The sequence below is a fragment of the Tenacibaculum adriaticum genome, from assembly GCF_008124875.1.
Lineage (GTDB): Bacteria > Bacteroidota > Bacteroidia > Flavobacteriales > Flavobacteriaceae > Polaribacter > Polaribacter adriaticus.
In genome coordinates, this window is sequence record NZ_VNIA01000001.1 from 570,392 (window position 1) to 628,062 (window position 57,671).

A 57,671-nucleotide genomic window follows, 5' to 3' on the forward strand; every position below is an offset into this window, starting at 1 on the left:
TCAAAAAATATATAACTACTACCATTCCAAACAATAATGAATAAGAAACTATTATTTGCTTTGATTTTCCCTTTAGTATTATTTGCGCAAAATCAGCCTAAAGTTGGCTTGGTTTTAAGTGGAGGAGGTGCAAAAGGGTTTGCTCATATAGGTGTATTACGTGAATTAGAAAAAGCGGGTGTTCAGGTTGACTATATTGGAGGAACTAGTATGGGGGCAATTATTGGAGGATTGTATGCGGTTGGATATAATTCTTATCAAATTGAAGAAATTATTAAGGATACTGATTTTATGTCTTTGCTACAAGATAAAGTGCCCCGAAGAGAAAAAACATATTTTGAAAAAGCATTTGTAGAAAAACATGCTATTTCTTTACCCTTTAATAAAGGAACAATAGGGTTACCATTAGGGTTGTCAAAAGGACAAAATGCACTTAATTTATTAACAGAGTTACTTTCTTCAGTAGATGATGTGAATGACTTTACTAAACTTCCAATTCCTTTTTATTGTATTGGAACAGATATAGAAACAGGCGGTGAGGTATTATTAGAAAAAGGATCTTTACCTTTAGCGATTAGAGCGAGTTCTTCATTTCCCACATTGTTAAACCCTGTTGAGATTGATAATCGTTTACTGGTTGATGGAGGTGTTGTAAATAATTTCCCTGTAGATATAATGAAAAAGAAAGGGGTAGATATTATTATTGGTGTTAATGTTCAAGGACAACTATCAAATAGAAATAAGCTATCATCAGTAACAACAATTTTAGGGCAAATTATTAATTTTCAAATGTATCGTAAATCTGACGAGCAAATTAAATTAGTAAATATTTATATGCGTCCTAAAGTACTGGAATATACAGTTACTTCATTTGAAGATTGTGAGGCAATTATAGCTGAAGGAATAAAAGAAGCAAAGCCTCACAAATCTACTTTTGAAAACATTGCGAAGCAACAAATAATTAAAAGAGAATTACCAAAAATTAGTCAGAAGGTTAACGAATTTTTGGTAGATAGAATTATTATTAACGGAAATAAAAATTATACTAGAAATTATATACTTGGTAAACTTCAATTAAAGGAAGGAGATTATGCTTCTTATAAAGATATTTCTAGAAAAATAAATACGTTAACTGCTACCAATAATTTTGAACGAATAGACTATCATTTTGAAAAATCTTTTAAAGGAAAAAAACTCACGCTGACAATTAAAGAAGATAAAGTAAAAACGTATTTGAGATTAGGGTTACATTACGATTTATTATATGAATCAGGGATCTTGTTAAATTATAATCATAAAAAAGTGCTTTTTCAAAATGATGAACTTTCAGCAGATATTGTTATAGGAGATAATATTAGATATGATTTGCAATATTTTGTAGATAATGGTTTTTTAACTAGTTATGGGTTCTCGTCAAGGTACAATGGTTTTTCTTCTAACATTTTATTTAATAATAACAACGTTGATAGGCTTAATATTGAGTATAAAGATTTTACAAATAGGTTGTTTATGCAAACAACTATTGATAAAAAATTCGGCTTTGGCTTTGGTCTTGAGTCAAAAGCCATTAAAGCTAAAACTGAAACCATATTAACTAATGAAGGGAAAGAGACTTACTTAGAAAAAAGTCATTATTTAAACTCATTTGTGTTTTTACGATTAGACACCTTTAACAAAACAATGTTTCCTACTAAAGGGTTTTATGCAGATGTTGGTTTTAAATGGTATATGTTGTCTGATAGAAATGATAAATTATCTCAATTTTTGGAAGGAAGTAATGAGCCATTTAATCAATTTTCACAAATAGGAGGGAAAATTAGTGCAGCTTTTACGTTAAAAGATAAACTTACTTTTCAATACATTTCAGAAGCAGGTTATACTCTTGGAGAAGAAAAGTCTCAAGTATTTGATTATCGTTTAGGAAGTTATAATAAAAACTTTATAAATAACTTCATATCATTATATGGTTATGAAATAGCCTCTTTAAGTGATCAATCATTTTTAAAATCAGAATTTGATATTCGCTATAAGGTTTTAGACAAACACTATGCAACATTTACTGTTAATTTTGGTCGTGTTGCAGAAAATGTTTTTGAAAAAGGAAGTCTTTTTAAAGATACAAAAACAGGGTGTGCTTTAGGTTATGGCGTAGAAACTCTTTTAGGACCCATAGAGTTAAAATACAGTTGGTCTCCAGATCACAGTCAAAAATATTGGTTGTTTAATTTAGGGTTTTGGTTTTAAATTAATAGTATAAAACAAAAAAATCCCACTCTATTGAGTGGGATTTTTTTTGATAATAAGATATGCCTTACTTACTAAAGATCCTTCTTTTTAAAGAAGAATTTATATTCTAAGTATTGGTAAGCATCTCTAGGTAAAATTTTAATCCACTTTTTGTGTTTTACAAACCATTTAAAACGAATAGAGTTGATTCCTTTAGTTAAATAGGCAGCTATAAAAGGATGAGCATTTAATGTTATATCTTTATAATCATTTTTATTACTCAAAATTCTTTCAATTTCTGCCTCTATTTTATCTATTAAAACAATAGGAGCTTCAACTTCACCATTTTTATTTGGGTTTGCTTCACGTGTTTTTATTTCTAATTCAGGTCGCACACGTTGACGTGTTATTTGCACTAATCCAAACTTACTTGGAGGTAAAATTTTATGTTTTGTACGGTCTAACGCCATAGCATCTTTTAGATGTTGATATAATTTTTGTCTGTTTTCAACAGTTTTCATATCAATAAAGTCCACTACAATAATTCCTCCCATATCGCGTAATTGTAATTGTCTTGCAATCTCTGTTGCAGCAATCAAATTTACTTCTAACGCGGTTTCTTCTTGGTTTTTAGCTTTGTTTGAGCGGTTACCACTGTTTACATCAATTACGTGTAACGCTTCGGTGTGTTCTATAACTAAATAGGCACCTTTGCTCATAGAAACTGTTTTGCCAAACGATGTTTTTATTTGTCTTTCAATCCCGTATTTTTCGAAAATCGGAGTTGGAGAATTGTGTAGTTTTACAATGCTTTCCTTTTCAGGATATATTTCTTGTAAATACTCTTTAATTTCAACGTTTAAGACTTCATCATTGGTAACTATACTTGTAAAAGAATCGTTCATCACATCTCTTAAAATAGAAGATGCTCTGTTTAATTCACTCAAAATTTTAGTTGGAGTATTTGTGTTTGCAATACGTTTGCAAGTTGTTTTCCAACGTTCGAGAGAGTTTTGTAAATCTTTGTCTAGTTCTGCTACTTTTTTTCCTTCAGCAACAGTACGTAAAATAAGCCCAAACCCTTTTGGGCGGATACTTTTTGCTAATCTTTTTAAACGTTCCTTTTCTTTGTTATCTTCTATTTTTTGAGATACAGATATTCTATTAGAAAAAGGAACTAATACTAAATATCTACCAGCAATCGAAAGCTCTGAACTAATTCGAGGTCCTTTGGTAGATATAGGTTCTTTTACGATTTGTACTAATAAATTTTGACCTGATTTTAGTACATCATTAATACTTCCATCTTTATTGATGTCGTTTTCAAAACGGAAGTTTTTTAAAGTGAATTCTTTAAATTTACCTGTGCTTACTTTCTTGATGAAATTATTTAAAGATTGTACTTGTGGTCCTAAATCGTGATAGTGTAAAAAACCATCTTTAGGATATCCAACATTTACAAAAGCGGCATTTAAACCAGTCATTACTTTTCCGATTTTAGCAAGAAAAATATCTCCGACCGAGAATTTATTGTCGTTTGTTTCTTTATTTAATTCAACAAGTCTACCATCACGTAGTAAGGCAAAATCAATATCAGAAGAATTTGAACGTATTATTAATTCGGTTTTCATCTGAATAAAGTTTTGTGCCAGCGCAATATGATTGTATTGCGTTAACGGATTAAAATTTGTAAACAGGTATAATTTTTATACCGGCTGAGATTTTTAAAAACCTCAATGTCAATGAACTTTTGCGTTTTTTAGCAAACGGAAAAAGTAAGCGAATGCTTACTTTTTCTTATGACGGTTTGCTCTTGCTCTTTTCTTTCTTTTGTGTGTAGAGATCTTAGCTCTCTTTCTTTTTTTACCACTTGGCATAATAAATCGTTTTTAGAAACTCTTTCGAGTTTAGTTAATACTGTCTGATATTTTTTACTTTACAGAAACCTTTGTCTTTACTCCATCAGTAAAGGTTTTAGCAGGCTTAAATGCAGGTATGTTGTGTGCTGGAATTTTAATAGTAGTATTTTTAGAAATATTTCTACCAGTTTTCTCAGCTCTAGTTTTGATGATAAAACTACCAAAACCTCTTAAATATACGTTATCTCCACTTTCTAATGAATCTTTTACTTCAGACATAAATGCCTCAACAGCTGCTAATACATCAGCTTTCTCTATTCCTGTTTTGTCTGAAATATTCGATACGATATCTGCTTTTGTCATTATAAATATATTTTTGTTTATTTTTTAAAAATTTCAAGGGTGCAAATATATGATAATTAATCTATTCCGAAAATATTTGTTCTTAAAAATATCTGAATAAAATACATTAATTTCGCATTGCAAATTTTGATAAATGCATTTTCATAACACTTTAATTTACTGGTATTTACAAAATCAACGTGAATTGCCTTGGAGAAAAACACAAAACCCTTATTATGTTTGGTTAAGTGAAATTATGTTGCAACAAACAAGAGTAGCTCAAGGATTACCTTATTTTTTGAAGTTTAAAGAAGCCTTTCCAACAGTTTTCGATTTAGCAAATGCAGAAGAAAGTATGGTGTTAAAATTATGGCAAGGGCTTGGGTATTATTCGCGGGCAAGAAATCTTCACTTTACTGCTAAATATATTGCAAACGATTTAAATGGCGAATTTCCAAGTTCTTATAAAGAGTTACTGAAGTTAAAGGGAGTTGGAGATTACACTGCATCTGCCATTGCATCCATCTGTTTTAATGAACCTGCCGCAGTTGTAGATGGAAATGTTTATCGAGTGCTTTCTCGTTACTTCGGAATTAAAACTCCTATAAATTCATCCACAGGAATAAAGGAGTTTAAAATATTAGCGCAAACCTTAATTGATTTAACACAACCAGGAACATACAATCAGGCTATTATGGATTTCGGCGCACTACATTGCAAGCCTCAAAATCCATTATGTAACAAATGTCCTTTTTCTAGTAGTTGTGTGGCTTTTGAAAAAGGGTTGGTTAACGATTTACCTATTAAGGAGATGAAGCTAAAAGTAAAAAAGAGATTTTTTAATTATTTAGTTATAAATACTTGGGATGAAAAAACAGTTTTATCGCAAAGAACAGGAAAAGGGATATGGCAAGGATTGTATCAATTTCCATTAATAGAAACGGATAAAGCGATTAACGAACAAAAATTAATCGCATCAGAGAAATTTCAAAGCTTATTTCTAAAGGAAGCAACAATTTCATTATTTAATCAAGTAGATGTAGTGCACAAACTTTCACATCAACATTTATATACAAAATTCTGGATTGTAAAAACTCCCGAGGTTGAAATAAAAACAATTCCATGGAACGAAGTTGATAAACATCCAGTACCTGTATTAATTGATAAGTTTTTAGATGCATTTCTGAACAAGAAAAAGTAATTTTGTATCTTTGATTGTACACAAACTTTTATGCTATGGCAGGAACAATTAATAAAGTGATTTTAATAGGGCATTTAGGAGATGAAGTTAAAATGCATTATTTCGATGGAGGAAATTCTATCGGTCGTTTTCCTTTAGCAACTAATGAAACCTATACAAATCGTCAAACTGGAGAAAAAGTTACAAATACCGATTGGCATAATATTGTGGTTCGCAATAAATTAGCTGAAATTTGTGAAAAGTATTTAACGAAAGGAGACAAGGTGTATGTTGAAGGACGTTTAAAAAACCGTCAATACGAAGTTGAGGGTCAAAAGCGTTATACAACAGAAATACATGTGCAAGAAATGACTTTTTTAACCACTAAAAAAGATCCTAACGCACCAACAACATCGGTAGGTCAATCACAAAGTAGTGCTGCTACAAGTTCGGTAGCATCTCAAGAGGAAGATGATTTACCATTTTAGTTTAATTAAATTTTAAAATTTGGATCCAGACCCCGAACTTTTATTAATTTCTAGTTTTAGTTTTTTAACCACGCTTAATTTTATTGTTTTGTTGGTTCTACTTATTTGTTCTGCCTTAATATCTGGAGCAGAAGTGGCTTTTTTTTCATTATCTCAAACAGAAATTGATGAGTTGTCAGAAAAAACTAAAGGAAAAAACGCTGTTGTACAGCTGCTAGAAGATCCTAAAAAACTACTGGGAACCGTTTTAATAACTAACAATTTTATTAATATTCTTATTGTATTGTTGTTTGCCATATTAGGCGAAGTGCTTTTTAGTTCTTTATCAGGAACGATTAAGTTTTTGGTAGAAGTCGTGCTGGTAACTTTTTTAATTTTATTATTTGGAGAGGTTCTTCCAAAAGTATATGCTACAAGAAAGTCAATGCAGTTTGCTAATTTTATGGCAAAGCCCATAAAAGTATTGAACATAATCTTAACGCCTTTAAGTTTGCCTCTTATTTCATTGACAAATTTAATAGAAAACAAACTAGGTAATAAAAACAATAATTTATCGGTAGAAAGATTATCACAAGCCTTAGAATTAACATCAGATAACGCTACGACTAAAGATGAACAGAAAATTTTAGAAGGGATTGTAACCTTTGGAAATACAGAAACGGTACAGATTATGAAGCCACGTACAGATGTTTGTGCTATTTCTAGTGCAGAACCTTACGAGCAAGTTTTAGAAACGATTTTAAAAAACGGATATTCTAGAAACCCTGTTTATGAAGAGAATATTGATAAAATTATAGGGGTTCTATATGCTAAAGATTTATTAGCACATCTCAATAAAAAGGAGTTTAATTGGCAAGAATTAATTAGAGAGCCATTTTTTGTGCCAGAAAATAAAAAATTAGATGATTTATTAAGTGAGTTTCAAGAGAAAAAAAATCATTTAGCGGTAGTTGTAGATGAATATGGCGGAACAAGTGGAATCGTGACCTTAGAAGACGTTATTGAAGAGATTGTAGGTGACATTAACGACGAGTTTGATGATGAAGATTTATCTTACTCTAAAATAGATGAGAACAATTATATTTTTGATGGAAAAATAACCATTAAAGATTTTTGTCGTGTGTTAGATGATGAAGATGAAGACAAGTTTGAAGAAGAGAAAGGGGAAAGTGAAACGTTAGCAGGTTTTATTCTTGAAGTTTCTGGTAAGTTTCCTAAGAAGGGAGATAAAATAAATTTTAAAAACTATATGTTTACTATTGAGTCTTTAGATAGAAGGCGTATAAAACAGGTTAAAGCCACACGAAATGCGTAATTTTTTTTACTTGTTAATAGTATTTATGACGTTGAGTTGTGGTAAAGAAACCATGCCTAAACCTAAAGGGTATTTAAGTTTAAATTATCCTAAAAAAGAATTCGCTAAATTAAATATTGAAAGACCTTACACTTTTGAGATTGCTAAAAATGCTAAAGTAATAAGCTTGCCTAAAAATTGGTTAAAAATTGATTACCCAGATTTAAAAGCAACGGTTGATATTACGTACAGACCCGTTCAGAATAATTTAAAAGAATTATTAATGGAGGCTGAAAAATTAGTATTTGAGCATACGGTTAAAGCAGATCAAATAGCGTCTAATAATTTTGAAAACAAAAAAAATAAAGTATTCGGGAGTATCTATGATATCACAGGGAATTCTGCATCTCAAGTGCAATTTCATGTTACCGATAGCACGAAACACTTTTTAAAGGGATCTTTATTTTTTCAAACAAGACCAAACTACGATAGTATTCTTCCTGCTGTAAACTACATTAAACAAGATATGATTCGGATGATGGAAACGTTAGAGTGGAAGGACTAATTAATAGCTATTTTTCTACTCTGTAACCATAAATAAAACTGTAAACCAAATAAAACAGCACCCGCTAATAAATGGGTTGCTTGTGTTCCTAAAGGAAATTCAGCATAATACATTAAAATTCCAGTAATCGTTTCTAAAAAGATTAAAAAGATAATCCAGTTTACAAGTTTGTAACCTAGACTTTTAATTTGGTTTAAATATAACATTCCAAAATTCACTAATACAATGGCAATAGTAAAAGAACGATGGAAGTAAAATTTAAAACTTGGATTTAGCAAACTATAATGTTTGTTTTCAAATCCGTAGAGCTTTACTTGTTCATCTATAAACTGACGAACTTGGGTTCCCATAGCTATTTGAATTAATGTAAAGACTACAGAAACAATCAGAAGTTTGTTGAACAAAGAATGGTATTTGTAAGTAGTTTTTTTCTCCGTAATTATATATAAAACCATCAATAATAAGGCTACAATTATCAATCCAATAACCATATGAATAGTGATTATTGTTGGTTTTAAGTTCGTGTCCACTACTGTTTTGCCTAGCCAAGCTTCAAAAAGCATTAAGAAAAAAGCGCAAAAAGCGAGCAGCGGGATTGTTTTATTTTCTCTCCAAAATTTAGCTGAAACAAATATTAGTAATAAAAAAGGAATTCCAGCTAAAGCTGAGGATAACCGATTTATATATTCTGTCCAAGTATGGTATTTGTTAAACTTTGCGTAATTGTGCTTGGTATATTTCTTCCAGTTGTTAGGTTTAAATTCTGATGAGGTTTTTAAATCGTTTTCGGCAACAAAAAGAGCTTCGTTTTTAACGATGATCATCCCTTTTTTAAACTCTTTGTTTGGTTGCCAAGTAATTTGTTCTTCGGAAGTTGGAGGAATGTAATATCCAAAACATTTTGGCCAATCAGGGCAACCCATTCCAGACCCTGTCATGCGAACTACAGCACCTGCTAAAAAGATTAGATAAACTGAAATTAACGTGATTTTGACAATAAGTGAGAATCGTTTTTTCATCCAAAGAAAATTTAAGCAAAGATAAAGTAAACGCATAAAAAAAGCTCCTGAATACAGGAGCCTTTTTTATATAATATGTTAGAATTATGCTTTTTTAGTAGTGCAACATTCTTTTTTGCAATCTGCAGTACAAGTCTTAGCTTCTTTTTTTGCACAACACTCTTTTTTACAGTCAGCAGAACAAGTTTTTGCTGTTGTTTTTTCAGTACACGTTTTGGTACATTCGGCAGGGTTACAATTTTTTTTAGTTGCTTCAATAGCTTTGTAAGTATCTCCTGTTCCGACACCTTCTACAAAAGCAATTAAGTTAGTTTTGTCAACTTTAGAAGCATCGTATTTAATTGTTGCAATACTGTCGTTAAAAACAACTTTAGCTTCTAAAACACCTTCTTTTTTTGCTAATTTAGATTCAATAGTTTTTGCGCAACCTATTTCGCAAGTCATTCCAGAAATGTTTAACGACAATTCTTTTGTGTTTTCAGCTAAAACTTCTTTAACCTCTGTTTTTGTTTCTGTTTTTTCTGCTTCTTTTTTACATCCAGTAAAAACAAAACCAGCAATCGCTAAAGCGAATAATATTTTTTGAATTTTCATTTTTTACAATAATTAATTTGTTGTGCAAATTTATAAAAAAAAGATATTAATCCACTTAAATAAGCGATTTTTGTCCATCAAACTAACTCATTATGAATAACCAACGACAAAAATGGATTTATTTAAGTGTACTCGCTCTAGTTTGGGGGAGTTCTTTTATTTTAATGAAAAAGGCGTTGGTAGGGTTAACGCCAATACAAGTTGGAGCACTTCGTATTTTAATTACTTCTGTTTTATTAGGGTTGATTGGTTTTAAAAGTTTAAAAAAAATAAAAAAACATCATTGGAAGTATGTTTTTGCTAGTGCTTTATTAGGAACTCTTTTTCCTTCATTTTTATTTGCTTTTGCAATTCAAGGGATAGATAGTTCAATAGCATCAATTTTAAATTCACTTACTCCCTTTAATACATTTCTTTTTGGGTCATTAGCTTTTGGTTTTGCTTTTAGAAAAAAACAATTTATAGGAATTTTAGTGGGTTTATTAGGGACTGTTATTTTAATTTTAAAAGGTGCAGATTTAAACCCAAACCAAAATTATTGGTATGCATTATTGCCTATTATTTCTTCTGTAGGATATGCTTTTAATGTAAATATTATTAAAAAGTATTTGCAAGACTTAGAGCCTTTAGCCATAACAACAGGAAACTTTGTTTTAATTTTTTTTCCAGCGTTAAGTGTTTTGGTTTATACCAGGTTTTTTAGTGAGTTTGAATTAACATCAGAAACAAAACCTGCCTTATTATATATTTCAATTCTAGCAATTTTTGGCACGGCCATAGCAAAGGTGATGTTTAATAAATTGATACATATTTCATCACCTGTATTTTCAAGTTCGGTAACCTATTTAATTCCAATAGTAGCTGTAGTTTGGGGTTTTTTTGATGGAGAGAAATTAAGTTTGATTCAGTTACTTGCAGGAGCAATTATATTATTAGGTGTATATTTAGTAAATAAAGCAAAATAAAAATTTAAGACGTCATTAAAATAACACTAAAAACACTTTTAAATGAATGGTTAACAAGCTTGTTTTTAATTATTTAATTTTATTGTAAATAGATTGTAATATAACAAAAAAGATGTATATTTGCACCCGCATTTTCTTTAAGAAAGTGTATAATTAATTAAGTATAAACGCAAAACAAATAGTATGTACGCAATCGTAGAGATAGCAGGGCAGCAGTTTAAAGTAGCAAAAGACCAAAAAGTTTACGTTCACCGTTTACAAGAGGCAGAAGGATCAAAAGTAACTTTTGATAAAGTAATGCTAATTGAAGATAAAGGAAATGTAACTATTGGCGCCCCAGCTATAGAAGGTGCAGGAGTAACTGCAAAAATTTTAGGTCACTTAAAAGGTGAAAAAGTAATCGTTTTCAAGAAGAAAAGAAGAAAAGGTTACAAAAAGAAAAACGGACATCGTCAATATTTAAGCGAAATTCAAATTGAAAGCATTGCTGCTTCAGGTGTAAAAGCATCTAAAAAAGCTGCTCCAAAGAAAGAAGCTAAAAAAGTAGAGGCTAAAAAGGCTGCTCCAAAAGCATCTGGAAAAGCAGATGATTTAAAGAAAATCGAAGGAATTGGTCCAAAAATTGCTGAAACTTTAGTTGCTGCAGGAGTTGCAACATATGCAGATTTAGCAAAAACAGCACCTGCTAAAATTTCTGAAATTATCGCTGGAGTACGTGGAAATCACGTAACAGATACTTGGCCAACTCAAGCAGGTTTAGCTGCAGATGGTAAGTGGGATGAATTAAAAGAATTACAAGATAGATTAGACGGAGGCGTTGAAAAATAAATCCGTAAAGTTTAACCTATAAAAACAATAAAAGATGGCTCATAAGAAAGGTGTCGGTAGTTCGAAGAACGGTCGTGAATCGGAATCGAAACGATTAGGAGTAAAGATTTTTGGTGGACAAGCTGCAATTGCAGGTAATATTATTGTTCGTCAAAGAGGAACAACTCACAACCCAGGTGAAAATGTTTACATGGGAAAAGATCATACTTTACATGCTAAAGTTGATGGTATTGTTGAGTTTAGAAAGAAAAGAGATAACAAATCATACGTTTCTATTACTCCTTTCGAGGCTTAGAAATAAACTGATATAGAATACAAAAGCTCAAACTTAACGTTTGAGCTTTTTTTGTAATTAGGGATTACAAAACTTTAAGGGGTGTAAAATTATTACACAATAAATTTAAATTAAATATATATTATATTCAAGAAAAAAATTGTTTTTTAATTAAAAATCAATATATGGCAGTTGTTTTTTTGTTTAATTATTATAGTTTTGGTTGTTTCTTTGCGTTCCATTCAATATAAAATTGATTCAGAAAAGCTTCCATAAAAAAATGTCTTTCTTCTGCTAATTTTTTACCAGATTCGGTGTTCATTTTATCCTTTAATAATAATAATTTTTCATAAAAATGATTGATAGTTGGTGCAGTTGATTTTTTATACTCATCTTTAGTCATATTTAAATTTGGTGGAATTTCAGGATTGTATAGCTCTCTGTTTTTAAATCCACCATAATTAAAACAACGAGCAATACCAATAGCTCCTATTGCGTCTAATCGATCAGCATCTTGAACAACATCTAGCTCTGGAGACGTAAATTGTTGTTCAAAGTTTCCGCCTTTAAAAGAGATGTTTTTAATAATGTTTTCTACATGAATTATAGTTGTCTCGTCTACTTGTTGATTTTTAAGAAATAGCCTTGCTTTTTTAGGCCCAATAGTTTCGTCTCCATTATAAAATTTACTATCAGCAATATCATGTAATAATGCACCCAGAGCTACAATAAAACCATCAACTTTTTCATCTTTGGCAATTAATAAAGAGTTTTTGTAAACGCGTTCTATATGAAAATAATCATGCCCTCCTTCGGCTCCTTTAAGGGTTTCTTTTACAAAATTGATGGTGTTTTGTATAATTTGTTCTGTATTCATTTTTCAAAAATAATGAATAAAAAACCCCACGTTAATTAACGTGGGGTTTTTGTCTAATATTTTTAGTTTTTATGCAGTAACTGAATTTTTAATAAGATTATTTACAACTAAATATTCAGCAATTTGAATAGTATTTGTAGCAGCACCTTTACGTAAGTTGTCAGAAACAATCCACATATTTAATGAGTTGGGTTGCGATAAATCTCTTCGAATTCTACCTACAAAAACATCATCTTTTCCTTCGGCAAAAAAAGGCATTGGATACACATTGTTTTCAATATCATCTTGAACGATAACACCATCGGTTTCCGTTAATATTTTGCGAATGTCTTGTATTTCAAAATGATTTTCAAATTCAATATTTACAGCTTCAGAATGACCACCAACAACGGGAATTCTTACAGATGTAGCTGTAATGCCTATACTAGGGTCGCTTAAAATTTTATGTGTTTCTCTAACCAATTTTAACTCCTCTTTTGTATAACCAGCCTCTTCAAAAACATCGCAATGTGGTAATGCGTTTTTGTGAATTTGATGCGGATAAGCAGCTTCTCCTTCAATTCCTTTAGATTCATTTTCTAACTGTTGAACTGCTTTTACACCTGTGCCTGTTATTGATTGGTAGGTAGAAATAACCAAACGTTTAATCTCGTATTTTTTATGTAATGGTGCCAAAGCCATTACCAATTGAATCGTAGAACAATTAGGATTGGCAATTATTTTATCATTTTCTGTTAACTCTGAAGCATTAATTTCTGGAACGATTAATTTTTTAGAAGGATCCATTCTCCATGCAGATGAATTATCAATCACTGTTGTGCCAACTTCAGCGAATTTAGGAGCCCATTCTAATGAGGTGTTTCCACCAGCAGAAAACAAAGCAACATCAGGCTGCATGGTAACAGCTTCTTTTAAACCAACAATGGTATAGTTTTGACCTTTAAATTCTATTTGTTTTCCTATAGAACGTTCTGATGCTACAGGAATTAATTCTGTTACCGGAAAATTTCTTTCTGCTAAAACTTGCAACATAACGTTTCCTACCATTCCTGTTGCACCTACTACTGCTACTCTCATTTTTATTTTTTTAAGATTAATTGCCAATAACCAACATCAACCCATTTGTTAAATTTATATCCTATTTCTTTAAAATGTGCCGCTTTTTTAAACCCAAATTTTTCATGTAGTTTAACACTTGCTTCATTAGGTAATGAAATTCCACCCATTAAAACATGCACATCTAATTCTTTTAGTTTACTTATTACCGCATCATATAACAACGAACCAATTCCTTTCGATGTTGTGTCTGGATTTAAATATACCATTAACTGAACACTTTTTTTATAACCACTTCTTGTTTTCCAAGCGCTTGCATTTGCAAAGCCAAGAATTTGGTTATTTACTTCGTAAACAAACCAAGGAAATTTTTTAGTTATATTTTTTATTTCATCTTTAAAATATTCTTCAGAGACTTCTTGTTCTTCAAGTGTTGCAACTGAAGTTCTTACATAATAATTGTAAATATTGGTAATTGTTGCAGCGTCTTGTAAAGTTACTTTTCGAATCATTTAATGAAAAAATAGTCTATGCAAATTTCAATAAAAAATAAATTCAAAAGATATTAAAACGTTAAAAAATCTCTTAATGTTATAAATTAAACATATTCTATTAAAAAACATGGTTTTTATTACTAAAACCTCAAAAATCAGTACATTTGCAGCATAAAAAATATTGTTTAACTTAAAAAAGTATAGCATGCAACTGTACAACAAGTTAAGCGCAGAAGAACGCGCTAAATTAATAGACGAAGCGGGAAAAGACCGTATTACCATTTCATTCTATCAATACCATAAGATAGAAAACCCACAATTATTTAGAGATAAATTGTTCCTTGAATGGGATCAATTAGAAGTTTTAGGAAGAACATATGTTTCCTATGAAGGAATTAATGCACAAATCTCTGTTCCTTCGGAAAATTTTTTATCCTTAAAAGAACAATTAGATAGTATTTCATTTTTAAACGGAATTAGACTTAATGTAGCTGTTGAACACGATAACAAGTCGTTTTTAAAATTAAAAGTTAAAGTCCGTAATAAAATCGTGGCAGATGGTTTAAATGATGAAACGTTTGATGTTACCAATAAAGGTGTGCATCTTAATGCGAAAGAGTTTAATGAAATGCTAGCAAATCCCAATACAGTTTGTGTGGATATGCGAAATCATTACGAAAGTGAAATTGGACATTTTGATGGCGCAATTACACCAGATGTTGATACTTTTAGAGATTCTTTAGATATTATTGAAGAAGATTTAAAAGACAATAAAGAAGATAAAAACTTGTTGATGTATTGTACTGGAGGAATCCGTTGTGAAAAAGCATCTGCATATTACAAACACAAAGGTTTTAAGAACGTTTTTCAGTTAGAGGGCGGAATTATTGAGTACACACGTCAAGTGAACGCAGAAGGTATCGAAAATAAGTTTTTAGGTAAGAATTTTGTGTTTGACCATCGTCGTGCGGAAAAAATTTCTGATGATGTAATTGCTAATTGTCATCAATGCGGTAAAAGTTGCGATTCTCATACTAATTGTGCTAATGAAGCATGTCATTTATTATTTATTCAATGTGATGAATGTGCAGAGCAAATGGAAAATACGTGTTCTGTAGAATGCCAAGAAATAATCCGTTTACCTTTTGAAAAACAAAAAGAATTACGAAAAGGGACACATGCCAGTAATAAAATCTTTAAAAAAGGTAGATCCGAAAAGCTTAAGTTTCAAAAAGGAAACACTTGTAGTTAATAAAATTTAAAGCTCTCCTTCGAGAGCTTTTTTTAATTTTACATTGTGCAATTACAACCACCATATAGAAAAATAATTCATGTAGATATGGATGCTTTTTATGCATCTGTAGAGCAATTAGATAATCCTGATTTAATGGGGAAACCTGTTGCTGTAGGCGGAAGTGAAATTAGAGGTGTAGTTTCCGCAGCAAGTTATGAAGCAAGAAAATTTGGAGTTAGATCTGCAATGAGTGGCGTATTAGCAAAAAAGAAATGTCCGCACTTAATATTTGTACCTCCTCGTTTTGATCGTTACAAAGAAATTTCAGCAAAAATTAGAAGTATTTTTTACGATTATACCGATTTGGTAGAGCCACTGTCTTTAGATGAAGCTTATTTAGATGTTACTGAAAATAAAAAAAGAAATCCATCGGCTAGTGTGATCGCACAAGAAATTAGAGAGCGAATTTGGAATGAGTTACAGTTACGAGCCTCCGCAGGAATATCAATTAATAAATTTATAGCGAAAGTAGCTTCTGATATTAATAAACCGAACGGACAAAAAACAATAAACCCAGAAGATGTAATGACATTTTTAGAGCAATTATCTGTAAATAAGTTTTATGGTGTAGGTAAGGTTACGGCTGCTAAAATGCATAATAACGGTATTTTTACAGGATTCGATTTAAAGAAAAAATCACTTGAGGAGTTAACCGCACTTTTCGGTAAATCAGGAAAGCATTATTACAATATTGTTCGTGGTATTCATAATAGTATTGTAAAGCCTGACAGAATTCGTAAATCGATAGCAGCAGAACGTACTTTTAATGAGAATTTATCTTCAGAAATATTTATGCTTGAACGTTTAGAGAAAATTGCTGATGAGCTTGAGCGAAGAATGATGAAATCTAAAACTAAAGGAAAAACAGTTACATTAAAGATTAAATATAGTGACTTTACTCAACAAACACGTAGTAAAACGGTAAATCATTTTATTGCAAAAAAAGATGATTTCATACCTGTTGTAAAAGAGTTGTTGTTTCAAGAAAAATTAAAAAACTCTGTGCGTTTATTGGGAATTTCTTTTAGTAATTTAGATTCAGAAAAAAAAGAACCAGTTTGGGTTCAGTTAGAGTTTAATTTTTAATATAAAGGAATTTGTAATGATACTTTTGTACCTGCTGAATTTCCTTTTTCATCTATTAAATCTTGATAGTTTAGCGAAAATTCCCCAGAAAAATCGTTACAAAAAGTTTTCATTCTTTCAATAGTTAAATCAATACCTATTGATTTCCTTTTTAACGATTTCCTTTTTTTAATATTTAAGGCAGCATCCCTACCAATACCATTGTCAGTAATACTTATTACAATTAGGTTTTTAGAAACTTTCTCCGCTTCTAAAATTATTTCTTTTTCCCCTTCTTTAGAAGAAAGACCATGCCAAATAGCATTTTCTAAAAAAGGTTGTAAAACCAACGGAGGTAATTTTATAGTGTCTGTATTTAAATATGGATGGATTCTTTCAATGTATTTTATTTCATTTGAAAAGCGAATATTTTCAATACTCATATATAAGTTCATCGTATTAAGTTCTTCTCTTAAACTAACTTCTTTTACTTTAGATACATCAAGTATGTTTCGGATAAGTTTAGAAAATTTATTTAAATAATAAACAGCATTTTTTTGTTCGTTGTTAATAATATATAGTTTAATAGAGTTTAAAGCATTAAAAATAAAATGAGGATTCATTTGAGTTTGTAATGCTTGTTGCTCTAACAATAATATTCTTTGGTCATTTTTTAATAAACGCTGTCTGTAAACAGAATACAAAGCAACACTTAACAAAGCAATTGAAACTAAGGTAATAATTAAGATATTTCTGTTTCTGGCTAACTGAAGAGTTTTAATTTTTGTAATATTTTCAAGATTGTTAATTTCGTTTATTTTTGATTGAAGATCATGTTTAGCAATTAAGTTGTTTACATAAACAATGTTTCTTTGTCCTAAGGTTTTTTTCTCTTCTTCAATCCCTTTTTTATAAAATATATAAGCTTTTTCGCTATTGTTGGTTTTTTCAAATAACTCAGCTAAACGAAAAGGAACCTCAATTTGAATATGTTTAACGTTGTATTTTTCTGAAATTTCAAGAGCTTCTATTAAATTATTTTTTGCATTTTCATAATCCTCAACTTTTAGTCTAGCCCAACCTAAGTTACTTAGTGTTTGCGAAACGTAATATTGATCATTTAAATTTACAGCGATAGGGTATATTTCTTCTATAATTTTTAGAGCTTGTTGATAATCCCCTTTTTTTATTAAGGTGCTACAAATACTATTCTTGCAAATTATTTCGCCAAGAGTTGAGTTTATTTCTTTGTTATACATCAAAGATTTATTGTAACTAGCTAAGGCTTCATCAAACAAATTTAAATGCTCTTGAGCATTTCCAATATTTTGAAAATTAATAGCTAAGCCTCTTTTGTTATTTAACTCTTCTTGAAATTCTAAAGATTTATTAAATTGTTGAAGAGCAAGATTGTATTGTCTTAAGGTGATGTATATGTTCCCAATACTATTTTCAGAAACACTTATACTTTTTTTATTCTCAAGAGTAGGATTTTTAATTCGTTTCGCAAGAGATAAAGCAGATTGATGATAATCTAGAGCGTTTCTTATATCATCTTGTCTTCGATAAATTACTCCAATTAAGTTTAAACATAAAATTTGAGGATCTATAAAGTTGTTTTCCTTACATATAGCTAGTGCTTTTTGATGGTATTTTAAAGCTGTTTTATAATCAGAATTGTTTCTATAGTGTTTTCCAAGGCTATTAAGTGCGTAAACTTCTCCTATTTTATAACCAACTGCATTACATTGTTCGTAAAAATCTTCTGCTTCTTTTAAAGAAAGCCCTTTTTTACTTAAATAAGAATCTAAGCTAAAATAATCTTTTGGTTTGTCTTTTAATATTTTAATTATAAAATCTGAGTCATTACTTTTATCTTTTTTTTGTAGAGTGATAAAAGAAAATAAAAAGACAAAAAGATAAAGAGGAAGATTAAAGGTCATTAGATTTTATCTAAAAATTCGGCTTTACGTTGTCTAGAGACTGGGATTTTATGATTGTTTTCAATTACTACATATCCATCCGTTTTATAAAACTCCTTAATTTTATCTAAATTGATAATAAATGAATTATGAATTCTAAAAAAATGATTTTTTGGGAGTAATTCGTTAACTTCTTTTAGTTTTTTAGTTAAAACAATTTTTTTATTTTCTGTAGTATGTATTGAGCTATAATTACCATCAGATTCAACAAAAAGAATTTCTGAAGGCTCTAAAAACAACAGTTTTCCATCTGTACTAATTATTATCTTTTTTTGATTGAATTTTTTATTAAAACTAAGAAGTATTTCTTCAAACTTTTCTTCAGTATCTACTTGAGTTGTTTGTTTGTTAAATTTTTTTATTTTCTTTAAACATTGCTCTAAATCATCTGAGTCTACAGGTTTTAAAAGATAATCTATAGCTTCTTTTTTTAAAGCTTCAATAGCATATTCGTTATATGCAGTTGTGATAACGATTGCAAAATCTTTTTTTGTGAGTTTTTCAATAAATTGAAAGCCATCCATTGTTGGCATTTCAATATCTAAAAACAAACAATCAATTTTTTTAGTTTCTAAAAAAGATAAGGCTTCTTCAGGTTTATTAAAGGTTTCTAAAATTTCTATATCGTCATTAAAGTTTGAAAGCTCCCAAGACAAGCTCTTAATCGCTTTTTCTTCATCGTCAACAATAACTGCTCTTAACATAAATGAGGGGATTTAACAATTTTTTTTGCAATTTATACAAAAAAATAAACCATTTATACATATTTGTTGTTTTTTTGAGATTTTTGATTAAAATTTTTAATCAAAGACGTCTTTTTTTGATGGAACTTAACAAAATTTAAAAACAGATTATATTTAACCAATTGTAAATTTATTCATTCCATTTATACAAAATAACAAGATCTTTTCTTCTTTATTTATTAAGTTTTATTTTTATATACGATATTGAAAGGGGTTTTACTAACGAAAAATTAAGTGGAATAATATTTTTTAAAAAGAAACTTGGTTTATACCGTTTTTTTTTATATGTTTACTATCTAGCTGTAAAAAGCTAGTTTAATCCCCAATAAAAATAAGGCATTCTAATATTAGAATGCCTTATTTTTATTTATTAGGAAAAGTAGCTTTTCTTTTTTCTAAAAAAGCAGTAGTTCCTTCCTTAAAATCTGCTGTACCAAAACAAGCTCCAAATTGTTCAATTTCTGTATTAAATCCGTTTACGCCATCCTTAAAGTTAGCGTTAACAGCATTAATGGCTTTGCTAATTGCAACAGAAGAATTTCTCATTATTTTGCCTGCTAACCTTTCAGCTAAAGGAAACAAATCTTCAGGCGTAACTACATAATTTACCAATCCATATTCTTTAGCTTCATCAGCAGAAATCATTCCTGCAGTCATAATTAACTCCATCGCTTTACCTTTTCCTATAAGTTGTGGTAAACGTTGCGTTCCTCCATAACCAGGTATAACACCTAAAGAAGTTTCTGGTAATCCCATTTTTGCATTATCAGACGCAATTCTAAAATGACAAGCCATAGCCAATTCTAAACCACCACCAAGAGCAAATCCATTAACCAAAGCAATAACAGGAGTCGATAAATTCTCCACGAAATCAAATAATATTTCTTGCCCTTTTGCGGCTAGCTTGCCTCCATCTTGTACCGAGAAATGTGCAAACTCAGAAATATCAGCACCAGCGACAAAAGCTTTTTCTCCACTTCCTGTAATTAGAATTACTTTTACAGACTTATCTTCATTTAAGTTTTTAAAAGCATGGTGTAATTCTTCTATAGTAGCTTTATTTAAAGCATTTAATTTTTTAGGCCTGTTAATAGTTATAGTTCCTAATCCGTTGTTATTATCAACTAAAATGTTTTCGAAATTCATGGTTTAAATTTTTGGTAAAATTATAGTAAAAACGGTACCAATACCTTCAGTTGAAGTAAAAGAAATAGTTCCGTTATAAGCTTCAATAATATTTTTAATCATCGGCAAACCAAGTCCCATTCCGCTTGATTTGGTTGTAAATTTTGGTTCAAAAATAAGTTCTTTATTCTTGTCAGAAATCCCTTTCCCGTTATCGGAAACAGTAATAACTACGTTATTTCCTTCTGAGGCAACTTTTACTTCTATTTTAGGATTCTTTTCATTAATTTTTATAGCTTGAATAGCATTTTTAACCAGATTTGTAATAACTCTAATAAGTTGTGTTTTATCTAAATTAGCATACAATTCTTTTTCTTGAGGATAATAATGAATGTAATCTTCATGGAAGATATCTAATGCATGTTTTACAACATCGACTACATCTAATTCTTCTTTTCTTTGAGATGGCATTTTAGCAAAGTCAGAAAAAGCAGAAGCGATTGAACTCATTACATCTATTTGTTGAATAAGAGTATCACTATATTCTGTCATTTTTTCTCTAACCTCAGGGTCTTTAGGATCAAATTTTCTGTGAAAACTTTGAACAGATAAACGCATAGGGGTTAAAGGATTCTTAATTTCATGTGCTACTTGTTTTGCCATTTCTCTCCAAGCTTGTTCACGTTCACTTTGTGCAAGTTTAACAGCACTATCTTCTAATTGGTCTATCATATTATTATAGGCATCAACCAACGAGTTAATTTCTGAACTGGCTGAATCTAACGTAATCTTTTCGTTCCGTTTGTTTAATCGAGTTTCTTTAATTTTTTCAGAAATAGTTTGAATTGAACGAGTAATGTAGCTCGATAAAAAGTATGCCAAAGCAATCGCTATTAAAAGCATTAATAAATACACTAATAAAAGGCGTAACATAAATTCACGTAACTCTGTTTTTTGTTCTTCATTATCTTGGGCAATACGTAGTTCTAAAATTCCAATTCGTTTAAAACGAGGGTCGTTAATATAGGTGTAAGAGGATTGGTATGTAATTCCCTTTTCGGTTCTACTTTTAAAAATTTTATGATTTGAATTATTTCCTAATTCATTAACCACTTCTTCAGATAAAGGAGTTTCATCTATTTTTTCAAAATCGAAAGGAATGGAAGATTTTAATAAATTTCCATTCATGTCGTACATTGAAATTGTTAGGTTATGGACAGTAGCTATATCATAAATTCGATCCTGAAAGATTTTAGATAAATTTTCTGTATTTACTAGGTAAGTTGTTTTTCGTTTTAATTCAATTTCAATATCATGTCTCGTAGAACTTTCTTTTCTTCCAAAACGTTGAATATTATAATCTTTTGTTTGCTCATCGTATTGGTAAATAGTTACGAGAGCAATTAAAACAGAAGCCAATAATACCAGAAGTATCATTGATAAAAAGATTCGAATTCGTAACGATATGTTATTTAGATTCATAAACTATTTAAGTTCTATTCTTTTATGTTAAGTTTATTTAATTATACATTAATTTTTTCTTCTTTAGTATGTAGTAAACGAGTTAGTTTAATAGATAAATCTAACAAAATAATTTTAGCATTTCCGTTTCTTTCAATATGATATTGTGCTTCACTTAGTTCTTTTTCAATAGTTAAAATATTACCGCTATGTATAAAAGGAGCAAATTTTTCTATTTGAAAATTAGAGATTTGTGTTTTTAAAAACACTAAATCTGGTGTTCCGTAATTTAACAATAGAGCTTGTCTAAAAAAACGTAAACAATATTGTAAAAATTGTTTTTGAGTTTCACGTCCAGACTTCGCTATTGCTTCACTCCAATTTATTAAATCTTGAATAACACTTGCGTTACCTTTCGCTTTAAAAGCACTACGAATCCAGGTAATAAACCATTCTTCAAAAACCAAATCATTAGAATCGTTGTGTAATAAATGAATCGCCTTGTTATAATTCCCTTCGGATTGGTGTGCTATTCGTATAGCTTCGTTTTCAGTAATATTTTGTTTGTTAATCAACGTTTGGACAATATCATTTTCGCTTATTGAAGGAAAATGTAATGCTTGACAACGAGATTTAATAGTATTTATAATTTGACCTTCTTCTTCGGTAATTAGTAAAAAAATAGTTTTACTAGGAGGCTCTTCAATTAATTTTAAAAGTTTATTTGCTGCAGAAGAATTCATCTTTTCTGCCATCCAAATAATCATAATTTTGAACCCTCCTTCGTACGATTTTAGCGTAAGTTTTTTTACAATATCTTCAGCTTCATCAACACCTATTTGACCTTGTTTATTTTCTACTCCAATATGCTGTAGCCAGTTAAATAAACTTCCATACGGGTTTTCAGCAATAAAACTCCTCCATTCTTCTAAAAACAAATTACTAACAGGATGTTTTTTTACATTGTCGTTTGTTGTTACAGGAAAAGCAAAATGGAGATCGGGATGCTGTAATTTATTACACTTTATGGTACAAGTTTCTTCATCATTTGATGTACTACATAATAAATATTGTGCATAAGCAATTGCCATAGGTAAAGTTCCGCTACCTTCCTTGCCTACAAAGAGTTGAGCATGTGGAATTCTGCCGTTTTCAGCAGACTGAGTCAGGTGCTTTTTAATATGTTTTTGACCTATAATTTCTTTGAATGTCATATCGCAAATATAATACTTCTAAAACGAGAAAGAAATCACTTCTTTAGAATGATTCTAATTTAGTATCTTTGCATTAAAATTAGTGTTCCCGCATTTGCGGGAATATCTTTATAAAGTAATTAATGAATACAATCGCATCGTTGCAAATTGGTGAAATGGGTGTAATTTTAGAAGAGAGTTTAGATAGAATTCCGTTAAAATTACTAGAAATGGGTTGTTTACCAGGAGCTGAAGTTAAGCTTTTACAAATAGCACCTTTTAATGACCCAATATATATTTGTGTAAACGGAAGTCATTTAGCTATTCGTAAAGAAACTGCTAGTCAAATTTTAATTTCTAAATTTTAATTGATGAGCAAAACACAAATTATTAATGTTGCTTTAATTGGAAATCCCAATACAGGAAAAACATCATTATTTAACCAACTTACAGGGTTGAATCAAAAAGTAGGTAATTATCCAGGTGTTACAGTAGATAAAAAACAAGGAAAATGTAAGCTGCCTAATAATCAAATTGCCCTTATTACAGATTTACCAGGTACGTATAGTATTAATCCTACATCTTTAGATGAAAGTATTGTTTTAAAAACGTTACTGAGTAATAATGAATTAGAGAAGCCAGATGTTATTGTTGTTGTTGCAGATGTAGAAAACTTAAAGCGAAATCTTTTACTTTTTACGCAAATTCAAGATTTAGAAATTCCCACCGTATTAGTTATTAATATGGCCGATCAAATGAGGCGAAAAGGAATTTCTATAGATATTCAGTTACTGCAAAAAGAGTTAGAGACCGATGTTGTTCTAATAAGTGCAAGAAATGCAGCTGAAATTAATAAGGTAAAGGAAGTAATTGCTAACAAAAATAAAATAGACAAACCGAAACCAGTTTGTAAAATAAACCATAAAATTGATGCAGAATACTTTGCTGAACTACAAAAAGTAACACCTAATTATTCATTGTATGAGTTATGGTTAATGGTAACTCAAAATAGTTTTCCTGAAAAGGTTACTGAAGTTGAAAAGCAAAAAATAAATGAGTTTAGGAGTGATATAAGTAAGGTAAAGAGGTATCAGCACAAAGAAACAATTTACCGTTACCAAGCTATTAATAGAATTCTAAAAGCAACTTATAAAGTAGATGCATCGAAAGCTACAGACTTAAGGAGTAGATTAGATAAAATTTTTACCCATAAAATCTTCGGATACGTTATTTTCTTTGGAATATTACTGTTGATTTTTCAATCCATTTTTGATTGGGCATCTGCTCCGATGGATTTTATAGATGAATTTTTTGCTAATTCAGCTGAATTTGTGAAGTCTCAACTTCCTACAGGAATGTTTACTGATTTATTAACCGATGGAATTATTCCAGGTATTGGAGGCGTGGTTATTTTTATTCCTCAGATTGCAATTCTCTTTTTCTTAATTGCTGTTTTAGAAGAAACAGGATATATGAGTAGAGTAGTTTTTTTAATGGATAAAATTATGCGTAAATTTGGGATGAGCGGGAAAAGTGTAATTCCTTTAATTTCGGGTACCGCTTGTGCAATTCCAGCAGTGATGTCAACCAGAACTATTACCAGTTGGAAAGAACGATTAATTACCATTTTAGTAACTCCTTTTACAACATGTTCTGCTCGATTACCTGTGTATGCAATTTTAATTGCCATTATTATTCCGAATAAAAAGCTCTTTGGTTTTTTAAGTTTACAAGGATTCACCTTACTTAGCTTATATGTTTTAGGATTTGCCGCAGCAATTATTTCAGCCTATATTTTGCATAGAACACTTAAAATAAAAAACACTTCGTTTTTTGTGGTTGAAATGCCTAATTATAAGTTACCATCACTTAAAAACGTGTTTTTTGATGTATTTGAAAAAACTAAAGCGTTTGTGCTTGGTGCAGGGAAAATCATTTTAGCAATATCAATCGTTCTGTGGTTTTTAGCTACACACGGGCCTTCATCATTTAAAGATGCTGAGAAAAGTGTAATAGAGAATGCGAATAACAGTCAATTATCAGAAGAAGCTCTACAGCAAAAAATAGCTTCTGCAAAACTTGAAAAATCGTATATAGGAATTGCTGGAAAAGCTATTGAGCCAGCAGTAAAACCTTTAGGTTATGATTGGAAAATTGGAATCGGATTAATTACCTCTTTTGCAGCACGTGAAGTTTTTGTTGGTACATTGGCTACTATTTACAGTATAGAAGGAGTGGAGGACGAAGCTACTATAAAAGAGCGAATGACTGCAGAAATAGATCCAAAAACGGGAGAAAAGCGTTTTAACTTTGCAACAGGAATGTCTTTGTTGGTGTTTTATGCATTTGCAATGCAATGTATGGCAACTTTAGCAATTGTAAAGCGTGAAACAAAAAGTTGGAAATGGCCACTAATTCAATTAGTAGGAATGGGCATTTTAGCGTATGTTTCTGCGTTAATTGTATATCAATTTTTAAAATAATGCAAGAGATCTTAACATATATAACAATAGCTTTAGCAGTTGCTTTTTTGGTGAGGAAATTCTTTTTCAAATCAAAGAAGAAAAAAAATTGTGATACAAATTGTGGTTGTGCCTAAGCATAACAAAGAATAAACTATTTTTGTTTATACTACGTTTGTAAAGTATGACCAAAAAACTAATTTGTATTCTCTCTTTTTTCTTCGCAATTACTGTTAGTGCGCAAAAAAAATCGAAAGATTTTCGGTCTAAAAAATATGTGGTTGTAAACGATACTATTAAAATAGATACGTTAAGCATCAATCCTCAAAAATTTAAGGTATTTACTTCGGATAAAAAACTTGTTAATCCACAAGAATATTCAATAGATTTTAGCAAAGCACAGCTTATTATCAACAAAAATAAATATACAGAAATTACCATCGAATATTATAGGTATCCTGATTTTGTTACCAAAATATATACTCCTTACGATAAAAAACTTATTGTTCCGAATACTTCGAATACAGGTAAATTATATAGTGCCACAACAAACAAGAAAGTTTCTAATATTAAGTTGTTTGATGATTTAAAAACACAAGGTTTTATTGCACGCGGAATTACGGTTGGGAATAATCAAAATGCAGTTACAAACTCGTCTTTAGACTTAAATATTGAAGGGAAGCTCTCAGAAAATGTTTTTATAAGAGCAAATATCTTTGATACTAATTTTCCGCTACAACAAAATGGATATTCTCAAAACATTACCGATTTCGATCGAATTTTTATTGAACTATTCAGTAAAAAATGGAAAGTTAAAGCAGGAGATCTTTCTTTAAATAATAACGATAGTTATTTTTTGAATTTCGACAAACAAGTTTCTGGGTTACAAGTGGAAGCTAATCTTAGTGAAAACACAAATGTTTCGGCTTCCGGAGCCGTAGTTAGAGGTCGATTTTCATCATTTGATTTTGTGGGTATTGAAGGAAATCAAGGACCGTATAAGATTTTTGGTCTCAATAACGAATCTGTATTAATTATAGTTTCTGGTAGTGATAAAGTTTTTGTAAACGGAATTCAACTACAACGTGGTGAAACTAAAGATTATGTGATTGATTATAATTTAGCAGAAATACGATTTAATACTACCTATCCTATTACTAATGATATGCGTATTCGAATTGAGTTTCAGTATTCAGACAGAAATTTCACTCGTTTTATTACGTACGAAAAAGCACAATATAAAGATGATGATTTTTCGATATCGGGATATTTTTATAACGAAAAAGATGCTAAAAATCAACCTGTACAACAAAGTTTAACTACAGAACAAAAACAAATTTTAGCCGACGCAGGGAATGATGTGTCTCAAATGGTGAGCCCAAGTGCTTTTTTAGATGAATATTCTCCAAATAGAATTCAGTATAGAAAAGTGTTAGTAAATGGGGTTGAAACTTTTGAATATTCAACCGATGAAAATGAAGAGTTGTATTCGGTTTCGTATACAAATGTTGGTGTAAACCAAGGAAGTTATGTAATTGATAGTACCATTGCTATTGGTACGATTTTTAGACATGTAGGTATCAATCAAGGAAATTATGAGCCTGTAGTTCGATTGGTTGCACCTTCAAGTTTGCAAGTTGTTGTGGTAAATTCGAGTTATCATCCATCAGAAAAAACAATAGTAAATGCGGAATTAGCGTACAGTGATAATGATTTAAACTTGTTTTCAGCAATAGATGATAGTAAAAACCAACGTTTAGCTTCTAAAGTTAATTGGCAACAAACATTAATTGATAAAAAATGGCAGCTTGTAAGTGATGTGAACTACAAGTTTATTCAAGATAATTTTAAAACGGTGCAACGTTTTCAAAATGTGGAATTTAATCGTGACTGGAACTTAATAAACACTACAGGGAATCAGCATCAAATAGGAACAGCTTTTCTTTTTAAAAACAAGAAAAAGGATTTTGTATCGTACAGTTTTAATCATTTAAGTTTTTCTGATAATTTTAACGGAAACAAACACGAAATTAAATCCAAATTTCATGTAAAGAGAACTAATTTTTCGGTTGATGGAAGTTTACTTAACAATACATCCTCGGTTGAAAAAGATAATTTTTTTAGATTAACATCTACTATAGAACATAGTTTAGGAAAACCATGGTTGGGCGCTTTTGTAAACTTTGAAACTAATGATAGAAAAGATAAAAACACCAACGGTTCTATTAATACTAGTCATCAATTTAAAGAATACGAAAGCTATTTTGGTTTAGGTGATTCCACTAAAGTTTTTGCGAAATTTGGAATTAATTATAGAACAAATGATAGTGTAAGAGCAAATACATTCACTGAAATTAACAATAGAAAAACGGTTTATCTAGATAGCAAGTTGATTCAAAACAAAACCACCAATTTAGCATTGTATGCTAATTATAGGTTGACCAATAATGCTTTTACAGAAAACGAAAAAGCACTTAATTCTCGATTAGTTTATAACCAACGTTTTTTTAAAAGTTTTCTAACCTTATCAACGGTTTATGAAACTTCTTCAGGAAATATTGCACAGCAAGATTATGTATATGTAAAAACAGAACCTGGACAGGGTTTTTATACTTGGGTAGATTATAATAATGATGGAGTTCAGCAGTTTGAGGAATTTGAAATAGCACAGTTTCAAGATCAAGCAGATTATTTACGTGTAGCACTTCCAAATCTTAGTTATTTACCTACACAGCGTGCAAAATGGAAACAAACGGTTACGTTAAATGCATTGCAATGGGCAAAAAATTCTGGAATTAAAAAAATAGTATCCCATTTTTATAATCAAACCTATTTATTAATTGACAATGAACAACAAAGAAAAGGAGATAGTTTTAATTTGAATCCGTTTGATTTAGACGAAGATAAATTATTAGGGTTAAGCTTTAATTTTAGAAACAATTTGTATTTTAATAAGAATTTGAAGAATTATAGCTTGATTTACACCTATGGAAAATCACGTAATAAACAACAATTTAATGTTGGCAACCAAGAAAGCAATTCATCTATTTATCAATTAGAATTACAACATAAGTTGTCAAAATTTTGGCAGTTAGATGTTAAATCATCTGTTTCAAAGAATCGATTAAAAACAGAAAATTTAGCAAACAGGAATTATGATATAGATATTAATGAAATTAACCCAAAGCTCACATTCTTATATAGCAAAGACCACCTTTTTTCTGTATTTTATAATTATAAGAACAAAAAAAATCAGGTAGATAATTTTGAGGAATTAAAGCAACAAAAAATTGGACTTGATTATTTTTTTATTAGTAAAAAGAGAAATCAAATCAGTACTAATTTTACGATGTTTTTAAATGATTTTATTGGAAATTCAAATTCACCTGTAGGTTATCAAATGTTAGAAGGTTTACAAATAGGTAATAATTTTACTTGGAATTTATTATTCGACCAAAAATTGAATTCATTATTAAATTTAAGCATTAATTACTTTGGAAGGAAAAGTGGGACATCTAGTACTATTCATACAGGAATGGTACAGTTAAAAGCTATTTTTTAAATTTTTAACGTATGTTTGTTATATAGTTATTAAGAAAAGTTAAAGAATAAAAAATGAAAAAAAATTTAATAATATTTGCTGTTTTTCTAAGCTCGTTTGTACAAGCTCAACAGGAAGTAAGTGTTGATTTAGGAGACGCTTTAGTCATGAAGACTTTAGAAGTTTCGTATGAATATTATTTAAGTGATCAATCTTCAGTAGGTTTATCAGGTCTTTTTAATTTTAATGGAAGAAATTCTGATTTTAGATATAAAGAAGAAAATATGGTTACACCCTATTTCCGTCATTATTTTACAACAAATAGTACTTGGAATTATTTTGGAGAAATTTTTATGGGGATTAATTCAGGAGAGGAAGAAATTAAAATGTTAGGTTCTCCCAATCAATACGAACAATATACAGATGGAGCTTTAGGGGTTTCTATAGGTTCTAAATATATTTCTAACGGTGGCTTTGTAGTAAGTGTATTAGGAGGTATAGGAAGAAATTTGTTTACAGATAAATCACCAGCAGTTGTACCTAGAGTTGGATTAAATGTCGGGTATAGGTTTTAATCAAGCTAAAAAACGATATTAAGTCCGCTTTTATAGCGGATTTTTCTTTTAAAATAACTCCCTTAACAGGGTAAACCTTAAATTACTGTTTATTCATTATAATTATGAAATTATCACAAAAACAAATATTTACTGTTGCTTTTTATAATGTTGAAAATCTATTCGATACAGTAGATAATCCTTTAACAGCAGATGATGATTTTACAGCAAAAAGTAAACGACGTTGGACATTAAGTAGATATGGTAAAAAGATTAAGAAGTTAAGCTCAGTGATTAGTCAATTAGGAACCAAAGTTTCTTCACACTCACCAGTAGTTGTTGGTTTAGTTGAAGTTGAGAATAGTAAAGTTGTACAAGATTTAATTCGACATAAAAATCTACATAAACATGATTACGGATTTGTTCATTATGATTCTCCAGATGAAAGAGGAATAGATGTAGCGTTGTTATATGATAAGAAGTTTTTTGAAGTTATATCTTCAAAAACATACTCTCTAGAACTCACGGATGATAACGGTGATATTGATTATACAAGAGATGTTTTGCGTGTTTCTGGCCATTTACATGGAGAATTAGTACATATTTTAGTCAATCATTGGCCTTCACGCCGAGAAGGAGAGGAAGAAAGCAAGCACAAACGAATAAAAGCAGCATCTATAGTGCATAATGCCATAAATGATATAAAAGAGCAAATAAGTGACCCTAAAATCATTATTATGGGTGATTTTAATGATGATCCAACTAGTGAAAGTGTCAAAAAAAACTTAGTTACTAATGATTTTTATAATCCTATGGAAAGTTTATTTGAAGAAGGATATGGTACATTAACGTTTAATGGGAAGTGGAATTTTTTCGATCAGATTATTTTTTCTAAAAATTTTATTGAATGTAATGGAACTCAGCATTCATTTTTATACGCTGAAGTTTTTAATAAACAATGGTTGAAAATTTTCAAAGGGAAATTAAAGAACAGTCCTTTTAGAACTTATATAGGGCCTTGGTATAAAGGAGGCTTTTCAGATCATTTTCCAGTTTACACTTACTTAGAAAAGAATCAATAAAAAATCCCAAGCTTAATACTTAGGATTTTTGAGTTTGTATAAAACTGAAATTATTCTACAGTAACCGATTTTGCTAAATTTCTAGGCTGATCTACATTTTTACCTAACATAACGGCTATATGATAAGATAATAATTGTAATGGAATTGTTGTTAACAAAGGAGTTAATGCTTCTTCTGTATCAGGAATTTCTATTACGTGATCTGCAATTTCTTTAACTGTTGTGTCTCCTTCTGTAACAATAGCAACAATTTTTCCACTTCTAGATTTTATTTCTTGAATATTACTTACTACTTTTTCATAATGCCCTTTGCTAGTTGCAATAACGAACACTGGCATATTTTCATCAATTAAAGCAATAGGGCCATGTTTCATTTCTGCAGCAGGATACCCTTCAGCATGGATATATGAAATCTCCTTTAATTTTAAAGCACCTTCTAATGCTACTGGAAAATTAAATCCACGTCCTAAATATAAACAGTTTTTAGAATCTTTATAAACTTTTGCTATTTCCTGTACCACAGGGTCTATTTTTAATAACTTTTCTACTTGAGTAGGTATTTGTTGCATCATTTGTAAATATGCATTTACAGCTGGTTTAGACAAAGTTCCTCTCTCTTGAGCTAACTTTAATGAAATTAAGGTTAACAATGTAATTTGAGTTGTGAATGCTTTTGTAGAAGCAACACCAATTTCTGGTCCTGCATGAGTATAAGCGCCAGCATGAGTTTCTCTAGCAATTGAAGATCCAACAACATTACAAATACCAAAAACAAATGCTCCTTTTGATTTTGCTAATTTGATAGCAGCTAATGTATCTGCTGTTTCACCAGATTGTGAAATGGCTATAACAACATCTTTTGGAGATATAATTGGGTTTCTATACCTAAATTCAGAGGCATATTCAACTTCAACAGGAATACGAGCCATATCTTCAAGTAAATATTCACCCACTAATCCAGCATGCCAAGAAGTACCACATGCAACAATAATTATTCTTTCAGCATTTAAAAATCTAAGTAGATTATCATCAATACCCGCCATACGAATAATTCCTTCGTTGGCTAACATTCTTCCACGATAGGTATCAATAATAGCTTTTGGTTGCTCGTGTATTTCTTTTAACATGAAATGTTCGTAACCCCCTTTTTCAATTTGATCTAAACTTAGTTGAAGTTCTTGAATGTTTGCATCAATTAATTTATCATCTTCTATTTTACGAACTTTTATAGCTTTTCCCTGTTTTATAATAGCTAATTCACCGTCTTCTAAATAAATAGCATCTTTAGTATATTCTATAAATGGAGACGCATCTGAAGCGATAAAAAACTCTTCATTATTTTTACCAACACCAATAGCTATCGGACTCCCTAAACGAGCCACTACTAATTCATTTGGTTTAGTCTTATCAAAAACAGCAATTGCGTAAGCACCAATTACATTGGTTAGAGCTAATTGTACTGCTTTTCCTAGTTTGCAATTTTCTTTTTTCTTTACTTCTTCAATTAGATTAATTAAAACTTCAGTATCTGTATCACTTTGAAATTCATAACCGCGAGATATTAATTCTTTTTTAATAGTATCGTAGTTTTCAATAATTCCGTTATGAACAATAACTAAATCTCCAGACTGAGAAAAATGAGGATGTGAATTTATGTCATTTGGTACTCCGTGAGTTGCCCAACGAGTATGACCGATTCCTATCTTTCCAATTTTTCTTTTTTCGTCTTTATTGGTTATAACTTCAAGGTCTGATACCTTTCCTTTAGTTTTAGATAAGTTAATAGTTTCACCATCATACATCATGATTCCAGCACTATCATAACCTCTGTATTCCAAGCGTTTTAATCCGTTAATAACGATTGGGTACGCATCTCTTTCTCCTATATATCCTGTGATTCCACACATAACAACTTAAATGTTTTTATTTTTCTTCAGTGTACGAAATTACCAACTTAGCTTTTTTATCACCATTTGTAGATAAGTGATTTAATAAGCTAACAGCTCTAGGATTCCAATTATAAGTTTTTACTATTGTGTCTGAAACAGGTGCATCTGTGTCAACATTGTAAACTTTTACCTTTAATAAAGGGTTGTAGTTTGTTTCACTTTTTAATAAATCAGAAATATAATCGGTAATTCTTATGGTATATTTTTCAGGTTTTCCATCAGCTAATTCTAAATTTCCACCAAAAAAAGTTGATTCAGAATACGCATCTTTTATTTGTGCCCCTACTACATCTCCACTTTTATATGCAAATAATCTTCTAGGAACATTCGTAGTGTCTCTATTTCCATTTACATAGAAAATTAAAGAAGCATCGTTGATTAACCAATTATTGGTTCTAAGTTCTTGTAGTTTAGTGTCATCAAAAAGCTTTACTTCTGCCATTGTTCCAGCAGTTCCTTGTACAACAATGTTATTTGTTGGGAAAGGGTTTTGCTCAGACATTTTATAAATACTATTCTTTATTCCAGAAAGTGGGAATGCATAACTTTTAGGTAGAGTATCTTTAACTCTTCCTCCTTCAAAAGTTGTTACTGTATAGTGAAACTCTAAAGTTGGATTATTCGTTCCAGATAAGTCAAGCGGAATTAAGGCACCATCATTTCCTTCAGACTTTAGAATTAAACCTCTAAAATAATCATCAAAAGCAACTTTAGTAGAAAATTCAGGATCATTGAATTTATCCCAAAATAATTCTTTCATTCTTGAAGTTTTTAAAGGAACTAATAAAAATGGAGCATTGTTACTTAATTTAATGGTATCCTTATAGATTCCTCCTTCACTTGTTTTTCTGTTAAGAAAATACATAGTATCTATGGCTCTTGGAATGAATGAAAAGGTATCTTCATTTAATATTTCTTCTTCGATATAATCTTTGTTAGATTTATAACTATTTTTTTTTGAAGGGTCAGTAGGGTCTAGGGTGTTTAAAAAAGTACCATTTCTATAAACTTTTAAAGATGTAGTTCCTTGAGCATTACCCAAAACAGAATCTAATCTGAATTTTGGTTTTCCATCAGATTCTTTACCAATGTTAGTAGCTAGGTATGGTATTTTCACAAATACTGTGTCTAGTGTAAAGATAGAGTCAACAGTACCTGTGCCACTATCTTCGGTTTTTGGATTCACCAATAATCCTAATTGACTTACTATTGATGCTTCAATTTTTTTATAATCAGGATTGTTATACACACCTAATAAATATTGCCCTAGGTTACCAATGGCAATATTATCAGCTCTTACATTTTTAACATCTGTAGTGTCAACTGTAATATCTAAAGTATCTTTATTTGTATTGAAAGGATTGTTTCCTATAACTTTTGTACCTATATCCTGAAAATCTTTTTCACATGAAATTATGGATGATATTAATAATAATATAACACCTAGGTAAGCGATTCTTTTTGTCATTCTTTTGTAAAATAAACTTTTATATGTCTTGTAATTCAAGAACTTCTTGTTTGTAAAAATCTAAATATGCTTCAGTTAATAAATCCTCAGGTTGATAATTTAAAACCTTAACACCACTTTTAGAAATAAATTCTTCTATTTCATCAGAATAGGCTTCTTCTACTTTAATAATAGCATCCGAATTTTCTATTGCACTTTTTAAAATATTTGCATGATTAGGTGTTTCTATTATTGCCGCTTTTTTGTTGTTAATCTTATCAAAACGGACTTTATTTGCTATTTCTTTATTTAATTCACCTTCAAATTCATTTCCGTATAGCGAAGTTACAATCTTACTTTCTGTAAATAAGGGTTCTTCTTTGTAAAATTCTCTTAAATATAATGGAAGTAATGAAGCCATCCATCCGTGAACATGAATTACATCTGGCGCCCAGTTTAATTTTTTAACAGTTTCTACGACTCCTTTAGCAAAGAAAATCATGCGTTCGTCATTGTCAGAAAAAAGATTATCATCTTCATCGGTATATACGGCCTTGCGCTTAAAGTATTCGTCGTTATCAATAAAATACACCTGCATTCTTTCTTTTGGTATCGAAGCAACTTTAATTATTAAAGGCATGTCCATGTCGTTAATAATTAAATTCATACCAGATAATCGAATTACTTCATGAAGTTGATGTCTTCTCTCGTTAATTACCCCAAAGCGAGGCATAAAAATACGGGTTTGAACTCCTTTAGAATGCGCGTATTTTGCAACATTAAAAGCGGTTGATGATAGTGTAGTTTCGGGTAAGTAGGGAACAACTTCCGACGAAACATATAATATTCTCTTATCCTTCATTAATTCAATCTTTTTTGTAAAGATGCAAAAGTACGAAAATTTATGCTAAAATCCTGTTAAATTGCTAATTTTGCAGTCACTTGAATAATTATACAATGAAAATATTTAAAACAAAATCCGATTTAAAAAAGTATTTATCAGAAGTAAAAAAAACTCATAAATCTATCGGATTTGTTCCTACCATGGGAGCACTACATGAAGGGCATTTATCGTTGATTAAACATGCTCAAAAAAAGAACAATGTTACTGTGGTAAGTGTTTTTGTAAATCCTACTCAGTTTGATAATAAAGAAGATTTAGAAAAATATCCACAGACTTTAGAAAACGACGTTAAATTGTTAGAAAGTATAAATTGTGATGCGCTATTCGCCCCTTCAGTTAAAGAAATCTATGAAGATAATATTACTTCAGATACATTTAATTTTGACGGATTAGAATATCAAATGGAAGGAAAATTCCGAGAAGGTCATTTTGATGGTGTAGGAACAATTGTTAAAACCCTATTTGAAATTGTAGAGCCCGATGTTGCTTATTTCGGAAAAAAAGATTTTCAGCAGTTACAAATCATCAAAAAGATGGTTGAAAAACATAATTTACCTGTTAAAATTAAAGGGAGACCTATATTTAGAGAAGAAGATGGATTAGCGATGAGTTCTCGAAACACCAGATTAACGAAAGAATATCGAGAAGCAGCACCTTTTATTTATAAAATATTAAAAAAGGCTAAAAAGAAATTTGGCATAAAAAGTGCTAATGATGTAACGGAATGGGTTAAAAAACAATTTAATAAACATCCTTTATTAGAGTTAGAATATTTTACAATTGCTGATGAAGAAACATTGGAAACGGTAGATGTTATAAATTTAAGTGCCGATTATCGCGGGTTTATCGCGGTGTTTGCTGGAGATATTCGATTGATTGATAATATTCGTTTTTAATCCGTTACAAAACTTAAAGTCAAATAACTAAAAAACACTTATTTTTGCAGCATGTTAGTACAAGTAGTAAAATCTAAAATCCACAGAGTAAAAGTTACTAATGCGGATTTAAATTATATAGGAAGCATCACTATTGATGAGGATTTAATGGATGCCGCTGGAATTATAGAAGGCGAACGCGTTCAAATAGTAAATAACAACAACGGGGAACGTTTAGAAACGTATGCAATTCCAGGGCCAAGAAGAAGTGGTGAAATTACTTTAAACGGAGCTGCAGCTCGTAGAGTTCAAAAAGGAGACGTATTAATCTTAATTGTTTATGCGTTTATGGAGTTGGAAGAGGCTAAAAAATTTAAACCACAGTTAGTATTTCCTAACGAAGAAAACAACTTATTAGAATAGTTTGAACTTATCTATTAAAAATATTTTAAAAACCATATTACCTCTCGCTTTGGGAGGTTTTTTAGTTTGGTATTCGATCTCTAAAATATCTTTAGAAACCTTATTGCAGTATTTTAAAAAAGCCAACTATAGTTGGATAACATTAGGTTTGTTTTTTGGTATTTTAAGTCACTTATCTCGAGCATATCGATGGAAGTATTTGCTCGAGCCGATGGGATATAAACCTAATTTTGGTAATAGTACTATGGCGGTTTTAGTGGCTTATTTGGTAAATTTAACAGTTCCGCGTGCGGGAGAGGTTTCTCGTGCGGCAGTTATGGCAAACTATGAAGGTATTCCGTTTGAGAAAGGTTTTGGAACAATTGTAGCTGAAAGAATTGCTGATTTATTAATGATGCTATGTATTATTACCATAACTCTTTTTGTTCAATTTGATTTTATTTATAATCTACTTACTAAAAATTTTAACCCAACTAAAATCATTATTGGATTATTAATTCTGGTTTCAGGGTTTTATATTTTCTCTTATTTTGTTCGAAATGCAGAGTCTGGTTTTTTATTTAAAATTAAAACATTTGTAAATGGGTTAATTGAAGGAGCCACCAGTGTTTTTAAAATGAAAAATAAATGGGCCTTTATTTTTCATACGGTTTTTATTTGGTTAATGTACATAGCTATGTTTTGGGCGACAGTACCTGCCATTGATAATTTGCATGTCCCTTTCGGAGCTGTTTTAATTGGCTTTATTGCCGGAGGGTTTAGTATCGCAGCAACTAATGGAGGTATAGGTTTGTATCCTGTAGCTGTTGCAGGAGCATTTGCTTTATTTGGTATATCTGAAGAGCCTGCCAACGCTTTTGGGTGGATTATGTGGACTGCTCAAACAGCGATGATTATTGTTTTCGGAGGTCTATCTTTTCTATTTCTTCCTATTTATAATAAAAAATAATAAGGCATTACGCTTTAGGTCACGTTTTCACTACTCGCTTTTTACTTTTATTTAAATGTAAAAAGAACTCAAACAATTAGCTTATGGTGAGCGTAGTCGAACCTTTAAATCGCTAACGCAAAATTTTGTTTCTTTGTAGATCTAATTAATAAAAATGGCGAAAACTAAAACCACTTTTTTCTGTCAAAACTGCGGAACCCAACATGCAAAATGGATGGGGCAATGTAGTGCGTGTAACGAGTGGAACACGATTGTAGAGGAAGTTGTTCAAAAGGAAGAAAAACGTTCTTGGAAACAAGCAACGACTGCAAAATCGGTGTCAAGACCACTAAAAATAGTAGAGATTCAATTGAACCCAGAAGAGCGGTTAAAAACAAATAATAACGAATTAGATACTGTTTTAGGTGGTGGATTGGTAAAGGGCTCTGTAACTCTTTTAGGAGGAGAACCTGGAATTGGAAAGTCTACTTTATTGTTACAAGTAGCTTTAAAAATAAGTCAGAAAGTATTGTATGTTTCTGGAGAAGAAAGTCAGTCGCAAATTAAAATGCGTGCAGAAAGATTAGAAGAAGCTATAAATTCTAACTGTCTTATATTAACAGAAACCAATACACAACGAATTTTTAAAAATATAGAAGAAGTTCAGCCAGATGTTTTGGTAATAGATAGTATCCAAACCTTGCATACTGATTCTATTGAAGCTTCTCCTGGCAGTGTTTCGCAGATTAGAGAAACTTCTGCGGAACTTATAAAATTCGCAAAAGAGACAGCAACTCCTGTTTTATTGATAGGACATATTAATAAAGAAGGAAATATTGCTGGTCCGAAAATATTAGAACATATGGTTGATGTGGTGTTGCAGTTTGAAGGGGATCGTAATCATACGTATCGAATTTTAAGATCACAAAAAAACCGTTTCGGTTCTACGGCAGAATTAGGAATTTACGAAATGCTTTCAGACGGATTAAGGGAGGTTTCTAATCCATCAGAAATATTAATATCAAAAAAAGATGCTGATTTAAGTGGAACTGCAATTGCCTCTACTTTAGAAGGTGTTCGTCCGTTAATGATAGAAATTCAGGCATTGGTTAGTACAGCCGTATATGGAACTCCGCAGCGCTCTACCACAGGTTATAATTTAAAGCGCTTGCACATGATTTTAGCTGTTTTAGAGAAACGCGCAGGATTTAAACTAGGGGCGAAAGATGTGTTTTTAAATATTACAGGAGGTATTAATGTAGATGATCCTGCGATTGATTTAGCGGTGGTAGCTGCTATTTTATCATCCAATCAAGATGTTGCTATTAATCCCAATGTATGTTTTGCAGCAGAGGTTGGTTTGGCAGGCGAAATTCGTCCAGTCTCTAAAATAGACCAACGTATTTTAGAGGCCGAAAAGTTAGGTTACAAAACCTTTGTGGCATCTAAATATAATAAAATTACCAGCAAAAATCACAAAATTAAACTGATTTTAGTAGGTAAAATAGAAGAAGCACTCGCTACGTTGTTTGCATAAAATTAGTTTTTGTTAATTCTTTATTCCTTTTTCTTTTTAAAAAGCCGATTGAAGAAACCTTTAATCCCTTTTTCTCTGTAAGCAGTGCATTTAATCGATGAAGAAATTTCTTCAGGTATATTGAAAGAGGTTAGGTATTGTTCCTTCAGTTTAGGATCTTTTTCTATTTCTTTAAGGATGTTAGCTATAATAGGCAACGCCAATGACGAGCCAGAACCATTCCCGCTGTTAAAATGAATTGTATTTTTAGAGGTTCCTACCCAAGTTCCAAGAACAATGTTTGGTGTGTATGCCATAAACCAAGCATTTGTATAATTTTGTGCAGTACCTGTTTTGCTTGCTAACGGACTTTTAATTTTAAAAGTGCTTCTTATTTTAGAAGAAGTCCCTTGTTCAACAGCTTGTTGTAAAATAGCTGTAACTGTTTGAGAGCTTTCTTTTGTAAATACTTTTTCAGTTTTTGACTCTTTACTTTCATAAATAATGTTTCCTTCTTTATCGGTAATCTTGCTAACCATATATAAATCGTTCATTTCACCGTCATTAGCAAAAGCACCATAAGCTCTTGTAGTTTCAAAAAGAGATAGATCAAGAGTTCCTAAAGCTATGGAAGGAGCGTTGTCAATAATTTCTGGAAATTTTAATTTTTCACAAGATTTGGTCAGCCATTCTTTTTCTAGCTTAAAATAAAGGTTAACACTAGGTATATTCATAGATTGAATTAAGGCGTACCATAATGCCACTTTTTTATCAGGAGTTGAACTATGGTCAGCATTTTCTGGCTTCCAGTTTTCGTATTCTTTATATGTTTTTTCTTCATTTTCAAAATAATCACAAGGTGAAATTCCTTTTTCTAAAGCCGTTGCATACAAAAATGGTTTAAAAGCAGAGGCTATTTGACGATGCGATAACACCATATCAAAAGGAAGTGTTGTGAAATTATTACCACCCACCCAACTGATAATTGCCCCGTTTTTCGGGTTTGTAATCAAAACAGAGGTATTCAGCATTTTTGAATAGTGCCAAAGGCTATCAATGGTATTACCTGTAATGGTTTTTGTGCTGTCCCAATCGAATAACTTTAAAGACCTTTCTTGTTTGTCTTTTGCTGTAAACTCTTGATCTTTTAACCATCTGTTCTTTAAAATATTTGATTGCAACTCTTTATCTAATTGCTTTTGTTTGATGACGAGTTGTTCCTTTGCGGCTTTTTCAGCCATTTTTTGAATACCGTAATTTAGGGTTGTGTATATTTTTAAACCATCGGTTTCTAAATTGTAATTACTATTGGTTGTTTCATTAATGGTTTTTATAATTTCAGTAGTTTTTTTCTTTATTTGATACGAAAAATAACCCGCTGATGTGTTTGTATCAAGATTTTTATAGTATAGGGTAATGGGGAGCTTTTGCAAGCTATCTGTAGTTTGATTACCTAAATAAGCTTCGTTGTTCATTAATTGAAGAACAGTATTGCGACGTTTTTTAGCATTTTTCGGGTTTATCCTTGGGTTGTAAAAGGTATTCGCTTTTAACATTCCAACAAGTACTGCCGACTCTTCAACTTTTAATTCATTAACGGACTTATTAAAAAAACGATTAGCGGCAGATTCTACTCCAAAATTATTTTCGCCGAAAGGAACTGAATTCAAATACAACAATAGTATTTCATCTTTACTATATAAAGTTTCCATTCTACTAGCTATAATAAGTTCTTTGATTTTATTTATGGGCATGCTTAAAAAGCCATGATATTGCCTTCCGTAAAGGTTTTTAATTAATTGTTGCGTAATAGTACTTCCTCCACCTCCGGACGCATCTCTCATTAAAATACTTCTAAAAAAAACTCTAGCATAACTTTGGCCATCGTAACCGTTGTGAGTATAAAAACGCTTATCTTCTGTAGCGATAAGAGCCTCCTTTAAATGTTTGGGTATTTGTTCTAACTTGACATTTGTTCTGTTTTCAGCAAAAATTTTTCCAACAATAATAGTATCTGATGAATAAATTAAGGAAGCTTCTTCATTAATGATAGCTGTTAAGTTTTCTTTGTTAGGTAATTTACCGAATACGTCGGAATACACTAATAAAAACAGTAGAAATATTAAAAGAAGCCCCAAAAGAATCAATCCTGTTATATATTTTAAAAGAAGGGTTAAGTTCTTCTTTTTTAGAAGTTGAGGTTGTGTTTCTTTTAATATTTTCACTTTGCTATACAAATGATTTTAACTGATAAAATTGTGGATGTTATCGAAATATTAATTACGTAAAGTTTGCTTTCATATTTAAGATATCTATCATTTCAATGACAGATATTATCCGATACTGAAATAAGTTCTGTACATATAACGAAGTTATTAGTTTTTAATATATGAATCAAACTAAATTCGTTCCAATAAAAAACCCTTACAAGTTGCAAGGGTTATAATTTATAAGGTTGGAAAAATTATTTTTTTCCGTTAGCTCCTTTAATGTATTTTTCTAAAGCCATAGTCATTGAAGGTGTTTCTGGGGTTGGTGCAGCAATATCTACACGTAATCCTCTTTCTTCAACAGCTTTAATGGTAGAATCACCAAAGACTGCAATTCGAGTATTGTTTTGCTTAAAATCTGGAAAGTTTTGAAATAAACTATCAATTCCAGAAGGACTAAAGAACACTAAGATATCATAAAAAACATTTTCTAAGTCAGATAAATCACTAACTACAGTTCTGTATAAATCAGCACGTGTCCAGCTAATTCCTATAGCATCTAATTCTTGAGGTATTTCTGGTTTTAATTTATCAGAGGAAGGTAATAAAAATTTCTCGTCCTTATGTTTTTTTATAAGTTTTCCTAATTCAGGAAACGTTCTAGTACCCACATAAATTTTTCGCTTTCTATATACTACATATTTCTGTAGATAGTACGCAACTGCTTCAGATTGACAAAAATATTTTAAATCATCTGGAACTGTATAGCGCATTTCTTCAGCAACTCTAAAAAAATTATCAACAGCATTTCTGCTGGTTAAAATAATTGCAGTAAAGTTTTTTAAATCTATTTTTTGAGATCTTACTTCTTTAACAGGGATTCCTTCAACATGAATAAATGAGCGAAAATCAACTTTTACTTTTTGTTTTTCAGCTAAATCAAAATATGGGGAGGTTTCTGTTTTTGGTGCTGGCTGAGACACTAAAATAGTTTTCACTTTCATAAAACGTTCTTTAAATAGTTATTGTTTTATAGAGGATTAACAAAGGTGCTAATTCAAGGGTGCAAAAGTACAAAATAAAATAGAAGAACTGATTAAAAATCATCCTTTTATTATTAGTAAGGATTAAATAAACCCTGAAAACCAATAGTAAAGTGATAAAAAACAAAAGAAAAAAAATATCTTTAAACCAGTATTGGTTGATAATTAAAACAGGAAAAATCCATAAACAAATACTATATAAATATCCGTTTTTAGAATATAAAAAGTAATTTAAATCTTCTTGCATACTAAAAACATTAATTATAAGGTAACTAATTAAATATTTTGCAATAAAATAAAAAGCAGTTACACCTAAAATTAATAGAAAAAGGAATAAGTTTTTTTCAAGAGTAAAAGAGGTAATTAATGTGAAAAATGTTAATGAAATAATAATTACAGAAAAAGTGAACATAACACCATGAAAAGGAGAAAGTAGAGAAGTGGTTTCCTCCGATCTCTTTTCAATAAAACCCTGTGTGAAAAAAGCAATCGAATAGCCTAACAAGCGCTGAGGCTTGTATAATTTCATTAAAAAAAGCAAGACAAAACCTAAAAGAAAGGTAATTGTAATTAAGTCATCCGATAAAAAATTACGTTCAATAGCCTCCATTTAGCATTTTTAGGTCCTATCCAATTAACACAAAATTAGGAATAAATTAATGTATCTTTGTGCAAATTTTGATGAAATTTTAATTTATGTCAGACACTTTAGTCATAATTCCAACCTACAACGAAAAAGAAAATATAGAAGCTATAATTAGAGCAACTTTTAGTCAAGAAAAAAAATTTGATGTTTTAGTTGTAGATGATAATTCACCTGACGAAACTGCATCAATTGTAGAAAGCTTACAAAAAGAATATCCAGAGCAACTTTATATTGAAAAAAGAGCAGGAAAGAATGGACTAGGAACTGCATATATCCATGGATTTAAATGGGCGATTGAAAAGAAGTACGACTATATAATCGAAATGGATGCTGATTTTTCTCATAATCCAAAGGATTTAATTCGTCTTTATAACGCCTGTGCTGTTGAAGGAGCAGATGTTTCTGTAGGGTCAAGATATTCGGTAGGTGTAAACGTGGTAAATTGGCCAATGCGACGTGTGTTGTTGTCTTATTTTGCTTCTAAATATGTGCGTTTTATTACTGGAATTCCAATTCATGATACGACTGCAGGTTTTGTTTGTTGGAAACGAGAGGTATTAGAAACTATTAAGTTGGATAAAATAAAATTTGTTGGATATGCTTTTCAAATAGAAATGAAATTTAAAGCATGGAAGCATAAGTTTAAGATAAAAGAAGTATCCGTAATTTTTACCGATAGAACTTTAGGAGAATCTAAAATGAGTGGATCTATTGTTAGTGAAGCTTTGTTTGGTGTGATAAAAATGAGACTAAACGGATTGCCAAAATAATTATAATGGAACAGATTTCTATAAGACCAGCTACACTAAATGATCTACAAACGTTATTAGAGTTTGAACAAGGTGTTATAGAAGCAGAAAAACCACTAGATCCTTTCTTAAAGGAAGAAAAAATTTATTATTACAATATTCCAGAATTAATAACTTCAGAAAACAGTTTTTTGGTTGTGGCTGTCTCTAATGATGAACTTGTAGGTTCTGGTTATATAAGAATTGAAAATTCAAGACATTATCATAAAAATAAACATAATGGTTATATAGGATTTATGTTTGTTAAACCTTCTTTTCGAGGACGAAGAATTAGTAACATGGTTTTAGAGTCTTTAAAAAAATGGGCAAAAGATAAAAATTTGAAAGAATTAAGATTAGATGTTTATAGCAATAATACTGCAGCAATAAAATCGTATGAACGATTTGGCTTTAATAAGAGTTTAGTAAATATGCGAATAGAAATTTAAAAGAAAATGACAAAATCTACTTTAATAAAAAACGCTAAAATTGTTAATGAAAAAAGCATTTTTAAAGGCGATGTTCTCATAGAAAATGAATTTATTGTTAAAATCGCTGATGAGATATCGATTTCTGAAAATGTTGAGGTTATCGATGCTTCAGGAAAATATTTAATTCCAGGGATGATAGATGATCAGGTTCATTTTCGAGAGCCAGGATTAACGCATAAGGCAAATATTGCCACAGAAAGTAAGGCAGCTGTTGCAGGAGGAATTACTTCTTTTATAGAAATGCCTAATACTGTTCCGCAAGCAACAACACAAAACTTATTAGAAGATAAATTCGAAATAGCAAGTAAAACTTCTTACGCAAACTACTCGTTTATGTTTGGTGGAACGAATGATAATTTAGAGGAATTGTTAAAAACAAATCCAAAGAATGTTGCAGGTATTAAGTTGTTTTTAGGATCTTCAACAGGAAACATGTTGGTAGATAATGAAGAGGTTTTAGAAAAAATATTTTCTTCTACAAAAATGTTAATTTCTGTTCATTGTGAAGATGAGGCTACTATTCGAAGAAATACGGAAAAATTTAAAGCAGAATATGGTGATGATATTCCTTTGAAATATCATCCAATTATAAGAAGTGAAGAAGCTTGTTATTTATCATCTTCAAAAGCAATTGAATTAGCAAAGAAAACTGGAGCAAGATTGCATGTTTTTCATTTATCTACAGAAAAAGAAACACATTTGTTCCGCAATGATATTCCGTTAGAAGAAAAACAAATTACAGCCGAAGTTTGTGTGCATCATTTGTGGTTTACAGATGCTGATTATGAAAAGAAGGGAACACTCATTAAATGGAATCCAGCAGTTAAAACTCAAAAGGATAAGGAAGGTTTATGGAAAGCACTGTTAGACGATAGGATAGATATAATTGCAACAGATCATGCACCTCATACTCTAGAGGAAAAAGAAAATGTGTATACAAAAGCTCCAAGTGGTGGACCTTTGGTGCAACATGCGGTTACGGCTGTTTTTGAGAAAGTGAAAGAAGGAATAATTTCAATTGAAAAGGCAGTGGAGAAGATGTGTCACAATCCTGCGAAAATATTTAAAGTTGAAAAACGCGGATTTATAAAGGAAGGATTTTACGCTGATTTAGTTTTAATTGATCCAGCTCAAAATTGGACAGTTTCTAAAGAAAATATATTGTATAAGTGCGGATGGTCTCCGTTTGAAGGAGTTGAATTTTCGAGTAAAATTACACACACATTTGTGAATGGAAATTTGATATACAACAACGGAACGTTTAACGAAGAAATTAAAGGAAAAAGACTATTATTTAATAGATAGATAGAGTTATGAGAAATTTCATTTACTTTTTAATACTTTTATTCATTGTTTCTTGTAATAGTAATACAATTTATGAGAAACCTGAGAATTTGATTCCTAAAGATTCAATGATTTTTTTGTTAACAGATATGTATATAGCTTCATCTGCAAAACATATAAAGAATAAATTTCTTCAAAAGGATGTTAATTACACAGCTTTGGTGTATAATAAATACAAAATAGATAGTGCTCGTTTCGATATCAGTAATAATTATTATACTTCTAGAGTTGAAGAGTATAATGAATTGATAAATAAAGTGAAAACTAGGTTAGAAGCAGAGCATAAAATGTATCAAGAAAAAATAGATAAATTAGATTCTATAAAACGCGATAGTTTGAAAAAGAAAACTATAAAACCGAAGTTGTTAGATTCAGCCAGAAAAATTAAGTTAAAAAAAGCAAAATTAAAAGATAGAACTCAACCAGAATAATTGTTACAAATTTCTTTAATAACAGTATCTATCGGCTCAAATTCATAACCTAATTCTTTTTTAATTTTTTCGGAAGAATAATATTCTTTTCTCTGTGATGATCTCGCAGAATTTTTAGTGAGTAATGGTTGTTTTCTGGTGATTGTTGTCAAAAACCAATCAATTTTCCAAAGTAGAGAAGTTGCAAATTTTCCTATTTTAATTGATGGACGTTTTTTATTAAAAACATCTGCGATAGTAAAGAATATTTCTTTGAAAGATTTGTTTTCTGATACTAAAATAAAACGCTCATTTTTAATATTAGAATTCATTAAATTAATCATTACTTTTACCACATCTTTTACACCAACAAAACCCGTTACACCTTCTGTAAAAAACTTAAATCCGTTATAAACTTGCGTAAAAAATTTACCTGAGCCTTCGTTAAAAAAACCAGCTCCTAAAATTACTCCAGGATTTACAATAACGATATCAATGCCTTCTTGTGAAGCTCGCCATACTTCCATTTCTGCACCATATTTGGTAATAGAATATCCATGATTTTCACTTTGATCATTCCATTCATTTTCCTCTGTAGTGAGATTTCCATTTATAGAATCTCCAATAGCAGCAATAGAACTTACATGGCAAAACTTCTTTATTTTTTTATCAATAGAAAAGTTAATCACATTGGCGGTGCCTTCAATATTTACTTTTCTCATTTTACGATAATCCTCTGGGTTAAAAGAAACTAATGCAGCACAATGGTAAACATATGTGATTTCACCTTCAAAAACGGCTTTAAGTGAAGGCGTATCATTAATATCAGCTCTAATCCATTCTATTTTTTTAAAAAAAGAGAGGGAGTTTCCAGTGTAAAAAGAAAATACAGTTTTAACTTTTTCAAGTTTATCTTCTGAACGATAAGTTGCTCGAACAACATTATTTTCCCTTATTAAATGGTACAATAAATGAGAGCCTACTAAACCTGTTCCGCCTGTTACTAAAATCATAGTACGAAAATAGAATTTTTTACCTGATAAATGTATCTTTGTTCCTTTAAAACAAATACAAATGACCAAGAATTTAGTTGAAGAATTACGTTGGCGTGGAATGATTCACGACATGATGCCAGGAACCGAGGAACAATTACAAAAAGAAATGACGACGGCATATATTGGTTTTGATCCAACTTCAGATTCATTACACATTGGTAGTTTAGTGCCAATTATTTTGTTGGTGCATATAGAAAAAGCAGGACATAAACCAATTGCATTGGTTGGAGGTGCTACAGGTATGATTGGAGATCCATCAGGGAAATCAGATGAACGTAATTTATTAAATGAAGAAGCGTTAGCAAAAAACGTTGAGGGAATTAAAAGAACTTTAGGACGTTTTTTAAAATTTGATAATGGCACAAAAAACTCGCCCATTCTAGTGAATAATTATGATTGGATGAAGAGCTTTTCATTTATAGAATTTGCACGTGATGTTGGTAAACGAATCACAGTAAATTATATGATGGCGAAAGACTCTGTCAAAAAACGTATTTCGGGAGATTCTAGTAACGGAATGAGCTTTACGGAGTTTACCTATCAATTAATTCAAGGTTACGATTTTTATCATTTATACAAAACCTACAATTGTAAATTACAAATGGGAGGTTCTGATCAATGGGGAAATATTACTACAGGAACTGAGTTAGTGCGTAGAATGAATGTTGGAGAAGAAGCAAAAGCGTTTGCTATGACTTGCCCGTTAATTACGAAAGCAGATGGTTCTAAATTTGGAAAATCAGAAGGTGGTAACGTATGGCTAGATGCAGATAAAACTTCAGTATACAAATTTTACCAATTTTGGTTAAATACGTCGGATGAAGATGCAGAAAAGTATATAAAGATCTTTACATTTTTAGATAAAGACACGATAGATAATTTAATTGCAGAACACAAAGAGGCTCCTCATGTTCGTGTGTTACAAAAAAGATTAGCTGAAGAAGTTACAGCATTTGTACATTCAAAAGAGGAGTTAGAAAAAGCAATTTCAGCTTCCAATATCCTTTTTGGAAAATCTACTGCAGAAGATTTAAAATCGTTAGATGAACAAACATTTTTAGACATTTTTGAAGGGGTACCTCAAGCCAGCGTTAGTTCAGAAGATATAAAAGAAGGGTTATCAATGATAGATGCTCTGTCAGCAAAAACCAATTTTTTAAAATCGAATGGGGATGCACGTCGAGCTTTAAAAGAAAACTCAATTGCTGTAAACAAAGATAAAGTTAATGAAGACTTTTCAATTACAACAAACGATTTAATAGCAAATAAATATGTTCTTTTACAAAGAGGTAAGAAGAATTATTTCTTACTTCAAGTTAGTTAGTAAACTATAAAGCTTAAAACAAAAAAGCCTTGATAATTTTTATCAAGGCTTTTTTGCATTTAATATATAAAATAAGCTTTTATGAAACAGCTTTAAACTCGTGTGTTAAAGGACAGCGTTTGCAATTAATGCCTTTTTTTTTGTATTTATTACAACATTTAGTTTTTGGTTTTAAACAATTTGAAGAACAAATTGAATCACAACTTTGTTGTGGTAAAGAAACTATTGGTGTAATTTTCTTGTTTTCAGTATAAAATACAATCATATTCTAAAAATCTGTGGCAAATATAATTATTTATTTAGAATAAATAAAAATAAAAAACAGGTTAAATTTATATTGATAATCAAGAAGCTAAACAGTATTTTTGCATTTCAGTTTAACAATAATTTTTGTGATTAGAAGTTTAGGCATATACTTTTTTGTTTTTTTGTACATGATTGCTATGTTACGACCTATAGCTCCATTTGTAGAATATGCCATTAACTACGATTATATCTCAAAAGTTTTATGTATTAATAAAGACAAGCCAGAACTGAATTGTAATGGTAAATGTCAATTAATGAAAGAACTTAAAAAACAAAAAGACGACGACTTCAAGTCTTTACGAGTTCAGATGGAAGAATATCCGATTGGGTTTGTTCAGTTAATGAGCTTAAATAATAAAAAACAAATAGTAGCCTATAAAACTCATCAATTTTATTACCAACAAGATTATTCTTATCTGTTTGAGTTTTCTACGTTCCATCCACCAACAGTTTAAATTTATATATAGGTTTTAAAGAGCAAAATCAGTTTGATAATATCAAACAGGTGTGTTTTGCTACGCAATTATGTAGAATTTAAACATTAAATAATGAGAAATTTATGGATGATGCTATTCTGCATCTTATCTATAAGCGTGTCTGCACAAACTAAAAAAGACACCTTAACAACAAAAAGAATAAAATTAAATGAAGTGGTGGTTAAAGGGGATTTAAACACGAACCCTGTTCACACATCAATAAAAAACGATTACCAAAAAAAGGTAATTCAACCTAAAAATGTAGCTGATTTATTTTCTGAAATCAACGGGTTTTCAGTAGTAAAAAGAGGGAATTATGCTATCGATCCAATTTTTAGAGCTTCGGTTTACGAGCAATTAAATGTAATGTATGATGGCGCAACTAAAGCAGTTCATGCATGTCCAAACAGAATGGATCCAATAACAACGCATATTATTCCTGAGGAAATTTCAAAAATTGAAGTAATTAAAGGTCCTTATACTGTTCGTTACGGAGCTACTTTTGGAGGAATTGTAAATATGGTTACTGAAGATTATGAAAATCTTGAAAACGGTTTGCACGGAAAAGTTTCTGGAGGATACGAAACGAATGGAAACTCATTTGTAACCATGCTTCAGTTACAAGAGGTTTCTGATAAGTTTGATATCATAGGAAATGTTGGCTACAGAAACTTTGGAGATTATAAAGATGGAGAAGGAAATAAAATTCCATCAGCATTTAAAAGTACTGATTATGGTATCAGATTAGGATACAACATTACAGATAATCAACGTTTACAAGCTCACTGGCGTCAGTCTTTTGGTAGAGATGTAAAACATGCTGCTTTACCAATGGATACCGAGTTCGACGATAGTTCAATATTATCATTAGATTATAAAATTCAGAATATCGATAATACACTAAAATCGATTACAGTTAAAGGATTTTACAGTTATGTAGATCATTTAATGACCAATGCTAATCGTCCAAACTTTCCAATGATGTTTGCTTCATCACCAGTTAACTCAACAACAATTGGAGGTAAGTTAGAAACTCATTTATTATTAGATAAGAAGATTAATTTATTTGTTGGAGTCGATGCAAATCATATTGAAAGAGAGGGGAACAGAACTCGTACAATCAAGATGATGAATGGAACGATGTTGCCAACACCAATGGTAAGAGTAGATAAAATTTGGCAAGATGCGTATTTAAATGATTTTGGACTATTTGCTGAAGCTAAATACAGCTTTTCACCTAAAACATGGTTAACTACAGGTATGCGTGTAGATTTTGTTGATGCTAATGCAAAAGATTTAGAAGTAGATTTTGCAACAATGTATCCTGTTACAAAAACAGATGAAACTAATGTAAGTGGAACTATTTCATTAAAACATAAGTTTTCAAGAAAAGCAATTCTTGAAGCGGCTTTTGGTAGAGGTGTTAGAACCGCAAACATGGCTGAACGCTTTATCAACCACTTTACAGTAGGTCAAGATTCGTATGAGTATTTAGGAAATCCGCTTTTAAAACCAGAGGTTAACAATCAATTTGAAATTGGTTTAAAAGGATTGATTGACTTCAATGAAAATGCAGTGTTTAGTTATGAAACTTCTGTATATCATTCCATTTTTGAAGATTATATCTCAGCAGTGGTTGATCCAACAATTCCAAGTAATTTCATGCCAATGCCAGAGTTTACGAAAGTTTTTGTTAACATTGAAGATGCATCAAAAACAGGTTTTGAAGTGGCTACAAAACTGAATTTATACCAAGATTATTTTGTAAAAGCAGAAGTAGCTTATGTAAAAACAAAAAACGAAGATTTTAATGAGTCCTTACCGTTAAATCCGCCATTTACTAGCAAAATTTCTTTAGGTGTTAATAAAGAAAAATATTGGGCAAATGCACAATATAATATGGTTTCAAAGCAAACAAATATTGCACCTTCTTTTGGCGAAACTGAAACAGATGGTTACCAAATCTTAGATCTTAAATTCGGAATAAAGCCATTGGAGAAATTTACAGTAGGAGTAGCTTGTTTAAATGTGTTTGATAAAAATTATATCAATCACTTAAATTTTTCTTACAGAAATCAAGCAAACCTACCAATGGCTCCAATAACAGAACCAGGTAGAAATTTCACAGCTTTTGTACAATATAAATTCTAGTAAAAACAGATAGTATTTAAAATGAAAAACATATTAATAGCTGTTATAGGTATTTTGTTACCTATAACGGCTTTTACACAATCTATATATAAAGGAAAAGTTATTGATAAAAATAACAATCCAATAGTTGGAGTATCAATAATTTCTTTAGAAGATAAAAACAAGGGAACTGCAACCGACTTTGATGGGAATTTCAGTATTAAATTAACAAATCCTGAAGTAAAAGTATCAACTGTTGGATTTAAAAAAGAGGTAGTAATACTTACAAAAAACTTCAACACAATTAAATTAGAAGATAATATTGAAAATCTTGATGAGGTAGTTGTTTCTGCAAGTAGAGAAGTTCAAAAACGTCAAGAAGTTCCAGCTTCAATAGGTTTGCTAACAGCAAATCAAATTAAAGAAACCAAAGCTTTTGGTATTGAACAATTGGTAAATCAAGTTCCAGGGGTTTTTATGAGTACTTCAAAAGCATCAAGCAACGAACAACACTTTATGGCTACACGTTCACCAATTTCAACAAAATCATTGTTTTTATATGTTGAAGATGGTTTGCCAATTCGTCCGGTAGCAGTATTCAATCACAATGCGTTGTTAGAAATGAACAATACAACATTTAACCGTGTTGAGGTATTGAAAGGACCAGCATCTAGTATTTACGGAAGTGAAGCTATAGGTGGAAGTTTTAATTTCATCACTAAAAACCCAGAGAAAGAATTTGGAGGATCATTAGGTTTTCAAATTAACGATTTAGGCTTAACTCGAGTTGAGGCAGAAGCATCAACAACAGCAAATGATAAATATGGATTCTATGTAGGAGGTCATTATGTACAAAGAAGTAACGGGCCTGTTGGTCATTCAAATTATGAGAAGTTCGCAATTTCGTTTAAAAATGTAAATGATTTTTCTGAGGATTTAAAATGGACGAATGCCGTAACTTTTATTGATTACCGTTCGGATATGTCGGGTTCAATTTCTGAAGATAATTATACTGATGGTAATTATGAAAGTAATCAAACTTTTACTGAAAGAGTTGCAAGAGCATTACGTTTTCGTTCTACTTTAGATAAAACTTGGGATGAAAAAAGTAAAACCTCGTTCAATTTTATCTATCGAAACAATGAAATGGATCAAATTCCATCGTATAGAGTTAAACAAAATAGAAATCAAGGACAGTTAACAGGAACTGGTACCGGAGAAATTAATTCCAACGCATTTAGAAGTTTTGTAGGTTTAATTCAGCATAAAAAAGATTATGAGTTTGCCAATGCATCTTTAATATTTGGTGTTACTGCAGATTATTCTCCACAAGATTATGTTGCTGAAACTATTAATGTAACTGTAGATACAAATACTCAAAAGAATATTGATTACGTTGTAAATTTGGGTGATTACATATTAAATTATCAAGCAGACATTTTTAATTATGCAGGATACGCTCAATTTGAAATTTCTCCTTTTAAAAGTTTAAAGTTAACAGGAGCTATCCGTTATGATGGATTTTCATATGATTATGACAATTTAATTGAACAGTTTTCAGGTGTTGCAGATACCAAAGTAAGCTATACTAATGTTGCTCCAAAATTAGGATTTAACTACAACTTATCTAAAAACGCAGGGTTATACGGTAATTACTCTGAAGGATTCACTCCTCCACAAACATCAACGTTGTTTAGAAATGGAGATAATGATGCTGCAGGAAATACAGTTTTTGATTTAAAACCTGCTAAGTTTGATAATTTTGAAGTTGGAGGTTATTTTACCATTCCATTAAAACTAAAAGTTGATGTTGCATTATACCAGTTAGATGGTAAAGACCGATTAATTTCTATCAGAAATAATGACGGAGATTATATTCAATTGAACGCTGGTGAAACTCGTTCTCGTGGAGTTGAATTAGGGCTAAACTACAAAGTTTTAGAAAACGTGTCTGTTTCATATAGTGGAAGCTATGCAAAACACGAATACCTATCATTTTTTGATAATAATGTTGACTATTCTAATACTGATATGCAAACAGCGCCAAAATATATGGCAATGGCATCAGTAAATTATAAACCAATAAAAGATTTATCGTTAACGCTAGAACACGAAAAAATTGGTAAGTATAACACAAGTTTTGAAGGGCAAGCTGTTGTTGGAGTTGATACAAATGGTGATAATATTTTGGGAACTTCAACTTACAAAGGACATAATGTTTTCAATTTCAGAGCAAATTATGAATGCAAACAATTTGAAATTTGGGGGCAAGCACTTAATATTTTTGATGAGTTGTATTCTGTAAGAGCTGGTTATAATATTTATAGCAAACAAAAGGAATATACAGTTGGTAATCCAAGAGCTTTTCATTTTGGTATAAAATATAATTTCTAGTTAAATGAAAAATAGAAAATTAAATCAGTGGCTTTGGAAGTGGCATTTCATTGCAGGAATTATTTCTCTGCCGTTTGTATTGCTACTATCAATAACAGGAGCTATTTATCTTTTTAAACCAGATGTTGAAAAGGAAGCGATTGGGAAAATTCAAAATATTGAAGAAGCGCAAAAACAATCAATTTCGTATCAAAAACAATGGAAAATTGCTCAAAAAGAGATGAAAAAGAAGCCAAATGTAATGATATTACAAAATTCATCTACAAAAGGAACTGAATTCATTTCGGGGAAGTTTGGTAATAAAAGATCGTTGTTTGTAAATCAATACACAGGGGAAGTTTCAGGAAAATTTAGTCCGAAAGATACTTGGATGTATAAAGTAAGAAAACTTCATGGAGAACTACTAGGAGGAAAAGTAGGAACCAAAATAGTTGAATTAATTGCCAGTTGGATGGTTGTGTTGATTTTAACAGGTTTATACATTTGGTTTCCGTTTAAAAAAGGAGAAAAGAAAGGAGTGTTTACCATCCGATTTAAAGAAGGAAAAAGAACTTTATTTAGAGATCTACACGCTGTTGGTGGTTTTTGGTTGTCAATTCTGTTATTAATGGTTTTGGCAGGAGGTTTTCCATGGACAGACGTTTTTGGTAGTAACTTCAAAACACTTCAAAAAATAACTAATACAGGGTATCCAACAACTTGGAACGGACGCGGATTAACATCTTCAATAGCAGAAAAAACACTTTCGTTAGATGATATGGTAATAATTGCCAAAGCACAAAATTTAGAAGGAGAAATAAGTATTGGTCTGCCTAAAAACGAGAAAAGTACTTTCAGTGTTTCTAATAAAACGGTAAATCTGGAAGCGCAAAAAATGTTGCATTTCGATCAGTATTCAGGTAAATTGATTAAAAAACACAATTGGAGTGATGTTGGTTTTTTAATGCGAGGCAGAATGTGGTTAATGGCATTTCATCAAGGTGAATTTGGTGGCTGGAACTGGTGGTTGATGTTTTTTATAGCTATTGGATTAACACTAATGAGTGTTTCTGCATTGGTTTCTTATTTATACAGAAAATCAAAAGGAACTTGGGGTATTCCAAAAGTTCCTGCAAGTTTTAAAGTAGGTAACGCCATTGTTGTAATGCTAATTTTACTAGGGTTGATATTTCCGTTATTCGGAATTTCATTAGTATCCATTTATGTATATGATTTTATTGTCAGAATAAAATCAAAAAAAATAGCGTTATAATTGCATGTATTTTAAAACTATTAAAAGATTATAAAAACCAAAAATTAAATATATCATGAAAAAATCAATCTTATCTATCATTGTATTTGCAATCGCGATGGTATTTTCAACTAATGCTGTTGCACAAAAATTTTCATCATTAGATAAAAGTCCATTAGATATTGCTGCTTATCCATCAAGTTATAGAGTGTCGGAAAAAGTTATAAAAGTAATTTACAGCCGTCCTCAATTAAAAGGAAGAACTGTATCAAGTTTAGCAAAAAACGGAAAAGTTTGGAGAACGGGAGCAAATGAAGCTACAGAAGTGGTATTTTATAAAGATGTTACTTTTGGAGATAAACCGGTAAAAGCAGGAACTTATACATTATTTACTATTCCAGGAGAGCAAGAATGGACTGTAATTTTAAGTACAGCAAAAAATGTTTGGGGTTCATATATGTATAACGAAAAAGAAGATGTCGTTCGTGTGACTGGTAAAGTATCGAAAACAAAAGAAACTTTAGAAGCTTTTTCAATAGTTTTTGATGGAGAAGAAGATGCTTTTAATATGCATTTAGGCTGGGGAACAACTGTTGTATCTGTTCCTGTGAAAGGGTAATTAATTTGAAATAAATTTATAAAGACCTGATAGTGTTTAAAAACCTGTCAGGTCTTTTCTTTTTCATGAGAATAGCTGTAAATTTGCTGCTTCAAATTATCGTCATTGCGAATAAAGTGAAGCAATCTTTTGAAATAAAGATTACTTCGTCATTTTATTTCTGGTAATGACAAAAAAGAAATTAATTACAAGAAATGCAATACAATCACCAAGAAATCGAAAAAAAGTGGCAAGAATATTGGGCGAAAAACCAAACGTTTAAAGCCAGTAATACTTCTGATAAACCAAAATATTTTGTGTTAGATATGTTTCCATATCCATCAGGGGCTGGGTTACACGTTGGGCATCCGTTAGGGTACATCGCTTCTGATATTTATGCGCGTTACAAGCGTCACAAAGGATTTAATGTATTGCATCCGCAAGGGTATGATAGCTTCGGGTTACCGGCAGAACAATATGCTATTCAAACTGGTCAGCATCCTGCAATTACTACCGAAACTAATATTAAAACGTACAGAAAACAGTTAGATAAAATCGGATTTTCATTCGATTGGTCGCGTGAAGTTCGTACATCAAATCCTGATTATTATAAGTGGACACAGTGGATTTTCATCCAATTGTTCAACTCTTGGTACAATAAAGATACTGACAAAGCGGAAGATATTTCAACCTTAATTTCAAAGTTTGAAGCAGAAGGAAATGCGAATGTAAATGCGGTTGCTGATGAAAATATTGAAGCGTTTTCTGCGGATGAGTGGAAAGGCTTTTCACCAACTAAACAACAAGAAATATTATTACAATATCGTTTAACATTTTTATCAGATACTGAGGTAAACTGGTGTCCTGCATTAGGAACCGTTTTAGCAAATGATGAAATTGTAAACGGAGTTTCAGAACGTGGAGGTCATCCAGTAGTTCGTAAAAAAATGACCCAATGGTCTATGCGAATTTCTGCGTATGCGCAACGTTTGTTAGATGGATTACAAAATATCGATTGGCCACAACCGCTAAAAGACAGTCAAACGAACTGGATTGGTCGTTCACAAGGTGCCATGGTTTCTTTTGATGTGGATGGTCATGATGCTAAAATAGATGTGTTTACTACACGTCCTGATACTATTTTTGGAGTAAGTTTTATGACGTTGGCTCCAGAACACGATTTAGTGGCAAAAATTACAACTGCTGAACAAAAAGAAGTTGTTGAAGCGTATGTAGAAGCAACAGCTAAACGTTCGGAACGTGAGCGTATGGCAGATGTAAAAACCATTTCTGGGGTGTTTACAGGTGCGTATGCATTACATCCGTTTACGGGAGAAAAAGTGCAAATTTGGATTGGTGATTATGTGTTAGCAAGCTACGGAACAGGTGCGGTTATGGCGGTTCCTTGTGGTGATGAACGTGATTATGCCTTTGCAAAACACTTCGGAATTGAGATTCCAAATATTTTTGAAGGGGTTGATATTTCTGAAGAAGCTAACTCGGTAAAAGAAGGTGTTAAACTTGCTAATTCTGATTTCTTAAACGGTTTAAACTATAAAAAAGGAATGAAAACCGTGATCTACGAAATGGAAAAACGCGGTTTTGGTTACGGAAAAATAAACTATCGTTTACGCGATGCGGTATTTAGTCGTCAACGTTATTGGGGAGAACCATTCCCAGTGTATTACAAAGACGGAATGCCTCAAATGATTGATGCAAAACACTTACCAATTGTATTGCCAGAAGTTGAAAAGTATTTACCAACTGAAGACGGTAAACCACCATTAGGAAATGCTGAGGTTTGGGCTTGGGACATTACTAAAAATGAAGTTGTTAGTAATGATTTAATTGATAATGAAACTGTTTTTCCATTAGAATTAAATACAATGCCTGGGTGGGCAGGAAGTTCTTGGTATTTTAACCGTTATATGGATCCTACAAACTCAGAGGAATTTGCAAGCAAAGAAGCGTTGGAGTATTGGAAAGATGTAGATTTATATATTGGAGGTTCTGAACATGCTACAGGACACTTATTATACGCGCGTTTTTGGCAAAAATTCTTATTTGATAAAGGAGTATTACCTGTTGATGAGTTTGCTAAAAAACTGATTAACCAAGGAATGATTTTAGGAACTTCGGCTTTTGTTTATAAGTTCATCCATAATATTAAAGGAATTCCTCAAGTTTTTATTTCAAATGATTTGGTTGACAAGGGAAGAATTGAAAAAGATGAATATCACAAAATCCCAGATTATGAAAGCCAATTTTTTAAAATAATTGATAAGTATTTAGGAAAAAGAGATAAGCCCGAAGTATTTCATGGTGAGGTAAAAGTTCATACAGACGTATCTTTTGTTAATGCATCAGATGAAATGGATACAGAAGCCTTTAAAAATTGGAGGCCAGAATTTAAAGATGCTGAATTCATTTACGAAGAAGATGGAACTTTTAAAGTTTCTCGCGAGGTAGAAAAAATGTCGAAATCAAAGTACAACGTTGTAAATCCAGATTTAATTTGTGAAGAATACGGTGCAGATAGTTTACGTTTGTTTGAAATGTTCTTAGGTCCGTTAGAGCAAACAAAACCTTGGAAAACTTCAGGTATTTCAGGAGTGTATTC

50 protein-coding genes (2 of these 50 running past the window's edge) are annotated in these 57,671 nt (G+C 30.8%); 31 read left to right on the forward strand and 19 right to left on the reverse strand.

Translation table 11 applies throughout. The features are described from left to right. Nucleotides 1–37, forward strand: partial view of an excinuclease ABC subunit UvrC gene (gene uvrC / locus C7447_RS02640; protein ID WP_148868629.1) — the final stretch only. It extends 1,757 nt beyond the left edge of the window; only the last 37 of its 1,794 coding nucleotides appear in the window; its start codon lies beyond the left edge, outside the window; it ends in the stop codon at nucleotides 35–37. Then, on the forward strand, nucleotides 37–2,244 hold the full coding sequence (locus tag C7447_RS02645) for a patatin-like phospholipase family protein (protein ID WP_148868630.1): 2,208 nt from the start codon (nucleotides 37–39) through the stop codon (nucleotides 2,242–2,244). Before uvrC ends, C7447_RS02645 begins: the two co-directional genes overlap by 1 nt. 74 nt (nucleotides 2,245–2,318) lie before the next feature. On the opposite strand, the gene C7447_RS02650 is transcribed toward C7447_RS02645, so the two are convergent. Both C7447_RS02650 and C7447_RS02655 read right to left on the reverse strand, forming a co-directional pair. Then, nucleotides 2,319–3,857 carry an Rne/Rng family ribonuclease gene (locus C7447_RS02650; RefSeq protein ID WP_148868631.1) on the reverse strand — a complete coding sequence of 513 codons (1,539 nt, stop codon included), beginning with the start codon at nucleotides 3,855–3,857 and terminating at the stop codon, nucleotides 2,319–2,321. 300 nt (nucleotides 3,858–4,157) lie between these two features. Continuing rightward, the gene (locus C7447_RS02655) at nucleotides 4,158–4,448 is read right to left on the reverse strand and encodes an HU family DNA-binding protein (RefSeq protein WP_148868632.1); all 291 of its coding nucleotides are present in this window, start codon (nucleotides 4,446–4,448) and stop codon (nucleotides 4,158–4,160) included. A gap of 133 nt (nucleotides 4,449–4,581) precedes the next feature. On the opposite strand from C7447_RS02655, the gene mutY reads away from it, so the two are divergent. The 4 genes from mutY to gldD are packed head-to-tail and all read left to right on the forward strand — an operon-like array spanning nucleotide 4,582 to nucleotide 7,954. After that, nucleotides 4,582–5,628, forward strand: coding sequence for an A/G-specific adenine glycosylase (gene mutY, locus C7447_RS02660; RefSeq protein ID WP_148868633.1), 1,047 nt, complete (start codon nucleotides 4,582–4,584; stop codon nucleotides 5,626–5,628). A 35-nt stretch (nucleotides 5,629–5,663) separates the two neighbouring features. After that, nucleotides 5,664–6,095 (forward strand): single-stranded DNA-binding protein, encoded by a 432-nt coding sequence (locus C7447_RS02665; protein ID WP_148868634.1) that lies wholly within the window; start codon nucleotides 5,664–5,666, stop codon nucleotides 6,093–6,095. Between the two features lie 19 nt (nucleotides 6,096–6,114). Then, the gene (gene gldE, locus C7447_RS02670) at nucleotides 6,115–7,410 is read left to right on the forward strand and encodes a gliding motility-associated protein GldE (protein WP_170245884.1); all 1,296 of its coding nucleotides are present in this window, start codon (nucleotides 6,115–6,117) and stop codon (nucleotides 7,408–7,410) included. Continuing rightward, nucleotides 7,403–7,954 carry a gliding motility lipoprotein GldD gene (gene gldD / locus C7447_RS02675; RefSeq protein ID WP_148868635.1) on the forward strand — a complete coding sequence of 184 codons (552 nt, stop codon included), beginning with the start codon at nucleotides 7,403–7,405 and terminating at the stop codon, nucleotides 7,952–7,954. The genes gldE and gldD overlap by 8 nt, the downstream gene beginning before the upstream one ends. Here gldD and C7447_RS02680 read toward each other — a convergent pair. Both C7447_RS02680 and C7447_RS02685 read right to left on the reverse strand, forming a co-directional pair. Beyond that, entirely contained in the window at nucleotides 7,951–8,973 is a 1,023-nt protein-coding gene (locus C7447_RS02680) for a COX15/CtaA family protein (protein ID WP_148868636.1), read from the reverse strand. The two genes, gldD and C7447_RS02680, sit on opposite strands and share 4 nt — an antisense overlap. An 84-nt stretch (nucleotides 8,974–9,057) precedes the next feature. Beyond that, a complete protein-coding gene (locus C7447_RS02685) occupies nucleotides 9,058–9,567 on the reverse strand; it encodes a cation transporter (protein ID WP_148868637.1) in 510 nt (169 codons plus the stop codon). Between the two features lie 92 nt (nucleotides 9,568–9,659). Here C7447_RS02685 and C7447_RS02690 point away from each other — a divergent pair, with 92 nt between their 5' ends. From C7447_RS02690 to rpmA, 3 genes are all read left to right on the forward strand, one after another. After that, the gene (locus C7447_RS02690) at nucleotides 9,660–10,532 is read left to right on the forward strand and encodes a DMT family transporter (RefSeq protein ID WP_148868638.1); all 873 of its coding nucleotides are present in this window, start codon (nucleotides 9,660–9,662) and stop codon (nucleotides 10,530–10,532) included. A gap of 183 nt (nucleotides 10,533–10,715) precedes the next feature. Then, complete coding sequence (rplU, locus tag C7447_RS02695) at nucleotides 10,716–11,360, forward strand: 50S ribosomal protein L21 (protein WP_148868639.1); 645 nt, start codon at nucleotides 10,716–10,718, stop codon at nucleotides 11,358–11,360. A gap of 34 nt (nucleotides 11,361–11,394) precedes the next feature. After that, a complete protein-coding gene (rpmA, locus tag C7447_RS02700; protein ID WP_148868640.1) occupies nucleotides 11,395–11,655 on the forward strand; it encodes a 50S ribosomal protein L27 in 261 nt (86 codons plus the stop codon). Nucleotides 11,656–11,845: 190 nt separating this feature from the next. Here the strand turns inward: rpmA and C7447_RS02705 are convergent, their stop codons facing one another. The 3 genes from C7447_RS02705 to C7447_RS02715 all read right to left on the reverse strand — a co-directional run bounded on the left by C7447_RS02705 (nucleotide 11,846) and on the right by C7447_RS02715 (nucleotide 14,079). After that, nucleotides 11,846–12,511, reverse strand: coding sequence for an HD domain-containing protein (locus C7447_RS02705; RefSeq protein ID WP_148868641.1), 666 nt, complete (start codon nucleotides 12,509–12,511; stop codon nucleotides 11,846–11,848). A 69-nt stretch (nucleotides 12,512–12,580) separates the two neighbouring features. Next, nucleotides 12,581–13,588: an aspartate-semialdehyde dehydrogenase gene (locus tag C7447_RS02710; RefSeq protein WP_148868642.1), complete on the reverse strand. Its 1,008-nt coding sequence runs from the start codon at nucleotides 13,586–13,588 to the stop codon at nucleotides 12,581–12,583. A 2-nt stretch (nucleotides 13,589–13,590) separates the two neighbouring features. Further along, nucleotides 13,591–14,079, reverse strand: a complete 489-nt coding sequence (locus tag C7447_RS02715; protein WP_148868643.1) for a GNAT family N-acetyltransferase — start codon at nucleotides 14,077–14,079, stop codon at nucleotides 13,591–13,593. A gap of 187 nt (nucleotides 14,080–14,266) precedes the next feature. Here C7447_RS02715 and trhO point away from each other — a divergent pair, with 187 nt between their 5' ends. Continuing rightward, entirely contained in the window at nucleotides 14,267–15,313 is a 1,047-nt protein-coding gene (trhO, locus tag C7447_RS02720; RefSeq protein WP_148868644.1) for an oxygen-dependent tRNA uridine(34) hydroxylase TrhO, read from the forward strand. Nucleotides 15,314–15,358: 45 nt separating this feature from the next. Beyond that, nucleotides 15,359–16,441 (forward strand): DNA polymerase IV, encoded by a 1,083-nt coding sequence (gene dinB / locus C7447_RS02725; RefSeq protein WP_148868645.1) that lies wholly within the window; start codon nucleotides 15,359–15,361, stop codon nucleotides 16,439–16,441. On the opposite strand, the gene C7447_RS02730 is transcribed toward dinB, so the two are convergent. The 5 genes from C7447_RS02730 to C7447_RS02750 all read right to left on the reverse strand — a co-directional run bounded on the left by C7447_RS02730 (nucleotide 16,438) and on the right by C7447_RS02750 (nucleotide 22,945). Beyond that, nucleotides 16,438–18,363, reverse strand: coding sequence for a tetratricopeptide repeat-containing sensor histidine kinase (locus C7447_RS02730; RefSeq protein ID WP_148868646.1), 1,926 nt, complete (start codon nucleotides 18,361–18,363; stop codon nucleotides 16,438–16,440). The two genes, dinB and C7447_RS02730, sit on opposite strands and share 4 nt — an antisense overlap. Continuing rightward, entirely contained in the window at nucleotides 18,363–19,106 is a 744-nt protein-coding gene (locus C7447_RS02735) for a LytR/AlgR family response regulator transcription factor (RefSeq protein ID WP_148868647.1), read from the reverse strand. The genes C7447_RS02730 and C7447_RS02735 overlap by 1 nt, the downstream gene beginning before the upstream one ends. A gap of 402 nt (nucleotides 19,107–19,508) precedes the next feature. Further along, entirely contained in the window at nucleotides 19,509–20,291 is a 783-nt protein-coding gene (locus C7447_RS02740) for an enoyl-CoA hydratase/isomerase family protein (RefSeq protein WP_148868648.1), read from the reverse strand. A 3-nt stretch (nucleotides 20,292–20,294) separates the two neighbouring features. Further along, on the reverse strand, nucleotides 20,295–21,707 hold the full coding sequence (locus C7447_RS02745) for a sensor histidine kinase (protein WP_148868649.1): 1,413 nt from the start codon (nucleotides 21,705–21,707) through the stop codon (nucleotides 20,295–20,297). An 86-nt stretch (nucleotides 21,708–21,793) separates the two neighbouring features. After that, entirely contained in the window at nucleotides 21,794–22,945 is a 1,152-nt protein-coding gene (locus tag C7447_RS02750; RefSeq protein WP_148868650.1) for a DNA polymerase III subunit, read from the reverse strand. Between the two features lie 122 nt (nucleotides 22,946–23,067). On the opposite strand from C7447_RS02750, the gene C7447_RS02755 reads away from it, so the two are divergent. The 5 genes from C7447_RS02755 to C7447_RS02780 all read left to right on the forward strand — a co-directional run bounded on the left by C7447_RS02755 (nucleotide 23,068) and on the right by C7447_RS02780 (nucleotide 30,563). Beyond that, entirely contained in the window at nucleotides 23,068–23,292 is a 225-nt protein-coding gene (locus tag C7447_RS02755) for a FeoA family protein (RefSeq protein ID WP_148868651.1), read from the forward strand. A 3-nt stretch (nucleotides 23,293–23,295) separates the two neighbouring features. After that, a complete protein-coding gene (feoB, locus tag C7447_RS02760; protein ID WP_148868652.1) occupies nucleotides 23,296–25,407 on the forward strand; it encodes a ferrous iron transport protein B in 2,112 nt (703 codons plus the stop codon). A gap of 163 nt (nucleotides 25,408–25,570) precedes the next feature. Then, entirely contained in the window at nucleotides 25,571–28,948 is a 3,378-nt protein-coding gene (locus C7447_RS02770) for a hypothetical protein (RefSeq protein ID WP_148868653.1), read from the forward strand. Between the two features lie 53 nt (nucleotides 28,949–29,001). Next, nucleotides 29,002–29,502: a DUF3575 domain-containing protein gene (locus C7447_RS02775; RefSeq protein WP_148868654.1), complete on the forward strand. Its 501-nt coding sequence runs from the start codon at nucleotides 29,002–29,004 to the stop codon at nucleotides 29,500–29,502. Between the two features lie 104 nt (nucleotides 29,503–29,606). Next, nucleotides 29,607–30,563, forward strand: a complete 957-nt coding sequence (locus C7447_RS02780) for an endonuclease/exonuclease/phosphatase family protein (RefSeq protein WP_148868655.1) — start codon at nucleotides 29,607–29,609, stop codon at nucleotides 30,561–30,563. A 50-nt stretch (nucleotides 30,564–30,613) separates the two neighbouring features. On the opposite strand, the gene glmS is transcribed toward C7447_RS02780, so the two are convergent. Genes glmS through C7447_RS02795 form a run of 3 tightly spaced genes read right to left on the reverse strand, consistent with a single transcriptional unit; the run spans nucleotide 30,614 to nucleotide 34,821 of the window. Then, complete coding sequence (glmS, locus tag C7447_RS02785) at nucleotides 30,614–32,470, reverse strand: glutamine--fructose-6-phosphate transaminase (isomerizing) (RefSeq protein WP_148868656.1); 1,857 nt, start codon at nucleotides 32,468–32,470, stop codon at nucleotides 30,614–30,616. A 16-nt stretch (nucleotides 32,471–32,486) separates the two neighbouring features. After that, nucleotides 32,487–33,980 carry a DUF4270 domain-containing protein gene (locus tag C7447_RS02790; RefSeq protein WP_148868657.1) on the reverse strand — a complete coding sequence of 498 codons (1,494 nt, stop codon included), beginning with the start codon at nucleotides 33,978–33,980 and terminating at the stop codon, nucleotides 32,487–32,489. A 19-nt stretch (nucleotides 33,981–33,999) separates the two neighbouring features. Beyond that, on the reverse strand, nucleotides 34,000–34,821 hold the full coding sequence (locus C7447_RS02795) for a glycogen/starch synthase (protein ID WP_148868658.1): 822 nt from the start codon (nucleotides 34,819–34,821) through the stop codon (nucleotides 34,000–34,002). Nucleotides 34,822–34,916: 95 nt separating this feature from the next. Here C7447_RS02795 and panC point away from each other — a divergent pair, with 95 nt between their 5' ends. The 4 genes from panC (at nucleotide 34,917) to radA (ending at nucleotide 38,626) form a co-directional block, all read left to right on the forward strand. Continuing rightward, nucleotides 34,917–35,759 (forward strand): pantoate--beta-alanine ligase, encoded by an 843-nt coding sequence (gene panC / locus C7447_RS02800; protein ID WP_148868659.1) that lies wholly within the window; start codon nucleotides 34,917–34,919, stop codon nucleotides 35,757–35,759. 51 nt (nucleotides 35,760–35,810) lie between these two features. Further along, on the forward strand, nucleotides 35,811–36,161 hold the full coding sequence (panD, locus tag C7447_RS02805) for an aspartate 1-decarboxylase (RefSeq protein ID WP_148868660.1): 351 nt from the start codon (nucleotides 35,811–35,813) through the stop codon (nucleotides 36,159–36,161). A 1-nt stretch (nucleotide 36,162) separates the two neighbouring features. Continuing rightward, nucleotides 36,163–37,110, forward strand: coding sequence for a lysylphosphatidylglycerol synthase transmembrane domain-containing protein (locus C7447_RS02810; RefSeq protein WP_170245887.1), 948 nt, complete (start codon nucleotides 36,163–36,165; stop codon nucleotides 37,108–37,110). A 154-nt stretch (nucleotides 37,111–37,264) separates the two neighbouring features. Further along, nucleotides 37,265–38,626 carry a DNA repair protein RadA gene (radA, locus tag C7447_RS02815; protein WP_148868661.1) on the forward strand — a complete coding sequence of 454 codons (1,362 nt, stop codon included), beginning with the start codon at nucleotides 37,265–37,267 and terminating at the stop codon, nucleotides 38,624–38,626. Between the two features lie 20 nt (nucleotides 38,627–38,646). Here the strand turns inward: radA and C7447_RS02820 are convergent, their stop codons facing one another. The 3 genes from C7447_RS02820 to C7447_RS15090 form a co-directional block, all read right to left on the reverse strand. After that, on the reverse strand, nucleotides 38,647–40,830 hold the full coding sequence (locus tag C7447_RS02820) for a transglycosylase domain-containing protein (RefSeq protein WP_170245889.1): 2,184 nt from the start codon (nucleotides 40,828–40,830) through the stop codon (nucleotides 38,647–38,649). Between the two features lie 239 nt (nucleotides 40,831–41,069). After that, nucleotides 41,070–41,819: a uroporphyrinogen-III synthase gene (locus C7447_RS02825; protein WP_148868663.1), complete on the reverse strand. Its 750-nt coding sequence runs from the start codon at nucleotides 41,817–41,819 to the stop codon at nucleotides 41,070–41,072. 10 nt (nucleotides 41,820–41,829) lie between these two features. After that, the gene (locus C7447_RS15090; RefSeq protein WP_148868664.1) at nucleotides 41,830–42,468 is read right to left on the reverse strand and encodes a DUF4271 domain-containing protein; all 639 of its coding nucleotides are present in this window, start codon (nucleotides 42,466–42,468) and stop codon (nucleotides 41,830–41,832) included. An 86-nt stretch (nucleotides 42,469–42,554) separates the two neighbouring features. Here C7447_RS15090 and C7447_RS02835 point away from each other — a divergent pair, with 86 nt between their 5' ends. Genes C7447_RS02835 through C7447_RS02850 form a run of 4 tightly spaced genes read left to right on the forward strand, consistent with a single transcriptional unit; the run spans nucleotide 42,555 to nucleotide 45,558 of the window. Continuing rightward, the gene (locus tag C7447_RS02835) at nucleotides 42,555–43,274 is read left to right on the forward strand and encodes a polyprenol monophosphomannose synthase (RefSeq protein WP_148868665.1); all 720 of its coding nucleotides are present in this window, start codon (nucleotides 42,555–42,557) and stop codon (nucleotides 43,272–43,274) included. Nucleotides 43,275–43,279: 5 nt separating this feature from the next. Beyond that, nucleotides 43,280–43,741 carry a GNAT family N-acetyltransferase gene (locus tag C7447_RS02840; RefSeq protein WP_148868666.1) on the forward strand — a complete coding sequence of 154 codons (462 nt, stop codon included), beginning with the start codon at nucleotides 43,280–43,282 and terminating at the stop codon, nucleotides 43,739–43,741. A 6-nt stretch (nucleotides 43,742–43,747) separates the two neighbouring features. Then, complete coding sequence (locus tag C7447_RS02845) at nucleotides 43,748–45,088, forward strand: dihydroorotase (RefSeq protein ID WP_148868667.1); 1,341 nt, start codon at nucleotides 43,748–43,750, stop codon at nucleotides 45,086–45,088. 8 nt (nucleotides 45,089–45,096) lie between these two features. Then, nucleotides 45,097–45,558 carry a DUF4296 domain-containing protein gene (locus tag C7447_RS02850; RefSeq protein ID WP_148868668.1) on the forward strand — a complete coding sequence of 154 codons (462 nt, stop codon included), beginning with the start codon at nucleotides 45,097–45,099 and terminating at the stop codon, nucleotides 45,556–45,558. On the opposite strand, the gene C7447_RS02855 is transcribed toward C7447_RS02850, so the two are convergent. Beyond that, on the reverse strand, nucleotides 45,546–46,550 hold the full coding sequence (locus C7447_RS02855) for an SDR family oxidoreductase (protein ID WP_148868669.1): 1,005 nt from the start codon (nucleotides 46,548–46,550) through the stop codon (nucleotides 45,546–45,548). The genes C7447_RS02850 and C7447_RS02855 overlap by 13 nt on opposite strands. Before the next feature lie 61 nt (nucleotides 46,551–46,611). On the opposite strand from C7447_RS02855, the gene tyrS reads away from it, so the two are divergent. The 7 genes from tyrS to C7447_RS02890 all read left to right on the forward strand — a co-directional run. Further along, nucleotides 46,612–47,916 carry a tyrosine--tRNA ligase gene (gene tyrS, locus C7447_RS02860; RefSeq protein ID WP_148868670.1) on the forward strand — a complete coding sequence of 435 codons (1,305 nt, stop codon included), beginning with the start codon at nucleotides 46,612–46,614 and terminating at the stop codon, nucleotides 47,914–47,916. Between the two features lie 443 nt (nucleotides 47,917–48,359). Then, nucleotides 48,360–48,677, forward strand: a complete 318-nt coding sequence (locus C7447_RS02865) for a hypothetical protein (RefSeq protein WP_148868671.1) — start codon at nucleotides 48,360–48,362, stop codon at nucleotides 48,675–48,677. Nucleotides 48,678–48,770: 93 nt separating this feature from the next. Next, a complete protein-coding gene (locus tag C7447_RS02870) occupies nucleotides 48,771–50,849 on the forward strand; it encodes a TonB-dependent receptor domain-containing protein (protein WP_246143003.1) in 2,079 nt (692 codons plus the stop codon). A 21-nt stretch (nucleotides 50,850–50,870) separates the two neighbouring features. Further along, on the forward strand, nucleotides 50,871–53,222 hold the full coding sequence (locus tag C7447_RS02875; RefSeq protein WP_148868672.1) for a TonB-dependent receptor: 2,352 nt from the start codon (nucleotides 50,871–50,873) through the stop codon (nucleotides 53,220–53,222). 4 nt (nucleotides 53,223–53,226) lie between these two features. Next, a complete protein-coding gene (locus C7447_RS02880) occupies nucleotides 53,227–54,474 on the forward strand; it encodes a PepSY-associated TM helix domain-containing protein (protein WP_148868673.1) in 1,248 nt (415 codons plus the stop codon). 55 nt (nucleotides 54,475–54,529) lie between these two features. Then, nucleotides 54,530–55,072, forward strand: a complete 543-nt coding sequence (locus tag C7447_RS02885) for a DUF2911 domain-containing protein (RefSeq protein ID WP_148868674.1) — start codon at nucleotides 54,530–54,532, stop codon at nucleotides 55,070–55,072. 194 nt (nucleotides 55,073–55,266) lie between these two features. Continuing rightward, on the forward strand, nucleotides 55,267–57,671 hold the 5' portion of the coding sequence (locus C7447_RS02890; protein ID WP_148868675.1) for a leucine--tRNA ligase. 532 nt of this gene lie beyond the right edge of the window; the window shows 2,405 of its 2,937 coding nt (coding positions 1–2,405); its start codon is at nucleotides 55,267–55,269; its stop codon lies beyond the right edge, outside the window.

Excerpts from the sequence above, each read along its gene's own strand:
- C7447_RS02645 (WP_148868630.1), top strand. The coding sequence starts at position 37 with ATGAATAAGAAACTATTATTTGCTTTGATTTTCCCTTTAGTATTATTT.
- C7447_RS02650 (WP_148868631.1), bottom strand. The coding sequence starts at position 3,857 with ATGAAAACCGAATTAATAATACGTTCAAATTCTTCTGATATTGATTTT.
- C7447_RS02655 (WP_148868632.1), bottom strand. The coding sequence starts at position 4,448 with ATGACAAAAGCAGATATCGTATCGAATATTTCAGACAAAACAGGAATA.
- mutY (WP_148868633.1), top strand. The coding sequence starts at position 4,582 with ATGCATTTTCATAACACTTTAATTTACTGGTATTTACAAAATCAACGT.
- C7447_RS02665 (WP_148868634.1), top strand. The coding sequence starts at position 5,664 with ATGGCAGGAACAATTAATAAAGTGATTTTAATAGGGCATTTAGGAGAT.
- gldD (WP_148868635.1), top strand. The coding sequence starts at position 7,403 with ATGCGTAATTTTTTTTACTTGTTAATAGTATTTATGACGTTGAGTTGT.
- C7447_RS02680 (WP_148868636.1), bottom strand. The coding sequence starts at position 8,973 with ATGAAAAAACGATTCTCACTTATTGTCAAAATCACGTTAATTTCAGTT.
- C7447_RS02685 (WP_148868637.1), bottom strand. The coding sequence starts at position 9,567 with ATGAAAATTCAAAAAATATTATTCGCTTTAGCGATTGCTGGTTTTGTT.
- C7447_RS02690 (WP_148868638.1), top strand. The coding sequence starts at position 9,660 with ATGAATAACCAACGACAAAAATGGATTTATTTAAGTGTACTCGCTCTA.
- rplU (WP_148868639.1), top strand. The coding sequence starts at position 10,716 with ATGTACGCAATCGTAGAGATAGCAGGGCAGCAGTTTAAAGTAGCAAAA.
- rpmA (WP_148868640.1), top strand. The coding sequence starts at position 11,395 with ATGGCTCATAAGAAAGGTGTCGGTAGTTCGAAGAACGGTCGTGAATCG.
- C7447_RS02705 (WP_148868641.1), bottom strand. The coding sequence starts at position 12,511 with ATGAATACAGAACAAATTATACAAAACACCATCAATTTTGTAAAAGAA.
- C7447_RS02710 (WP_148868642.1), bottom strand. The coding sequence starts at position 13,588 with ATGAGAGTAGCAGTAGTAGGTGCAACAGGAATGGTAGGAAACGTTATG.
- C7447_RS02715 (WP_148868643.1), bottom strand. The coding sequence starts at position 14,079 with ATGATTCGAAAAGTAACTTTACAAGACGCTGCAACAATTACCAATATT.
- trhO (WP_148868644.1), top strand. The coding sequence starts at position 14,267 with ATGCAACTGTACAACAAGTTAAGCGCAGAAGAACGCGCTAAATTAATA.
- C7447_RS02730 (WP_148868646.1), bottom strand. The coding sequence starts at position 18,363 with ATGACCTTTAATCTTCCTCTTTATCTTTTTGTCTTTTTATTTTCTTTT.
- C7447_RS02735 (WP_148868647.1), bottom strand. The coding sequence starts at position 19,106 with ATGTTAAGAGCAGTTATTGTTGACGATGAAGAAAAAGCGATTAAGAGC.
- C7447_RS02740 (WP_148868648.1), bottom strand. The coding sequence starts at position 20,291 with ATGAATTTCGAAAACATTTTAGTTGATAATAACAACGGATTAGGAACT.
- C7447_RS02745 (WP_148868649.1), bottom strand. The coding sequence starts at position 21,707 with ATGATACTTCTGGTATTATTGGCTTCTGTTTTAATTGCTCTCGTAACT.
- C7447_RS02750 (WP_148868650.1), bottom strand. The coding sequence starts at position 22,945 with ATGACATTCAAAGAAATTATAGGTCAAAAACATATTAAAAAGCACCTG.
- C7447_RS02755 (WP_148868651.1), top strand. The coding sequence starts at position 23,068 with ATGAATACAATCGCATCGTTGCAAATTGGTGAAATGGGTGTAATTTTA.
- feoB (WP_148868652.1), top strand. The coding sequence starts at position 23,296 with ATGAGCAAAACACAAATTATTAATGTTGCTTTAATTGGAAATCCCAAT.
- C7447_RS02770 (WP_148868653.1), top strand. The coding sequence starts at position 25,571 with ATGACCAAAAAACTAATTTGTATTCTCTCTTTTTTCTTCGCAATTACT.
- C7447_RS02775 (WP_148868654.1), top strand. The coding sequence starts at position 29,002 with ATGAAAAAAAATTTAATAATATTTGCTGTTTTTCTAAGCTCGTTTGTA.
- C7447_RS02780 (WP_148868655.1), top strand. The coding sequence starts at position 29,607 with ATGAAATTATCACAAAAACAAATATTTACTGTTGCTTTTTATAATGTT.
- glmS (WP_148868656.1), bottom strand. The coding sequence starts at position 32,470 with ATGTGTGGAATCACAGGATATATAGGAGAAAGAGATGCGTACCCAATC.
- C7447_RS02790 (WP_148868657.1), bottom strand. The coding sequence starts at position 33,980 with ATGACAAAAAGAATCGCTTACCTAGGTGTTATATTATTATTAATATCA.
- C7447_RS02795 (WP_148868658.1), bottom strand. The coding sequence starts at position 34,821 with ATGAAGGATAAGAGAATATTATATGTTTCGTCGGAAGTTGTTCCCTAC.
- panC (WP_148868659.1), top strand. The coding sequence starts at position 34,917 with ATGAAAATATTTAAAACAAAATCCGATTTAAAAAAGTATTTATCAGAA.
- panD (WP_148868660.1), top strand. The coding sequence starts at position 35,811 with ATGTTAGTACAAGTAGTAAAATCTAAAATCCACAGAGTAAAAGTTACT.
- radA (WP_148868661.1), top strand. The coding sequence starts at position 37,265 with ATGGCGAAAACTAAAACCACTTTTTTCTGTCAAAACTGCGGAACCCAA.
- C7447_RS02825 (WP_148868663.1), bottom strand. The coding sequence starts at position 41,819 with ATGAAAGTGAAAACTATTTTAGTGTCTCAGCCAGCACCAAAAACAGAA.
- C7447_RS15090 (WP_148868664.1), bottom strand. The coding sequence starts at position 42,468 with ATGGAGGCTATTGAACGTAATTTTTTATCGGATGACTTAATTACAATT.
- C7447_RS02835 (WP_148868665.1), top strand. The coding sequence starts at position 42,555 with ATGTCAGACACTTTAGTCATAATTCCAACCTACAACGAAAAAGAAAAT.
- C7447_RS02840 (WP_148868666.1), top strand. The coding sequence starts at position 43,280 with ATGGAACAGATTTCTATAAGACCAGCTACACTAAATGATCTACAAACG.
- C7447_RS02845 (WP_148868667.1), top strand. The coding sequence starts at position 43,748 with ATGACAAAATCTACTTTAATAAAAAACGCTAAAATTGTTAATGAAAAA.
- C7447_RS02850 (WP_148868668.1), top strand. The coding sequence starts at position 45,097 with ATGAGAAATTTCATTTACTTTTTAATACTTTTATTCATTGTTTCTTGT.
- C7447_RS02855 (WP_148868669.1), bottom strand. The coding sequence starts at position 46,550 with ATGATTTTAGTAACAGGCGGAACAGGTTTAGTAGGCTCTCATTTATTG.
- tyrS (WP_148868670.1), top strand. The coding sequence starts at position 46,612 with ATGACCAAGAATTTAGTTGAAGAATTACGTTGGCGTGGAATGATTCAC.
- C7447_RS02865 (WP_148868671.1), top strand. The coding sequence starts at position 48,360 with ATGTTACGACCTATAGCTCCATTTGTAGAATATGCCATTAACTACGAT.
- C7447_RS02870 (WP_246143003.1), top strand. The coding sequence starts at position 48,771 with ATGAGAAATTTATGGATGATGCTATTCTGCATCTTATCTATAAGCGTG.
- C7447_RS02875 (WP_148868672.1), top strand. The coding sequence starts at position 50,871 with ATGAAAAACATATTAATAGCTGTTATAGGTATTTTGTTACCTATAACG.
- C7447_RS02880 (WP_148868673.1), top strand. The coding sequence starts at position 53,227 with ATGAAAAATAGAAAATTAAATCAGTGGCTTTGGAAGTGGCATTTCATT.
- C7447_RS02885 (WP_148868674.1), top strand. The coding sequence starts at position 54,530 with ATGAAAAAATCAATCTTATCTATCATTGTATTTGCAATCGCGATGGTA.